Genomic DNA, 56,071 nt, shown 5'->3' with positions numbered 1-56,071 from the left:
TCGACCTGGACGCCACCCTGACCCCCGACATCCGGGAGAAGGTGGTCAACACCGTGCTCAACGACCTCGGCCACGACACCATGGACACCTCCGACTACCGGCTGTTGGTCAACCCGACCGGCAAGTTCGTGCTGGGCGGCCCGATGGGTGATGCCGGGTTGACCGGCCGCAAGATCATCGTCGACACCTACGGCGGCTGGGCCCGCCACGGCGGTGGCGCGTTTTCCGGCAAGGACCCGTCCAAGGTGGACCGCTCGGCGGCCTATGCGATGCGCTGGGTGGCCAAGAACGTGGTCGCGGCCGGGTTGGCCGAGCGGATCGAGGTGCAGGTCGCCTACGCGATCGGCAAGGCCGCCCCGGTCGGGTTGTTCGTCGAGACGTTCGGTACCGAAACCGTCGACCCGGTCAAGATCGAGAAGGCCATCGGCGAGGTGTTCGACCTGCGGCCCGGCGCGATCGTGCGCGACCTGGACTTGCTGCGCCCGATCTACGCCCAAACCGCCGCCTACGGGCACTTCGGCCGCACCGACATCGAACTGCCCTGGGAACAACTCAACAAAGCCGACGACCTCAAACGCGCGGTGTAGTTCCCCCCGCGAGCGTGCGTGTCCCCGGTCGACACGCCGCAGGAAATCCCGGATCTGCGCACGCTCGCGCCGCAACTTACAGCAGCCCGAACCCGACTACACCCGGGTCGTCGGCGAGCGCGAACCGGTGGATGCTGACCCCGCCGAGTTCGTTGCCGCCCACCGTCGTCACGGTGCCGGCGTCGTCGGCGACGACGATGTTGGTGTGCTGGTGAAATGGGCTGGTGTCGTTGTACATCACCACGTCGCCGACCTGCGGTAGGTAGCCCGACGCGGTGGGCCGGAACCGCTCGGCCGACTGGTAGTAGTCCTGCAGGGTGCCCACACCCGGGATGCGCCACGAGCCCGAATTCGGGTTGGCCAACGGATGGCCGGCGGCATGCATGATCCAGCTGACGAAGTCCGCGCACCACGGTTCGTCCTTGCCCTGCGAGTAGAACGTTTTCGGGTGGTGTGCCTGGAACTGGTCCCGCAGCTGGTCGACGACCGCCACCTGGGTGGGGTTCAGCCCGGCGGGGTCGACGGCCGGAAACGAGGTCAGCCGGGTGCCCTGGATCGCCTGGGCATGATGCCACCGGGGGCCCCAGCACAGCAGCGCGGCGACGGCGGCCACCACGACCACCAAGGCCGGAAGCCAGATTCGGCGACGCGTGATCATCGGAGAACGGTAACCGATGGCCGCTCATTTGGTGCACGGCACGCGCCTTGAGCTGGGATAGGTTCACAGCTGTGGCAGTGGTGGAGCGGACCGGCACGCTGGACGACGTGCGCGACGCCCGGCGGGCGCTGATGGGGGCGTACGAGCCGCCGAGGTTGGGGTTGGTATTCCTGGTGGTGACCTCGGCGACCCTCGCCGCACTCGGCGCGTCAGACGTGTCGAATTTTCCGGTGATCTTCACCGCCGAGGCCTGCCTGATAGTCGAAATGATCGCGTACTCGTGCTGGTCCTACCCGCGCAGTCGGCTGGCCCACCCGCGCCGGTTCCGGCTCTTTACGACGCGGGCCTATCTCGTGATGTGGCTGATGGGCGTTATTGGTTTGTCCGTAATGATCCCCGTCATGGCCGGGGCGGTTGCGCAGCGCGGCACCGCGACGGCCTATGCGCTGCTGTTCGTGGCCATGGTCGGGACGGGCATCGCCATCACCGAGGTCCGGTGGCGCCTCGACCCGTACGGCGTCGACATGCCCGCACTGCGCAAAGTCACCGATCAGCCGGCCGTCGTGGACGCGCTGATCGAGCCGCGGCAGCGGCTGATGCTGTGCACGATCCTCGCCGGCCCCGACCGGGTCGACGCCCGGATGCTCACCCGCGCCCAGCGGGTCAGCGACGAGGAACTCGGTCAGCTGACCGCCGAACTTGTTGCCGCGCACTATCTGAGCGTGTATCCGGAGGGTCGGCGGTGGTGGTTCGGACTTACCCACACCGGGCGCACGGTCTATCGCCGTCATCTGCGGGCGCTGCTGCAACCCACGCAACCACGTGTCCAGGAGATCTGATGTTTGGCCGGCACGCGGGAAAGGCGTCGGCCTAGGGGTCGAGTTGGGCGGGGGCGACCCGGCACCCGGCCACTTGAGTTGCCGCGTGCAGGCGTCGGTCCCAGACGGCGACAATCAGGTCGGGTTCGCCGATGGCCAACGCGCTGGCTAGATGAACGGCGTCGGCTCCGCGCAAAGCGTGGACTCGGGCGAGCTGGCCGGCGTGCCGTTCCACCGTCGCGGTGAGTTCGACGGGGCGAGTGGCGGCCCAGAAGTTCTCCCAGTCACGCTCGGCGTCGGCGAGTTCGGATTCGGTTAGGTCGTGATTGCGGGTCGCTGCGGCGAGTGCGGCGCGGACTTCGGGGTAGGCCAGGCGACTGGACACGGCGGCGTCGCAGCCGTCCCAGAGTGCTGACGCCAGCGAGCTCCCCGTCTCGGTGGTGAGGAGTTTGACGAAGGCGCTGGCGTCGAAGTAGACGAGCGGCACGGGTTAGCGTCGCTGATCGCTGACCCGGTCAGACACCGGCCGTCGTGGTCGGGGTCTGGGCCGCCCCGCGGCGACGGGCCGCGGCGCGGAAGCCTTGCCAATCACGCCTTCGGCCGTCAGACGCTCCAAGGTGCCCGCGCTGTCCAGCGCGGCCAGCCGCGCGACCGGAATACCACGGTCGGTGATGACGACCTCGCCACCGGCCCGCGCTCGCTCGAGCCAATCGCTGAGGTGCGCGCGCAACTCGGTCACAGATACGTCCACACTTTGACTGTACATTTTCTGGGCCATAATTTGTACATTTCGGTGCAGCGTTACGCGGTGAAGCGGTAGTCGTCGAAGTCGAAGCGGCGGCTGTGCCAGACGGCTTCCACCGTGGTGGTGGGCCGCAGCGGCACGTCGCCGTTCTTATCGAAGTAGTAGCTGTTGGCCAGCCGGCAGCTGTCCTGCCAGAACACTTGGCGGTGCCGTTTGCGCATCATGTCCGCGAAATACCGGGCGTTGGCCTCCTCGGTGACCTCCACCCGGGTCGCCTGCCGGCGTCGGGCCCGCTCCAGGCACCGCACGATGTGATGGGTCTGCGCCTCGATCAGCGCGAAATACGACGACCCTACGTAGCCGTACGGCCCGAAAACGCTGAACAGATTGGGGAATCCGGGGATGCTGACCCCCTCGTAGGCTTGCAGCCGGTGCTCGTCCCAGAACTGGCTCAGCGAGCGTCCGCCGGCCCCGGTGACCGCGAAGGTGGGCACGCTGTCGGTGTCCATCACCTTGAACCCGGTGGCCAGCACCAGCACGTCGACGGCGTGATGCTCGCCGTCGGTGGTCGCCACGCCCGCGGGGGTGATCTTGTCGATCGGCTCGGTCACCAGCCGCACATTGTCCCGGTTGAAGGTGGCCAGGTAGCGGTTGTGGAAGCCGGGCCGTTTGCAGCCGACCGCGTAGCGCGGCGTGAGCTGCTCGCGCACAATCGGGTCGCGGACCTGTTGGCGCAGATAGGCGCGCCCCGCCGACTCCATCCGCTTGGCCAACGGAAAAACGGTGAAGTACTGCGCGGCGATCGGGAAGGTCAGCTCGACATAGGCCTGGCTGAGCAGCCGCTGGATGGCCTTGCCGCCGGGGATGCGCATCGCCCACCGCGCCGGCTTGGGCAGCGGCACATCGAGTTTGGGGAAACACCAGATCGGGGTCCGCTGAAACACGGTGAGGTGCTCGACGATTGGCGCGATCTCCGGGATGACCTGCACCGCCGAGGCGCCGGTGCCGATGATGGCGACGCGTTTGCCGGCCAGATCCTGGGTGTGGTCCCAGCGCGCGGTGTGCATGGTGAGACCGTCGAACGTGTCGACGCCATCGATATCGGGCAGCTTCGGCACCGTCAGCACCCCGCTGGCATTGATCAGGAACCGCGCCGTCACCGTCTCGCCGGTGTCGAGTTGCACCCGCCACCAACCGTGCTCGTCGTCGAAGTCGGCGCCGAGAACCTTGGTGTTGAACCGGATCCGGGACCGGATGCCGTATTTGTCGACGCAGTGCTCGGCGTAGGCCTTCAGCTCGTTGCCCGGCGCGTAGGTGCGCGTCCAATCTGGGCTCTGCTCGAACGAGAACTGGTAGGAAAACGACGGAATATCCACGGCGATACCGGGATAGGTGTTCCAATGCCAGGTGCCGCCGACGCCGTCGCCGGCCTCGATCAGCCGGTAATCGGGCAGCCCGGCCCGATCGAGTTTGATCGCCGCGCCGATCCCGGAGAACCCGGCGCCGACGATCAGCGCGTGGTGATCGGGCAGCGTCCCCGGCCCCGCCTCACGGTTTTGCTCTGCAGCGCGGCTCATCTCCCCACTGTAGGAGCTGCCCGCACCGGGTGGGGCGCCGTTTCGGGATCGGCACGGTCAACCCCACAGCGCGGCCCGCAGCGCCGCCAGCCCGCGGTCGGCGGCCTCGGTGGCGGCGGGCACCACCCCGGCGTAGCCCAGGAAGCCGTGCACCAGCGTCTCGGCGTTGTCCACCTGCACCGGTACCCCGGCGTCCGCGAGCAGCTCGCCGTAGCGCAGACCGTCGTCGCGCAGCGGGTCATAACCGGCCACCGCGATGTAGGCCGGCGGCAGGTCGGCGAAGTTCTCGGCGCGTCCCGGCGCCATCCGCGGCGGCGGGTTGCGCAGATCGACCTCCCCGGCGTACCAGCGGGTGAACGCGGCCACCGCTTTCAGGTCGAGGATGGGCGCGTTGGCGTTCTCGCTGAACGACGGCAGCGACGCGTCGTACACGGTGGCCGGGTACCACAGCAGCTGGAACACCGGCCGCGGCCCGCCCTCATCGCGGCACTGCTGGGCGACGACCGCCGACAAGGTGCCGCCGGCCGAGTCGCCGGCCACCGCCAGCCGAGCCGGGTCGGCGCCCAGCTCGCCGGCGTGCGCAAACACCCACTGCGCCGCGGCCCAGCTGTCCTGCACGGCCGCCGGATACGGGTGCTCGGGCGCCAGCCGGTAATCCACCGACACCACCACCGCGTCGGCGCCCACGGCGTGCTGGCGGGCGGTGCCGTCGTGGGTGTCCAGGTCGCCGGCGACGAATCCGCCGCCGTGGAAGAACACCACCACCGGCGCGGGGTCGGTCGGCTCGGGCGGCCAGTAGATGCGCACCGGGATGTCGCCGGCGGGCCCGGGGATGGTGCGGTCCTGCACCCGCAGCTCCGGGTGGATCGGGCGTCGGGGCAGCTCCGCCAGCTGTCGGCGCGCCGCCTCGACACCTTGCTCGGTCGAGAACTGAAACGGCACCGCGTCCAGTACCTTCTGCAGAATGGCGTCGACGGGTGGCTTGTCACCGGAAACGGGCATGCAGACACCGTACGCACCGCGGTTGGTGACGGGTGCATGGATGGTCGCTGGGTGGGCGGGCGCCGGCTACGGGATCTTTTTGACCGTGACCGCCGTGCGCTCGCTGCCGGGCGCCGACCTGACCGGGCAGTGGAGTTTGCAGCCGCTGGTCAAAGCGTCGATGGCGCTGCTGTTGGCCGTCGCCGCGGCGGCGCATCCCTTGGTGCGTGAACGGCGCTGGCTGATGCCGGCGTTGGGGTTTTCCGCGGTGGGGGATTGGCTGCTGGCGATCCCGTGGTGGCCGATGTCGTTCGTGGCCGGGTTGGGCGCCTTCCTGTTCGCGCACCTGTGCTATCTGGGTGCGCTGGTTCCGCTGGCCGCGCCGACGCGCCGCCGGCTGGTCGCGGTCGCGGTGACCGTTGCCGCGTGTGTGGCGCTGCTGGTGTGGTTTTGGCCGGGGCTGACCCGTGAGGGGCTGACGCTGCCGGTGATCGCCTACATCGCGGTGCTCGGGGCGATGGTGTGCGCGGCGCTGCTGGCCCGGCTGCCGACGGTGTGGACCGCGGTCGGGGCGGTGTGTTTTGCGGTGTCCGACGCGATGATCGGCATCGGCCGGTTCGTGCTGGGCAACGAGGCGCTGGCAGCGCCGATCTGGTGGGCCTACGCCGCGGCCCAGATCCTGATCACCGCCGGGTTTTTCTTCGGCCGGCCGTCCGGCGCGGGCAGCGAGGCCACCGAGATCGACGCCAGCGAGGAAGATGCCGAGTAGGCGTCGCGGCAGCGTCGATTTCGGCGGACCGCCCTACCCGGCACGCGTGACCACGGGCGGTGCACCGCTCGGCTTCAGCGGCCCTACGGATCTTGGTCGGCGCTGCTAGCGTGCCGGGCATGGCGGCGGAGGACCACGGCGGCGAGGTGCGGGCCAGAGGGCGGTTGGGCCGCTTCGTGACCAACGCCGAATATCTTCCCAAGTGGCTGCTGCTGGGCACGCTGATCGGTGTTGTCGCCGGCCTGGGCGCGGTGGTGTTCTATTTGGCGTTGAAGTACACCGGCGCATTCCTGCTGGGCTACCTGGCCGACTACCAGGTCCCGACCCCGCGGATTGAGGGCAATAATCCGGGATCGGGCAGCTACGCCAGGGCGTGGGCGATTCCGCTGGTGACGACGGCGGGGGCCCTGGTGTCGGCGCTGCTCGTGGCCAAATTCGCCCCCGAAGCCACCGGACACGGCACCGATAGTGCGATTGAGGCGGTGCACACCGATCCGCGTGCGATCCGCGGTCGGGTGGTGGTGGTGAAGATGCTGGCCAGTGCGCTCACCATTGGCTCCGGGGGGTCGGGGGGCCGTGAGGGGCCCACCGCCCAGATCTCCGCCGGCGTCGCCTCGTTGCTGACGCGCCGGTTGAACCTGTCCGACGCCGACGGCCGGATCCTGGTGTCAGTGGCCGTCGGAGCCGGTATCGGCGCCATCTTCGGTGCGCCGCTCGGTGGCGCGGTGCTGGCGGCGTCGATCATCTACCGTGAGGATTTCGAATACCGCACGCTGTACCCCGGTTTCATCACCTCGGCGACCGCTTACGCGGTATTCGGATCGCTGGTGGGTTTCGACCCGATGTTCGGTTTCGTGGACGCCGAATACCGCTTCGAGGATGCCGGGCCGCTGTTGTGGTTCGTGGTGCTGGGGATTGTCGCGGCGGCGGTGGGCTACCTGTACGCCCGGACCTTCTACGGTGTCGTGGCGCTGACCGACCGGGTCCGGGGCGGCGCGGTGCTCAAGCCGGCCCTCGGCGGGCTGCTGGTCGGCTTGCTGGCCCTGACGCTGCCGCAGGTCCTCAGCAGCGGCTACGGCTGGGTGCAGTTAGCCACCCTCAAACAGTCGCTGATCGCGATTCCGTTGTGGGTTGTGCTGGTGTTGCCGATCGCCAAGATTGTGGCCACATCGCTGTCGATCGGTACCGGCGGTTCGGGCGGCATATTCGGGCCCGGCATCGTCATCGGCGCGTTCGTCGGTGCGGCCGTGTGGCGGTTGGGTGACCTGTTCCAGCTGCCGGGTGTCCCCGCCGATCCCGGGATCTTCGTGGTGGTCGGGATGATGGCGTGTTTCGGCAGCGTCGCGCACGCACCGCTGGCCGTGCTGATCATGGTGGCCGAGATGACCGGATCGTTCGCGGTGGTGCCAGGCGCAATCATCGCGGTCGGCATTGCCTCGCTGCTGATGTCGCGCACCAATGTGAGCATCTACCGGGCGCAGCGCCTCGATCGCGAAGCCGTCGCACGCGAACGCGGCCGCCCGGTCGCCGTTGAGGGCGGTCGCTGAGGTGGCAGCGCGCGCACCGTCGCGACCGCAGACTGTATGCGCCATCGATTGTTTCCTACTGCTACTATTGCCAGCAGCATCGTTTGGTGCTCAACAATCTCCATTGCGCGCACGTGTCCGCCGCGAAGCAAAGGGAGAGGGCGGGTGAAGATCGCCGTTTGCGGGGCCGGCATCGCCGGGCCGACGCTGGCGTACTGGCTACGGCACGGCGGCCACGAGCCCACGTTGATCGAGAAGGCCCCGCAGCTTCGGACCGGCGGTTACGTGATCGATTTCTGGGGCTCGGGATATGCGATCGCCGAACGGATGGGTTTAGCACCCGCCGTGCAGGCTGCCGGGTATGCGGTTCAGGAGGTGCGACTAGTGGATCGCCGCGGCCGCACCGTGGGCGAGTTTCCGGTCGCAGGCTTCCGGCACAACTTCGGCGGGCGGTTCACCAGTCTGCCGCGTGGTGACCTGGCGGCACTTATCTATCAGGCCATCGAGGGCAGCGTCGAGACGATCTTCAACGACAGCATCGTCGGTATCGACCAACACGACGACGGTGTGCAGGTCACCTTCGAGCGGGGTAAGTCTCGCCGGTTTGACTTGGTGATCGGCGCCGGCGGCGTTCATTCGCCGGTGCGCGCCCTGGTATTCGGGCCTGACACGAAATTCCAGACCGCCCTCGGCTATCAGGTTGCGGCATTCGCGGTTAACGGCTACCAACCGCGCGAGGAACTGGTGTATGTGGCGTACACGGCGCCGAGACGCATGGCGGCCAGATTCGCGCTGCGTGATGACCGGACAATGTTTCTGTTGGTCTACGCCAACGACGCTAGGCTCAGCGCAGATCGGGATAGTCCGCACGACGGCAACATTGTTCTGCGACACGTTTTTGGCGACGCCGGATGGGAGTGCCCGCGAATCCTGTCGGAACTCGATCGCGTCGGGCAGGTGTACTTCGATCAGGTCACTCAAGTCACCATGGAGCGCTGGTCGAAAGGCCGGGTTGCCCTGATCGGCGACGCCGCCTCCTGCGTGTCGCTGTTGGCCGGCGAAGGCACCGGCCTGGCGATGCTTCAGGCCTACGTACTCGCCGGCGAGCTCAATGCGGCCGGTGGCGACCACCGCGAAGCGTTCCACCGCTACGAGAAAATGCTGCGGCCACTTATTGAGGCTAAGCAGCGGTCGGCGCGAAGCTTCGCATCCGCCTTCGCGCCCAAGACGCCACTCGGGCTTTGGACCCGTAACCAGGCAAGCAAACTGCTGGGCGTCCCGCGGTTAGCCGACTGGATCATCCGGCGCGAGTTCCGCGACGAGATCGAGTTGCCCGCCTACCCGACGTAGCTTGCACGACACGGCGGTACGCATCTGCTCGCCGGTGGTGGATGCGACCGTCAGGTCGCGCCGACGAATTCGACGACGACCCGGGCGAGATCTTCCCCTTGGTCTTCTTGCAGAAAATGTCCCGCGTCGGTGATGGTGACCGCCGGATGTGCGCGGGCCCCGGGCACATGCGCCGCCAGGACCGCATCCGCACCTTTGGTGATCGGGTCGGAGTCCGAAAATGCGCACAGAAACGGTTTCTCGTAGCGGCCCAGCGCGTCCCACGCGGCCCGATTCGCCGGCGTCGCAGGATCGTTGGGACTGGTGGGCACCAACATCGGGAACTGGCGCGCGCCGGCTTTGAACCTCTCGTCGGGAAACGGCGCGTCGTAGGCGGCGACGACGTCGGCGGACAGCTGGGATCGGCAGCCACCGTTGACGATCTGCCCGACGCCGAACTGGGGGGTCTGCTGGCTGTAGCGTTGCCAGGCCAAAAACGCCTCGCCCGGATGGGTATCTCCGGTCGGTAGGAACGTGTTGGCGGCAACGACGCGGGCGAAACGGCCGGGGTCCTCACCCACCAGGCGCAACCCGATCAGCCCGCCCCAGTCCTGGCACACCAGCGTGATGTCGGTCAGTCCGATCGCCTCAATGGTGGCGCGGGTCCAATCGACGTGAGCCTGGTAGGTGTAGTCGTCGCGACTGGCTGGCTTGTCGCTGCGCCCGAAACCGACCAAGTCGATCGCCACGGCGCGCAGACCCGCGCCGGCAATCACCGGAACCATTTTGCGGTACAGAAACGACCATGACGGCTCGCCGTGCAGCAGGAGCACGCATGGGCCGTCGGCCGGCCCCTCATCGATGTAGTGGACACGCAGCGGTGTGCCGCCGAGGCCGGTGCCCACGTCGACGTAGTGCGGTTGGAAGGGGTAGCCCGGCAGGTTGGCGAAACGCTCATCGGGCGTTCGAAGGATCTGCAACTGTGCTCCATCGCGTGGTGGTATGCGTACTCGTTCTGATTACCCGGGCGTTGAGTCCGCGGTGCTCGTCGCCGCCAAACGTCGACCGACCAGCCCGTCGAGGCTGGCCTTGCCGGGACCGACGCACAGCAGCCACAGCAACAGACCTACCAGCAGCCACTCCGGCGCATAAAACATATTGCTGAGGAAATCCCACCAATCGGGGTATTTCTGCGCCAGATTCGGGCCGATGTCCGTGATCAACGCGCCGACCATGTCCGCGGCCAGCACCAGCGACACCACGCGGGTGCCCAGACCCAGCATCAACCCCGCACCGCCAACCAGTTCCGCCCCCGCCGTCAGAGGGGCGAGATACCGCGCTCCGGGAATGCCCAGGGCGGCAAACATGTCCGTGAACGAACCGAGGTCGGCGAGCTTGCCGACGGCGCCGCTGAAGAACATGAAGCCGACGGTGAGTCGCAGTACCAGATTCGGTAGCCAGCCGAGGTTGGTCAGCGTATCGGTGACACGCCGGTACACCGAGCGAAATCGTGCGGTAACGACGGGAAAGTCGCGGACCATGAGATACCTCCGGCGCCGGTCATAATCGACGAGACTAGCCCCGCTGGGGTCGGCCCGGTCTGGTACACCTGCGGGGTGAGCGTCACCCCGCGGCAGGCCGCCGAGCACGAACCGATCGCGCGGGTGTTGCCGATGCTGGCGGTGCCGCACCTGGATCGCGAGTTCGACTATCTGGTCGGCGCCGACCAGTCCGACGACGCGCAGCCCGGGGTGCGGGTGCGGGTCCGCTTCCACGGCCGGCTGGTCGACGCGTTCGTCGTGGAGCGTCGCACCGACACCGATCACGTCGGGCAGCTGGGATGGCTGGACCGGGTGGTGTCGGCCGAGCCGGTGCTGACCGCCGAGATCCGCCGGTTGGTCGAGGCGGTGGCGGCCCGCTACGCCGGCACCCGCCCGGACGTGCTGCGGCTGGCGGTGCCGCCCCGGCACGCCCGGGTGGAGCGCGAAACACCGGCCGCGCCGTCGCGCCCGCAGCTCACGCCGGTCGACCCCGCCGGCTGGCAGACCTACGGGCGCGGCGCCCAGTTCCTGACCGCGCTCGGTGAGTCGCGGGCGGCCCGCGCCGTGTGGCAGGCGCTGCCCGGCGACCCGTGGGCCGACCGTTTCGTCGACGCCGCGGTCGCGACCATCGCGGCCGGACAGGCCGTGCTGGCGATCGTGCCCGATCAGCGGGACGTGGACACGCTGTGGCGGGCCGCCACCGCCCGCATCGACGAATCCGCCGTGGTGGCGCTGTCGGCGGGTCTGGGCCCGGCCGCCCGCTACCGGCGCTGGCTGGCGGTGCTGCGCGGCCACGCGCGGCTGGTGATCGGTACCCGCAGCGCGGTATTCGCCCCGGTCGCCGACCTGGGCCTGGTGATGGTGTGGGACGACGGCGACGACACGCTGGCTGAACCGCGGGCCCCCTACCCGCACGCCCGCGACGTGGCGATGCTGCGCGCCCACCAACTGCGCTGCGCCGCGCTGATCGGCGGCTACGCCCGCACCGCCGAAGCCCAGGCGCTGGTGCGCAGCGGATGGGCGCACGATGTGGTGGCACCGCGCTCAGCGGTGCGGGCCGCCACCCCGCGGGTGGTCGCCCTCGACGACAGCGGCTACGCCGAGGAACGCGACCCGGCCGCGCGCACCGCCCGGCTGCCGTCGGTGGCGCTGCGTGCCGCCCGCGCGGCGCTGGACGCCAAAGCACCGGTGCTGGTGCAGGTTCCGCGGCGTGGCTACGTCCCGTCGTTGGCCTGTGGGCGCTGCCGCGCCATCGCCCGCTGCCGGCACTGCACCGGGCCGCTGTCGCTGCCGGATGCCGGGCGCGGCGCGGTGTGTCGATGGTGCGGTCGCATGGACCCGGTGCTGCGCTGCGCACGGTGCGGATCGGAGGCGGTGCGTGCCGTCGTCGTCGGCGCCCGCCGCACCGCCGAGGAACTCGGCCGGGCGTTTCCCGGCGCCACCGTGATCACGTCAGCGGGGGAGACCGTGGTCGCCGAGATCGACGCCGGTCCAGCCCTGGTGGTCGCCACGCCCGGCGCCGAACCCCGCGCCGCGGGCGGCTACGGGGCGGCGCTGCTGCTGGACAGCTGGGCGCTGCTGGGCCGCCAAGATCTGCGGGCGGCCGAGGACACGCTGCGGCGCTGGCTGGCGGCGACGGCGCTGGTCCGCGCCCGCGGGGACGGCGGGGTGGTGACGGTGGTCGCCGAATCCTCCATTCCCACCGTGCAAGCGCTGATCCGCTGGGATCCGGTGGGCCACGCCGAGTCGGAGTTGGCGGCCCGCGGCGAGGTTGGTTTGCCGCCGGCCGTGCACATGGCCGCGCTCGACGGCACCGCCGAGGCGGTGGCGGCGCTGCTCGACGACGTGCGGTTGCCCGACGGCGCGGACCTGCTCGGACCGGTGGATCTGCCGCCGGGGGCGCGCCGCCCGGCGGGGGTGGCCACCGACGCCCCGGTCACCCGGATGTTGGTGCGGGTCGGTCGCGACCAGGGTCTGGCGCTGGCGGCGGCCCTGCGGCGCAGCATCGGGTTGTCATCCGCCCGGCACGACCAGCGGCCGGTGCGGGTTCAGGTCGACCCACTGCACATCGGCTAGGCAGCCCCGTCATCGGCGTCGGGCCGCAGCGGCACCGCGGGTCACGCGGGCAGCCAGTCCCAGGCGTGGTTGGGTCGATCGCACGTCCTTGGATCGTTCCCGTGGCGCAGACCCGGGGCGGCGCACATATCGGGCCCAGGTCAACACAGCGGCCACAACGTAGAAGGCAACGAACGCCCAGAACGCCGCGGTTTCGGTGCCGGTGCTCAGGTAGGACTGGCGCAACGCCAGGTTGATTCCTACCCCGCCAAGCGCGCCGAAGGCGGCAACGAAACCGATCACCGCCCCAGCCGTGGCCTGTGACCAGCGGCGGCGTTCGGCCTCGCCAAGGTCCAACGAGTGGCTGCGTGCCTCGAAGATCGACGGGATCATCTTGTACACCGACCCATTGCCCAGGCCCGCCAGCATGAACAACACGACGAAGCATCCGACATAGCCCACCATCAGGGGGGTCGTGTGGCCGCCGTGACGGTCGGTGGCGATGCTGACGCCGATCAACACTCCGGTTGCCAGCACCATGGCTGCAAAGACAGCCAGGGTGACTCGGCTCCCGCCGAGCCGGTCAGCAAGCCTGCCGCCGTAGATGCGGGCCAGCGACCCGAGCGCGGGACCGATGAAGGCGAATTCGGCGGCGTGCAGTGCCGCCGGTACGGCGGTTTGCCCGGCCGCGGTGAAATTGGCCTGCAGCACCAGCCCGAAGGCGAACGAGAACCCGATCCACGAGCCGAATGTGCCCAGGTACAGCAGGGCCAGCATCCAGGTGTCCGCGTTGCTCAGCACCGTGCGGAGGTGACCCGGTTTGGTGGCGTGTTCGAGGTTGTCCATGTTGCGCGCGGCGCCCAGACCGACCGCGATCAGCAGCCCGAGGTACAGCGCACACACCCAGTACGGTGCGTCGTGGCCGGTGGTGGCCAGCACCAGCAGGCCCACCAGCTGAATCATCGGCACGCCGAGGTTGCCGGCACCCGCATTGAGCCCCAGCGCTGAGCCCTTGAGTCGCTGCGGGTAGAACCGGTTGGTGTTCGTCATCGATGCGGCGTAGTTGGCGCCGCCGCACCCGGTCAGCGCGGCGCACACCAGATAGGGCCAGAGCGGAAGACCCGGGTGCGCCAGCAACATCGCCGCCGCCCCGGTGGGAACCAGCAGCACGGCGATCGACGCCACCGTCCAGTTGCGGCCACCGAACGTGGCGATCCCCAACGAATAGGGGATCCGTAGCGAAGCCGCAACCAGGGTGGCGGTGGCGCCGAGCAAAAACTTGTCGCTCGCGGAGAACCCGTACACCGACTCTGGCATGAACAGCGCCAGCACCGGCCACAGCGTCCACACGCCGAACGCGATGTGGTCGCAGGCGATGATCCACAGCAGGTTGCGCCGCGCGATCGCGTGGTTACCGGCGCGCCAGGCTCGGGCGTCTTCGGCGTCCCAGCCGGTGATGCTATGCGGATGCGCCATCGGCTGGTGGTCTTTCGCCGCGGTGGGTCATCGCTTCTGCGCGGTGACCAGCAGGTATTCCCACTGCATGACGCCGTCGCGGAGATGCTGGTCGGCGAGCTCGACCAGCTCGGCGTCCAGCGCGGCGGCCACCGCGGGGTTGTCGCCGATGAGACGGTAGGCGTCGATCGTCGGGCCGTAATGGTTCTTGAAGTAGTCGTGGACCGCCGCGGCGCTGTCGAACCGGTCCACCTGCAGCATCCACCGTCGGCTGCGGATGATGTCGACCCGGCCGCCCAGCAGATTCCGGACATAGTCGTCGCGGCCCCACAACGCCGCCGGCGGCACGCCCGGCACCTGGGTGGGCCGATACGGCCGGATCGCCGCCAGCATCCGACCGAAGAACCCGTCGGGTGTCCAGTTCGCAAGCGCGATCGTGCCGCCGGGGCGACAAACCCGGACCAGTTCGTCGGCCGCGCGCTGGTGGTTCGGCGCGAACATCACCCCGATCCCGGACAGCACCGCATCGAACTCGTCGTCGCCGAAGGGCAGGGCCTGCGCATCGGCCTCCTGCCAGTCCATCGTCACCTTGTGCTCGACGGCCCGCAGCCGCGAGCGCTGCAGCAGTTCCGGGGTGAGATCGGAGGAGACCACGGTGGCGCCGGTCAGCGCGGCCGGGATCGAGATGTTGCCCGATCCGGCGGCCACGTCGAGCACCCGATCGCCGGCGCCGATGCCGCTGGCGCTGACCAGCGTCGGGCCGATCGGTGCCATCACTTGCTCGGCCATCAGCGCGTAGTCGCCCATCGCCCACATCGTGCGGTGCAGCGACGCCGCGGTCTGCTCGGCGATGGTCGAGGTGTCAACCGTCATCGGGGTCTCCTCATAGCGTTATTCCGGCGCCGACGGCGGAGAAACCCGCAGCACACGCCAGCCGATTTGATAGCTATAAGAAACAGTAGCCATAGGAAATAGTAGAGTCCTGATAGAGTTCTGTGGATCGCCTGGAGGGAGGCACGTTGACCGACCCGATGCCCACCGAAGAGCCGTCGGGAACCGAGGAGTCGCTGGATGCCATCACCGACGCACTGCTGACCGCATCGCGGCTTTTGGTGGCCATCTCGGCGCACTCCATCGCGCAGGTCGACGAGACCATCACCATCCCGCAGTTCCGCACCCTGGTCCTGCTGGGCAATCACGGTCCGATCAACCTGGCCACGCTGGCCAGCCTGCTGGGTGTGCGGCCCTCGGCGGCCGGACGCATGGTCGACCGGCTGGTGGGCGGCGGGCTGATCGACCGGCTGCCCCACCCGACGTCGCGGCGCGAATTGCTGGTCGCGTTGACCGAACGCGGCAATGCGGTGGTTCGGGAGGTCACCAGGCAGCGGCGCGCCGAGATTGCCCGCATCGTGGAAAGCATGCCGGTACCGGAGCGGCACGGGCTGGTGCGGGCGCTGACCGCGTTCACCGCCGCCGGCGGTGAGCCCGCCGCTTATCTCGACGGGGCGGAATAGCCGGCCCGGTCTCACAGTGCCCGCAGCAGCCTGGCACGAGTGCGCACATGCAATCGATGCCTGCTGGAATTGCGCAGCTTGTCGATCGTGGCGGCCATATCCCGGCCCAGCGCATCAAGTTCGTCGTCGGTGAGATCGACCGGAGTCGGCGGGGGAACCAGATCGCGCTCTTCCTCGGTGGCGTGCGCATCCAGCACCGAGACGAACGCATGCCATTCGTCCTCGTATTGCGCGGCGGTCGGGGAGGTGCCGAGGAGGGTAGCGAGCTGATCGAATACCTGGCGATGCTCGGCGTGTGCCACGGCGATCAGATGGGTGGCCGCCGCCATCGCCGGGTAGTACAGGTCGTCTTCGATGCGCATATGGATGTCCAACTCGACCAGCAATTCATCCAGCGCGCTGCGGCGTTCGGCGCTGCCCGCCGGTGCCGCGCTGATCGTCGCGCACAGCCCGCGCAGCACCCGGTGGTGGTCTTTCAGCACGTCGTAGGCGTTCACCGGTCCGCTCCGCTGCCGGCGCCGCCACGGATTTCGATCACGTCGTCGCGCACCCGGGTCTGATAGCAGGGCAGCGGTGCGGCGGCCGGCCCGCGCAACACCGCACCGGAGTCGACGTCAAACCGGGAGCCGTGCCACGGGCATACCATCCGGCCTCGGTCGATCCAGCCGTCGGCCATCGGCGCGGCCAGATGCGGACAGTACTCGCCGACCGCGGAGATCTTCTCCCCGGCCCGGCACAGGATCACCGCGGCCCCGTCCACCTCGACACGCCGTAGCTGCTGCTCGGGCAACGACGGCAACGGCAGTACCGGTGTCCAATCCGGGGTATGGAGCGGCTCACCGGATCGGTTGGTGCCGATGCCGGATTCGAAGACCAGATGACCGCCCAGATATCCGCCCGCGATAGTGACCGCGTAGCCGAATGCACCGACCACGATCCCGCGCCGGTGGCGACCGCGGCGTCGCTCCCGCAACGACACCGCGTAGAGCCCGGTGGCCAGGGTGTTCAACATCCCGTGAACGGCTCCGATGCGCCGATCGCGTTCCTGGGTGTGCTGCCAGTCGGTGAGGCCAGTAATGGTTGCTGCCACGTTCATCAGGACGCCGAACCCGAGCGCGCGCCGGGCAAACCGGGACGCGTCGCGGATCTCTGCGGCGGGTCGGCCGGGCAGCAAGCTGACGGCATCCAACGCCACCGTCGTACCCACCGCGCCGGTCGCCAGCCCGGCCAGTGGTGCATGCACGGGGTGACCGAGCCACACGCCGTGCAGCAGGTTGGTCACCCGCTCACGTGCCCGGCCCAACGGGAAGAAGGCAAAGCTGACGGCGTGCTCAAAGCGGTAGCTGGGGCGGTCCAGCCAAGATTGGCGTCCCAACACCGAGACCACCTGTTGGCCGACGCTGTGGAGCTTGTTTTCAATGCGGCGCGACGGCCGAACCACAATCATGACGTCCTTCCCTGATGCCGACTTGGTCAACGGGGCGGGAGGCGACACCGCCGCCTGAGGCCAGAATGCGCCGGCCCCGTGGTGGGCGGCAGCAGTACCAGGTTCGAGTCTGCTATCGATACGCTGGAGAAACGCTGGACGCGGTGTCCCTACACTGGCCCAGTGCGCCTCGTCTTTGCCGGTACCCCCGAACCCGCGCTACCCGCGCTGCAGCGGCTCCTCGACTCGCCCCGCCACCAGGTGATCGCGGTGCTCACCCGACCCGACGCCGCCGCCGGCCGGCGCGGCAAACCGGAGCCGTCGCCGGTGGCCCGACTGGCGCTCGAGCACGACATCCCGGTGCTGCGGCCGGCCAAACCGAACTCGGCGGAGTTCGTCGCCGAACTGGCGGCGCTGGCGCCGGAGTGCTGCGCGGTGGTGGCCTACGGCGCGCTGCTGCGCGAGCGGCTGCTCGCGGTGCCCGCCCACGGCTGGATCAACCTGCATTTCTCGCTGCTGCCGGCGTGGCGGGGCGCGGCCCCGGTGCAAGCCGCGATCGCCGCCGGCGACCCCATCACCGGCGCCAGCACCTTCCAGATCGAACCGGACCTGGATTCCGGGCCGGTCTACGGCGTGGTCACCGAGACGATCCGGCCGACCGACACCGCCGGTGATCTGCTGGGCCGGCTCGCGGTGTCCGGCGCGCAGCTGCTGGAGGCCACTCTGGACGGCCTCGGGTCACTGACCCCGGTGCCGCAGTCGCCGGAGGGGGTCAGCTACGCCCCGAAGGTCACCGTCGAGCAGGCCCGGGTGCGCTGGGATCAGCCGGCCCAGGCCGTCGAGCGCGGCATCCGGGCCGTCACCCCCAACCCGGGCGCCTGGACCCTGATCGGGGACCTGCGGGTCAAGCTCGGGCCGGTCGGTGTCGCCGCCGACGCGCCGAAACCGTTGCCGCCCGGCGTCCTGCACGTCGACCGGCGCCACGTGTGGATCGGCACCGGGTCGGATCCGGTGCGGCTGGGCCACCTTCAGCCGCCCGGCAAGAAAGCCATGGACGCCGCCGACTGGGCCCGCGGCGCCCGGCTCGACCCGGCCGTGCGGGCGTCATGACGCACCCCAAGCGGCGGCCCTCCCGCAAACCGCCGCAGCGCAAGGGTCCTCGCCCGCCGCGCCGCAAACCGCTGGACCCGGCCCGGCGCGCCGCGTTCGACGTGCTGCGGGCGGTCACCGACCGCGACGCCTACCCGAACCTGGCGCTGCCGGCGCTGCTGCGCGACCGCGGCATCACCGGCCGCGACGCCGCCTTCGCCACCGAGCTGACCTACGGCACCTGCCGCACCCGCGGCCTGCTGGACGCGGTGATCGCCGCCGCCGCGGAACGACCGGCCGACACCATCAACCCGGTGCTGCTGGATCTGCTGCGGCTGGGCTGCTACCAGCTGCTGCGCACCCGGGTGGACGCGCACGCCGCGGTGTCCACCACCGTCGACCAGGCGGGCATCGAATTCGATTCGGCCCGAGCGGGTTTCGTCAACGGTGTGCTGCGCACCATCAGTGCCCGCGAGGAGCAGTCCTGGGTGGCCGAGCTGGCGCCGGCCGGCGACCCGGTCGGGCAGTTGGCGTTCACCCACGCCCACCCGCGCTGGATCGCCCAAGCCTTCGCCGACGCGTTGGGCGCACGGGCGGGGGAACTGGCGGCGGTGCTGGCCAGCGACGACGAGCGGCCCCAGGTGCATCTGGCGGCCCGGCCCGGGGTGCTGTCGGCCGCCGAGCTGGCCGAGGCGGTCGGCGGTGGCCTCGGCCGGTATTCGCCGCACGCGGTGTACTTGCCGGGTGGTGATCCCGCGCAACTGGCCGCGGTGCGCGACGGGCAGGCCCTGGTCCAGGACGAGGGCAGCCAGCTGGTGGCCCGCGCGCTGACGCTGGCGCCCGTCGACGGTGACACCGGGCGGTGGCTGGACCTGTGCGCCGGACCGGGCGGCAAAACCGCGCTGCTGGCCGGGTTGGGCGCCGGGGTCGGCGCCCGGGTGACCGCCGTCGAGGTGTCGGCCACACGCGCCGGTTTGGTCACCGACAACACCCGCGGCCTGCCGGTCGACGTGGTCTGCGCCGACGGGCGCGATGCCGGCCTGGCGCCCGGGTTCGACCGGGTGCTGGTCGACGTGCCGTGCACCGGACTGGGGTCGTTGCGCCGCCGCCCGGAGTCGCGGTGGCGGCGCCAGCCCACCGACCTGCCGGAGCTGACCAAGCTGCAGCGCGAACTGCTGGGCGCCGCGATCGCGCTGACCCGCCCCGGCGGGGTGGTGCTGTACGCCACCTGCTCGCCGCACCTGGTCGAAACCGTCGGCGTGGTCGCCGACGCGCTGCGCCGCCACCCGGTGACCGCGCTGGACACCCGGCCGCTGTTCGCCCCCGCCGCCGATCTCGGCGACGGCCCGTACGTGCAGCTGTGGCCGCACCGGCACGGCACCGACGCCATGTTCGCCGCGGCGCTCCAAGTAGGCTGAGCGCCATGGCACGGCCCCTGATAGCCCCGTCGATCCTGGCCGCCGATTTCGCCCGGCTGGCCGACGAAGCCGCCGCCGTGCAAGGCGCCGACTGGTTGCACGTGGACGTGATGGACGGCCATTTCGTGCCGAACCTGACCCTCGGGCTGCCGGTGGTGGAAAGCTTGCTCAACGCCACCGACATCCCGATGGACTGCCATCTGATGATCGAGGACCCGGACCGCTGGGCGCCGCCGTACGCCGAGGCCGGTGCGCACAACGTCACCTTCCACGCCGAGGCCACCGACAACCCGGTCGCCGTCGCGCGCGATATCCGGGCCGCCGGCGCCAAGGCCGGGCTGTCCGTCAAACCGGGCACCCCGCTGGAGCCCTACCTGGACATCCTGCGCGACTTCGACACCTTGCTGGTGATGTCGGTGGAGCCGGGTTTCGGCGGGCAGTCGTTTATCCCCGAGGTGCTGGGCAAGGTGCGCACCCTGCGCAAACTGGTCGACTCCGGCGAGTTGCAGATCCTGGTCGAGATCGACGGCGGCATCAACGCCGACACCATCGAGGCGGCCGCCGAGGCCGGGGTGGACTGCTTTGTCGCCGGGTCGGCGGTCTACAGCGCCGCGGATCCGGCCGCGGCGGTCGAGGCGCTGCGCCGGCAGGCCACGGCCGCCTCCCCGCATCTGCGGCCATGAGCACCCCGCTGGCCGTGGGCCACGATGCCGCGATGGCGCTGGCCGTCGAGCAGGCCGAGCGGGTCAAGGGCAGCACCTACCCCAATCCGCCGGTGGGCGCGGTCATCGTGGACCGCGACCACCGGGTGGTCGGGGTGGGCGGCACCGAGCCCGCCGGCGGTGCGCACGCCGAGGTGGTGGCGTTGCGCCGGGCCGGGGGGCTGGCCGCCGGCGGCACCGCGGTCATCACCCTGGAACCGTGCAACCACCACGGCAAAACCCCGCCGTGCACCGACGCCCTGCTCGACGCCGGGGTCGCGCAGGTGGTCTACGCCGTCACCGACCCCAACCCGATCGCCGCCGGCGGCGCCGACCGGCTGCGGGCGGCGGGGGTGCGGGTAATCACCGGGGTGCAGGCCGAGGCGGTGGCGGCCGGGCCGCTGCGGGAATGGCTGCACAAGCAGCGCACCGGGTCACCGCACGTGACCTGGAAGTACGCCGCCAGCGTCGACGGTCGCAGCGCGGCCGCCGACGGCTCCAGCCAGTGGATCACCAGCGACACCGCCCGCGCCGACGTGCATCGCCGCCGCGCGGCCGCCGACGCGATCGTGGTCGGCACCGGCACGGTGCTGGCCGACGACCCGGCGTTGACCGCCCGGCTGCCCGACGGCAGCCTGGCCGATCGCCAGCCGCTGCGCGTCGTGGTGGGGGAGCGCGAAATCTCGTCGGAGGCAAAGGTGCTCAACGACGACTCGCGGACCATGGTGATCCGCACCCACGATCCGGCCGAGGTGCTTAAGGCGCTGTCGGACCGCACCGATGTGCTCATCGAGGGCGGCCCCACCCTGGCCGGGGCGTTTCTGCGGGCCGGGGCGATCGACCGCATCCTGGCCTACGTGGCGCCGATCCTGCTGGGCGGGCCGATCACCGCGGTGCACGACGTCGGGGTGCCGTCCATCGCGCGGGCCCTGCGCTGGCGGTTCGACGGGGTGCAGCGCGTCGGCCCCGACGTGCTGCTCAGCCTGGTCCCCAACCCGTGACCCCGTGACCCCTTGGGCCTTGGGCCTGGACCGCGAGCGTGCGCAGATGCACGCTAAAACCGGTGAAAACGCGTACATCTGTGCACGCTCGCGACGAGGTCAGTTCTCGGCGGCGACCACTTCCGCATCCGGCTCCGGTTCGTCGGCGTGTTCTTTGCGGGCCCCGATCAGTAGGCCCAGCAGCGCACCGACGATGCACACGATCGCGGTTATGAAGAACATCTCCCCGTACTGCATGGCGAACGCGAGCCGGTAATTGGCCGCCTGGGCGGCCAGCTGTTCGGCCAGCGAGTGACCAGCACCGCGGCTCGGCAGGCCGGCCAGGATCTGGTTGAACCGGTGCAGCCCCCACGCCGACAGCGCGGCCATCCCGACCAGCATGCCGGTCATCCGGGCCACCACCACCCCCGACGAGGCGATGCCGTGCTGCGCCGCGGGCACCACCCGCAGCGCCGCCGAGGTCAGCGGCCCGATCACCAGGCCCAAGCCGATCCCGGCCAGCGCCAGGTCGGTGTCCATGGCCGGCAGCGTGAAGAAACCGAAGTTGTGCCGGTACGCCAGCAGATCGACCGGCCACTTGGAGATCCACCAGTAGCCGAACGCGGCGATGAGCAGCCCGGCGAAGGTGACCGCCCGGTCACCCACCCGGGTGGCGATCCAGCCGCCGGCCAGCGCGCCGATCGGCAGCGCGATCAAAAACCGCAGCAGCAGACCGGCCGCCGCGTTTTGATCCAAGCCCAGCACGCCCTGACCGAACAATTCGACATTGACCAGGGTCACCATCAGCGCGGCGCCCGCGCACAGCGAGGCGCCCAGCGCGGCGAAAAACGGCCGGAAGTGCACGCCGACGGGGTCGATCAGCCGGGTGCGGGCGAAGAACCGCTCCCACACCCCGAACGCCACCGCGGCCAGCAGCGCGAACCCCAGCACCGGCAGCCCCCAGTCGGGCAGCGCTTGTTTGGCGTTGGGCTCCGGGTTGTACAGCCCGAGCACGGCCAGGCCCAGCGTGATCGCCAGCAGCACCCCGCCGATGACGTCGATGCGTTCCGGCGGGCCGTCGCCCTTGGCCTTGGACGGCAGGCTGAAGTGGATCATGACCATCGCGATCGCGGTTAGCGGCACATTGATCCAGAACACGTCGCGCCAGTCCCGCAGCAGCCACACGATGAAAATGCCGTACAGCGGCCCCAGTACGCTGCCCAGCTCCTGGGCGGCCCCGATACCGCCGAGCACCCCGGCGCGGTTGCGCTCCGACCACAGGTCGGCGCCCAGCGCCAGCGTCACCGGCAGCAGCGCACCGCTGGCCACCCCCTGGATGGTGCGGCCGACCACCAGCATGGACAGGTCGGTGGATAGAGCGGTGACCACCGAACCGGCCGCGAACGCCGCCAGGCTGGCCTGCAGCAGCATCTTGCGGCCGAACCGGTCGGAGGCCCGACCCAGCAGCGGCATCGCCGCGATGTAGCCCAGCAGGTAGCAGGTGACGATCGGGGTGATCTGCTGAATCTTGTTGATCGGGATACCGACACCGTCGGGCGGCGGGGCCATGATGTCGCGCATGATCGTGACCACGACATAGGTGTCGAGGGCACCCAGCAGGACGGCGAGGCTCCCGGCGCCGATCGCTACCGTACGGCCGGCCCGCATCACACCGCCGGCTTGTCGACGGTGACCGGCGTGTTCCAGTTCGACAGGGTCATCTGGATCGAGTTGCCCTTGCTCTTGTCCAGCGTGGCCTGCACCAGCTGGTGCGGGTCGGCGGCCTGGATCCACACCGTCGCCGGCAGCGGCTCGGTCGCGTTGAGCTGCGCGGCCAGCTTGTTGACGGCGTCGGCGGGGACCTTGCCGGAGATCTTGATGGTGTCCTGGCCGTTGATGGTCTCCTGGTCCTCGGCCTTGGCGTCGGCGAAGTTGGCCAGCACGTTGGCCAGGCCGGTGTCCGGGTTCAGGATCTGCGAGGGGTCATAAATCTCGGCGGCCGGCCCGTAATCGGTCCAGGTGTCGCCGCTGAGCACCGCATACAGGTCCGCGTCGAACACCACGAACTTGACGTCGACGTCGGAGGTCCCGAAGGTGATCTTCGCGTCGCCCTTGGCCGCGGTTTTGGGATCGGTGGTCAGATCACCGTTGAGCGTCTTGACGGGCAGCTTGTCGATTTTCCCAGCCACCGACAGGTCCAGGTGCACGCTTTTGAGGCTCTTGGTGCTCGCACTGGATTCCTTGAGCAACGTGGTGGGGTCGGGTAGCGGGCCGCTGGCCTTCGACTTCGAGTGACAGCCGGCGACCAGGCCGACGGTGACGGCGAGGATGGCGAGGACAACGGCGGGGATTCTGCGGCGGCGCGTCAGCATGATGGCAATCGTAACGGTGCCGACGAAAACCGTGGTGGCGCCGTCGGTGGGTGCCGCCGAGCCAGCAGGCTCTACCCTGGTGCGGTGTTCACCGGCATTGTCGAGGAATTGGGCGAGGTGGTCGCCCGGGAGGATCTGACCGACGCCGCGCGGTTGGTCATCCACGGGCCGGTCGTCACCGCCGACGCCGCCCACGGCGACTCGATCGCCGTCAACGGGGTGTGCCTGACGGTGGTGGAGGTGCTGCCCGGCGGCCGGTTTTCCGCCGATGTGATGCGCGAGACATTGGACCGCTCCAGCCTGCAGAAGATCGACGCCGGTGCCGCGGTGAACCTGGAGCGCGCCGCCCCGGTGGGGGGCCGGCTGGGCGGGCACATCGTGCAGGGCCACGTCGACGGCACCGGTCATGTGCTGGCCCGCACCCCGGCCGAGCATTGGGAGGTGGTGCGGATCGCGCTGCCGCCCGCCTTGGCCCGCTACGTGGTGGAAAAGGGCTCGATCACCGTCGACGGGATCTCCCTGACCGTCTCCGGGGTGGGTGCCGACTGGTTTGAGGTATCGCTGATCCCAACCACCCGGGAGCTGACCACCCTGGGCCGCGCACCGGTGGAAACACCGGTCAACCTGGAGGTCGATGTCATCGCGAAATACGTCGAACGCCTGCTGCAACATCCCGCTGAGTAAGACCAGGGCAATAACGGTGACGACGCGGTGGTTCATACTGGACGGACGGGGTTCCGCGGACTGGCGCTCCCGAACGGACTGAGGTGGCACGGATGACGAGGCTGGACACCGTGGAGCGGGCTCTTGCCGACATCGCGGCCGGTAAACCCGTCGTCGTCATCGACGACGAGGATCGGGAGAACGAGGGCGATCTGATCTTCGCCGCCGAGAAGGCCACCCCGGAGCTGGTGGCCTTCATGGTGCGGTACACCTCCGGCTACCTGTGTGTGCCGCTGGACGGCGCGGTTTGCGACCGGCTGGGCTTGCTGCCGATGTACGCGGTCAACCAGGACAAACACGGCACCGCCTACACCGTCACCGTCGACGCCAAAAACGGGGTGGGGACCGGGATTTCGGCCTCGGACCGGGCCACCACGATGCGGCTGCTGGCCGATCCCACCAGCGTCGCCGACGATTTCACCCGGCCCGGTCACGTGGTCCCGCTGCGCGCCAAGGACGGCGGCGTGCTGCGCCGCCCCGGCCACACCGAGGCCGCTGTCGACCTGGCCCGGCTGGCGGGTCTGCAACCCGCCGGGGCGATCTGCGAGATCGTCAGCCAAAAAGACGAGGGCGCCATGGCGCAGACCGACGAGCTGCGGGTGTTCGCCGACGAGCATGATCTGGCGCTGATCGCGATCGCCGACCTGATCGAGTACCGGCGCAAACACGAGAAGCACATCGAGCGGATCGCCGAGGCCCGGATCCCCACCCGGCACGGCGAGTTCCGGGCGGTGGGCTACACCAGCATCTATGAGGACGTCGAACACGTGGCGCTGGTCCGCGGCGAGATCGCCGGGCCGCACAGCGACGGTCACGACGTGCTGGTCCGGGTGCACTCGGAATGCCTGACCGGTGACGTGTTCGGGTCGCGGCGCTGCGATTGCGGACCTCAGCTGGACGCGGCGATGGCGATGGTGGCCCGCGAGGGCCGCGGTGTGGTGCTCTACATGCGCGGCCACGAGGGCCGCGGCATCGGGCTGATGCACAAGCTGCAGGCCTATCAGCTGCAGGACGCCGGCGAGGATACCGTCGACGCCAACCTCAAGCTGGGGTTGCCGGCCGACGCCCGCGACTACGGCACCGGCGCGCAGATCCTGGTCGATCTGGGGGTGCGCTCGATGCGGCTGCTGACCAACAACCCCGCCAAGCGGGTCGGGCTGGACGGTTACGGGCTGCACATCATCGAGCGGGTGCCGCTGCCGGTGCGGGCCAACGCCGAAAACATCCGGTACCTGATGACCAAGCGGGACCGGATGGGCCACGACCTGACCGGGCTGGACGATTTCGACGAATCCGTGCACCTGCCCGGCGAATTCGGCGGGGCTCTGTGAGTGGTGGCGCCGGGGTGCCGGATCTGCCGGTGCTCGACGCGTCCGGGCTGACCCTCGCGATCGTCGCCAGCACCTGGCACCCGCAGATCTGTGACGCGCTGCTGGCCGGTGCCCGCAAGGTGGCCGTCGACGCCGGCATCGACAATCCCACCGTGGTGCGGGTGCTCGGTGCGATCGAAATCCCGGTGGTGGCCCAGGAGTTGGCCCACAGCCACGATGCCGTCGTCGCCTTGGGCGTGGTGATCCGCGGCGCCACACCGCATTTCGACTATGTGTGTGACGCGGTGACCCAGGGGCTGACCCGGGTGTCGCTGGATGCCGCCACGCCGGTCGCCAACGGGGTGTTGACCACCAACACCGAGCAGCAGGCCCTGGAGCGGGCCGGGTTGCCGACGTCGAGCGAAGACAAGGGGGCGCAGGCCGCCGCGGCGGCGCTGAGCACCGCGCTGACCCTGCGCGACCTGCGCACCGCCCCGTGACCGCCGACGACGACTGGGACGTGGTGGTGCGCCCGCACCGGGCGCCCTACTTCGCCTACACCGCGGCCTTCCTGATCGCCGCCGTGCACATCGCGGTGGGTTTCTTGCTCAAGATCCGCTCATCCGGGGTGATCTTCCAGACCGCCGACCAGGTGGCGATCGCCGGGCTGGGCCTGGTCATCGCCGGGTGTGTGCTGCTGTTCGCCCGCCCGCGGCTGCGGGTCGGCGCACCCGGGCTGTCGGTGCGCAACCTGTTCGGGGATCGGCTGATCCCGTGGTCGGTGGTGGAGGGGGTGTCGTTTCCGGCCGGTGCCCGCTGGGCGCGCATCGACCTGCCCGACGACGAGTACATCCCGGTGATGGCGATCCAGGCCGTCGACAAGGAGCGCGCCGTGGCGGCCATGGACGCGGTGCGGGACCTGGTCAAGCGCTACAGCCCTCCCCGCGAGCAGACGTAAAGGCCCCGTCTTCAGCGCCCAAAACGGTGCTTTTACGTCTGCTCGCCGCAAAAAGATAGCCTGTAAACGTGCCCGATCCCGCCACCTACCGCCCGGCGCCCGGCTCCATCCCGGTCGAACCCGGCGTGTACCGGTTCCGGGACCCGCACGGTCGAGTCATCTACGTCGGCAAAGCCAAAAGCCTGCGCAGCCGGCTGACGTCCTACTTCGCCGACGTCGCCAGCCTGCACCCGCGGACGCGCCAGATGGTGACCACCGCCGCCAAGGTGGAATGGACGGTGGTGACCACCGAGGTCGAAGCACTGCAGCTGGAGTACAACTGGATCAAGGAGTTCGACCCGCGGTTTAACGTCCGCTACCGCGACGACAAGACCTACCCGGTGCTGGCGGTCACCCTGGGCGAGGAGTACCCGCGGCTGATGGTCTACCGCGGCCCGCGGCGCAAGGGGGTGCGCTATTTCGGGCCGTACTCGCACGCCTGGGCGATCCGGGAAACCCTGGACCTGCTCACCCGGGTGTTCCCGGCGCGCACCTGCTCAGCCGGAGTGTTCAAGCGACACAACCAGATCGGGCGGCCCTGCCTGCTCGGCTACATCGACAAATGCTCGGCGCCCTGCGTTGGACGGGTCAGCGCCGAGGCGCACCGCCAGATCGTGGACGACTTCTGCGACTTTCTGGCCGGCAAAACGGATCGGCTGGTCCGCAACCTGGAAAAGGAGATGACCGCCGCCGCCGATGAGCTCGACTTCGAGCGGGCCGCCCGGCTGCGCGACGACGTCTCCGCGCTGCGGCGGGCGCTGGAGAAACAGGCGGTGGTGTTCGGCGACGGCACCGACGCCGACGTGGTGGCGTTCGCCGACGACGAGCTGGAAGCCGCGGTGCAGGTGTTCCACGTCCGGGGCGGCCGGGTCCGCGGGCAGCGGGGCTGGATCGTCGAAAAGTCGGACGACCCCGGTGATTCCGGGGAAGCGCGGCTGGTCGAGCAGTTCCTGACCCAGTTCTACGGGGAGCAGGCCGAGCTGGGCACCGCCGCCGACGAGGCGACCAACCCGGTGCCCCGCGAGGTGCTGGTGCCGTGCCTGCCGGCCAACGCCGACCAGCTGACCGACTGGCTGTCCGGGCTGCGCGGCTCGCGGGTGGCGCTGCGGGTGGCGCGCCGCGGCGACAAGCGGGTGCTGGCCGAAACCGTGCAGCGCAACGCCAAAGAGGCCCTGCAGCAACACAAGCTGAAGCGGGCCGGCGATTTCACCGCCAGATCTGCTGCGCTGCAAAGTATTCAAGAAGCGCTGGGGCTGGCTGACGCGCCGCTGCGCATCGAGTGTGTGGACATCAGCCATGTGCAGGGCACCGACGTGGTGGGGTCGCTGGTGGTGTTCGAGGACGGGCTGCCGCGCAAATCCGACTACCGGCACTTCGCCATCCGGGAGGCCGCCGGGGACGGCCGCTCCGACGACGTGGCTTCGATCGCCGAGGTGACCCGCCGCCGCTTCGTACGCCATCTGCGTGACCAGCAGGACCCGGATATGCTGACCGCCGAAGGCAAGTCGCGCCGGTTCGCCTATCCGCCGAACCTCTACGTCGTGGACGGGGGCGCCCCGCAGGTCAACGCCGCCGCGGCGGTGCTGTCCGAGCTCGGCATCACCGACGTCGCCACGATCGGGCTGGCAAAACGGCTGGAGGAGGTGTGGGTGCCCGCCGAACCGGATCCGGTGATCATGCCGCGCAACAGCGAAGGCCTGTATTTGCTGCAGCGCATCCGCGACGAGGCGCACCGGTTCGCCATCGGCTACCACCGCAGCAAACGCTCCAAGCGGATGACCGCGTCGGCGCTGGATTCGGTGCCCGGTTTGGGGGAACATCGTCGCAAGGCGCTGGTCGCGCATTTCGGTTCGGTGGCCCGGCTGCGGGAGGCCACCGTCGACGAGATCACCGCGGTGCCCGGCATCGGCGCCAGGACCGCCGCGGCGGTCCTGGCAGCCTTGGGGTCTAGCCCCGAGCCGCCCGGGGTGGCCGCGACGACTCGAGGGGAGCGGGCATCGGGATGACCGAGCATGGAACGGGGGAAGGTGTGCGCGACCGTCCGTCCGGCGCCGGCGAATCCGGGATCGACGTGGTCCTGGTGACCGGGCTGTCCGGGGCGGGCCGCGGCACCGCGGCCAAAGTCCTCGAGGACCTGGGCTGGTATGTCGCCGACAACCTCCCGCCGGAGCTGATCACCCGGATGGTGGACTTCGGGCTGGCCGCGGGGTCGCGGATCACCCAGCTGGCGGTGGTGATGGACGTTCGGTCCCGCGGCTTCACCGGCGACTTGGACTCGGTGCGCACCGAGCTGGCCACCCGCGGCATCAGCCCGCGGGTGCTGTTCATGGAGGCGTCGGACGACATGCTGATCCGCCGCTACGAAAACAACCGCCGCAGCCACCCGCTGCAGGGGGAACAGACCCTGGCCGAGGGCATCGCCGCCGAACGGGCCATGCTGGCGCCGGTGCGGGCCGCCGCCGACCTGATCATCGACACCTCCACCCGCTCGGTGCGCGAACTGCGGGAGAGCATAGAACGGGCGTTCGGCACCGAGGCCGTCGCGCACACCAGCGTCACCGTGGAGTCCTTCGGCTACAAATACGGCCTGCCGATGGACGCCGACATGGTGATGGATGTGCGGTTTTTGCCCAACCCGCACTGGGTCGACGAGCTGCGTCCACACACCGGTCAGCACCCGGCGGTGCGCGACTACGTGCTGGGCCAGCCCGGTGCGGCCGACTTTCTCGATACCTACCATCGGTTGCTGTCCCTGGTTGTCGAGGGCTACCGCCGAGAGGGGAAGCGCTACATGACCGTTGCCATCGGGTGCACCGGCGGCAAGCATCGCAGCGTGGCCATCGCCGAAGCGTTGGCGGCGGTGCTGGAGGCCCAGGGCGGCGATGCCCTCCTGTCGGTGCGGGTCCTGCACCGGGATCTGGGCCGCGAATGAGCCAGCGCATTGTCGCGTTGGGCGGCGGACACGGACTGTATGCGACGCTGTCGGCGGCTCGGCGGATCACCCCGCACGTCACCGCGGTGGTGACGGTCGCCGACGACGGCGGCTCGTCGGGCCGGCTGCGCAGCGAACTCGATGTGGTGCCCCCGGGGGATCTGCGGATGGCGTTGGCGGCGTTGGCCTCCGACAGCCCGCACGGGCGGCTGTGGGCCACCATCATCCAGCACCGCTTCGGCGGCAGCGGCGCGCTGGCCGGGCACCCGATCGGCAACCTGCTGCTGGCCGGGCTCAACGATGTGCTGGCCGACCCGGTCGCCGCCCTCGACGAGTTGGGCCGGATGCTGGGGGTCAAGGGCCGGGTGCTGCCGATGTGCCCGATCGCGCTGCAGATCGAGGCCGACGTGTCCGGTCTGGAGGCCGACCCGCGCATGTTCCGGCTGATCCGCGGCCAGGTGGCGATCGCCACCACCCCCGGCAAGGTGCGCCGGGTCCGGCTGCTGCCCGGCGACCCGCCGGCCACCCGGCAGGCGGTGGACGCCATCATGGCCGCCGACCTGGTGGTGCTCGGGCCCGGGTCGTGGTTCACCAGCGTCATCCCGCATGTGCTGGTGCCGGGGCTGGCCGCGGCGCTGCAGGCTACCCCGGCGCGCCGGGCGCTGGTGCTCAACCTGGCCGCCGAGCCGGGGGAGACCGCGGGTTTCTCGGTGGAGCGACACCTGCACGTGCTGGCCCAGCATGCGCCCGGGTTCACCGTCCACGACATCATCATCGACGCCGAACGGGTGCCCAGCGACCGGGAACGCGACCAGCTGCGGCGCACCGCCACCCTGCTGCAAGCCGATGTTCAGTTCGCCAACGTCGCCAGACCTGGTACACCTTTACATGACCCAGGAAAGCTGGCGGCGGCGCTGGACGGGGTCCGGGTGCGCGGCTCCAGTTCGGCGCCGCCCACCGTCCCGAGCCCTGTCTCGAAGCCGGTTGAGGCGGGCGGCCAACAGACCGGCATGGCGGGACCCCGCCGGAACGGACCGGGAGGTGACGACGCGTGGCGATGACGGCCGATGTCAAGGATGAGCTGAGCCGCCTGGTGGTGAGTTCGGTGAGTGCGCGCCGCGCCGAGGTGGCCTCGCTGCTGCGGTTCGCCGGCGGATTGCACATCGTGTCCGGCCGGGTGGTCGTCGAAGCCGAGGTCGACCAGGGCATCATCGCGCGACGGCTGCGCAAGGACATCTTCGACCTGTACGGCTACAACTCGGTGGTACATGTGCTGTCGGCCAGCGGGATCCGCAAGAACACCCGGTATGTGCTGCGGGTCGCCAACGACGGCGAGGCGCTGGCCCGGCAGACCGGCCTGCTGGATCTGCGCGGCCGGCCGGTGCGCGGGTTGCCGGCCCAGGTGGTGGGCGGCAGCATCGGCGACGCCGAGGCGGCCTGGCGCGGCGCGTTCCTGGCGCACGGGTCGCTGACCGAGCCGGGGCGGTCCTCGGCGCTGGAGGTCAGCTGCCCGGGCCCGGAGGCCGCGCTGGCGCTGGTGGGTGCGGCCCGCCGGATGGGGGTCAGCGCCAAGGCCCGGGAGGTGCGCGGCGCCGACCGGGTGGTGGTGCGCGACGGGGAGGCGATCGGCGCGCTGCTGACCCGGATGGGCGCCCAGAGCACCCGGCTGGTCTGGGAGGAGCGCCGGATGCGTCGCGAGGTGCGGGCCACCGCTAACCGGCTGGCCAACTTCGACGACGCCAACCTGCGCCGCTCGGCGCGTGCGGCGGTCGCCGCGGCCGCCCGGGTGGCGCGGGCGCTGGAGATCCTCGGTGACACGGTGCCCGACCATCTGGCCGCGGCCGGCAAGCTGCGCGTCGAGCACCGGCAGGCCTCATTGGAGGAGCTGGGCCGGCTCGCCGATCCGCCGATGACCAAAGACGCTGTGGCGGGCCGGATCCGGCGGCTGCTATCGATGGCCGACCGCAAGGCCAAACAGGACGGCATCCCCGACACCGAGTCGGCGGTTACCCCCGACCTCCTCGAAGACGCCTAGTCACCTTTCGCCGCGAGCGGGGTCACCTTTCCCCGCGAGCGTGCGAGTCCCCGGTCGACACGCCGCGGCATTTACCGGATCTGGGCACGCTCGCGAGCGGCGTGCCGGGCGCGCGGCCCGACCAGCGTCGAACTGGGCAACCGCGCGGCCCGTTTCATCGACATGGTGTGCGACCAGGTCGGGGTCGCCTACGAGCAAGAGCGCGACCGGTGGGTGAGTCGGCGCAGCGGCCTGCGCCAGCAGTGGCTCGGCGAGGTGCTCGCCGGTGAGCCGGTCGATCTGCCCCGGGCCGAGGAGGTGTTGGGCTACCGCCTGCAAGGTTGGCATCTGGCGGCGGTGGTGGGGGCGGACGCGGCGGTGCCCGCCGGTGATGCGGTGGCCCTCTTCGAACAGGTGCGGTCGCGGGCGGCCGCCGAGCTGGGCGCGGTGGGACGCCCGTTGCTGGTCCGCGCCGAGGAACGCGAAGCGCGGCTGTGGTTTTCGCTGCGTGACGGCGACCGCATCCGCCCCGCGCGGGTGCGGGCGGCGCTGGAAGCCTCCGGCCTGCGTGCCTGCCTGACCTTCGGCGACGTGGGCCGGGGGCTCGGCGGCTTCCGCCGCTCGCTGGCGCAGGCCGAACGGATCAAGGCGGTGGCGCTGGGCGGCCGGGGCCGACCCGCCACCCACGTCGTTTTCTATGCCGAGGTCGCGCCGATCGCGTTGATGGCCGGCGACCCCGATGGGCTGCGCAGTTTCGTCGCTGACACGCTGCGGGAGCTCAGTGTTGACGAGGAGCGCAATGAGTGGCTCCGCGCGACGTTGCGCGAATTCTTGGCCCGCAACCGCAGCTACGTGGCGACGGCCGACGCGATGATCCTGCACCGCAACACCGTTCAGTACCGGGTGGCGCAGGCGATGGCGCTGTGCGGGCAGAGCTTCGATGACCCCGACGCACTGGTGGGGGTGCAGATCGCGCTGGAGGTATGCCGGTGGATGGCCCCGGCGGTGCTACGCCCACCGAGGCACACCACCAAGGCCAGCCCATCCACCTCGTCTACGCCAAATCCGGGCTGATCGAGGCGGGCTATGTCACCGTGGAGGACATGCTGAGCCGTCAGCCCTGGCCCGAACCCGGCGACGAGTTCCCGGTGCACGTCACCGCCCGCGGCCTTGGCAGGGTGCAATGACCACCGCCGTTGTCGTCGGCGCCGGCCCCAATGGTCTGGCCGGCGCGATCCAGCTGGCCCGCAACGGGATTGACGTGCGCGTGCTGGAGGCTGCCGACACCATTGGCGGGGGAGCGCGGTCGGGGGAGTTGACGGTGCCCGGGGTGATCCACGATTACTGCTCGGCGGCGCACCCGATGGGGGTGGGCTCACCGTTCTGGAACGATATCGACCTGCCCAGGTACGGGCTGACCTGGAAATGGCCGGAGGTCGATTGCGCCCACCCGCTCGACGACGGCAGTGCCGGGGTGCTGTTCCGGTCGCTCGACGCCACCGTGGCCGGGATGGGCCGCGACGCCCGCCGGTGGCGGCTGGCGGTGGGCGACCTGGCCGCCGGCTTCGACGAGTTGGGCCAGGATCTGATGCGCCCGGCGCTGCACATCCCGCGCCACCCGGTCCGGCTGGCCGCGTTCGGGCCGCGCGCGGTGCTGCCCGCCACGGTGCTGGCGCGCTGGTTTCGCACCGCGCAGGCGCGCGCGCTGTACGGCGGCGCGGCCGCGCACGGGTTCACCCGGCTGGACCGGCCGCTGACCGCGGCGATGGGGTTGATGTTTGTGGCCAGCGGCCACCGCTATGGCTGGCCGGTCGCCGAGGGCGGATCCGGGTCGATCACCGCGGCCCTGGCGGCCGCGCTGAAGGAACACGGTGGTGCGATCGCCACCGGGGTCCCGGTCACCAGCCGCGCCGATATTCCCGATGCCGACATCGTGCTGCTCGACCTGAGTCCGGCCGCGGCGGTAAAGATTTACGGCGATGCCATGCCCGGCCGGGTCAAACGGGCCTATCAGCGCTACCGGTACGGCTCCTCGGCGTTCAAGGTTGACTTCGCCGTCGACGGCGACATCCCGTGGACCAACCCGGCGTGTCGGCGGGCGGGCACCGTGCATCTGGGCGGCACGTTCGAGCAGATCGCGCACAGCGAACGCGAACGCGCGGCCGGCCGAATGCCGCAGCGGCCGTTCACCCTGGTCGGGCAGCAGTACCTGGCCGACCCGACGCGGTCGTCCGGCGGCATCAACCCGATCTGGTCCTACGCGCACGTGCCGTTCGGCTACACCGGCGACGCCACCGACGCGGTCATCGACCAGATCGAGGGCGCCGCACCGGGATTCCGTGACCGCATCGTGGCGACCGTCAGCAAGTCCACCGCCCAGCTGCACAGCTACAACCCGAACTATCTCGGCGGCGACATCGTCGGCGGCGCCAACGATGGGCTGCAGGTGCTGTTTCGGCCGCGGGTGGGCATAGACCCCTACTTCACCGGGGTGCCGGGTGTTTACCTGTGCTCGCAATCCACCCCGCCGGGCGCTGGGATTCACGGGCTGTGCGGCTACTACGCCGCCCAATCGGCGCTGCGGCGCCTGGGCAGACGTCGCGGCTAACCGTGCCGTCGCTGCTCAGCGGGCGCGGCGGTGTGTGTGACCGCCCGGTCGAGGGCCTGGCGATCAGCCGGTTGGCGTCTCATCCGTCACTTTGGTCCCGGCGGGGTGGCAGGCGGACGCAACGCCATATGCCCCGGCTCACGAGGCCAGTGGGGCTGTTGCGACTGGCGGGAGCACCCACTTCAACCAGCTCCGTCCCGGTTCGTGCCGAGCCGGGAGACGACGAGTTCGCCAAGGCTCGCGGCCGCCGCCCCCACACCACCGAGGTAGGCCTTGACCAACTCCCCAGCGGACACCTCAGCGCCGACAGGCAATGACGCCAGCCACGCCACCGCGTCATCGCGCTCGTCGTTGCCGTACACCCGCACCGGGCACGGCATCCAGGCTCCGATGCGTCGGGTCGGTATCCGGATCCAGGCCAGATCGCTGATCACCGCGCAACCGTCCAGCAGCCGCGCGTAGCGCGACCCGAGCCGGCCGTCGGCCCACAGCGCGCCCGGGGTGATGCGCTGAAAGCCCGGACCGAACTGGTAGAGCAGGCGCAGCCGGCCCCCGGCCTGCCGCGTCCACCACGCTACGTTCAGCAACCCGTCACCGCCCGCACAAGCCCCGGGAGCGCCCATTAGGCTGGCCGATGGAGCACACCAGCAGACGGCAAACACGAGGAGTAAGACCAGTGACGGTCCGGGTAGGCGTTAACGGCTTTGGTCGCATCGGACGCAACTTCTTCAGGGCATTGGACGCGCAGAAGGCCCAGGGCGCCGGCACCGACATCGAGATTGTCGCGGTCAACGACCTGACCGACAACGCCACCCTGGCGCACCTGCTCAAATTCGACTCGATCCTGGGGCGGCTGCCGCACGACGTCACCCTTGAAGGCGACGACACCATCGTCGTCGGCAACACCAAGATCAAGTCGCTGGAGGTCAAAGAGGGGCCGGCCGCGCTGCCCTGGGGTGACCTGGGTGTTGACGTCGTCGTCGAATCCACCGGCATCTTCACCAACGCCGCCAAGGCCAAGGGCCACCTGGACGCGGGCGCCAAGAAGGTGATCATCTCCGCGCCGGCCACCGACGAGGACATCACCATCGTGCTGGGCGTCAACGACGACAAGTACGACGGCAGCCAGAACATCATCTCCAACGCCTCGTGCACCACCAACTGCCTGGGCCCGCTGGCCAAGGTGCTCAACGACGAGTTCGGCATCGTCAAGGGCCTGATGACCACCATCCACGCCTACACCCAGGACCAGAACCTGCAGGACGGTCCGCACAAGGACCTGCGTCGCGCCCGCGCCGCCGCGGTCAACATCGTGCCGACCTCGACCGGCGCCGCCAAGGCGATCGGGCTGGTGCTGCCCGAGCTGAAGGGCAAACTCGACGGGTACGCGCTGCGGGTGCCCATCCCCACCGGATCGGTCACCGACCTGACCGCCGAGCTGAGAAAATCGGCGTCCGTCGAGGACATCAACGCCGCCTTCAAGGCCGCCGCCGAAGGCCGGCTCAAGGGCATCCTGAAGTACTACGACGCGCCGATCGTGTCGTCCGACATCGTCACCGACCCGCACTCCTCGCTGTACGACGCGGGCCTGACCAAGGCGATCGACAACCAGGCCAAGGTGGTGTCCTGGTACGACAACGAATGGGGCTACTCCAACCGGCTGGTCGACCTGGTCGCCCTGGTCGGCAAGTCCCTGTAACCCGCCGTGACGCTCAAGACGCTCGACGACCTTCTGGCCGAAGGAATTTCGGGCCGGGGCGTGCTGGTGCGCTCCGACCTGAACGTTCCGCTCGACGACGGCGGCAATATCACCGACCCGGGCCGCATCACCGCGTCGGTGCCCACCCTGAAAGCGCTGGTCGAAGCCGGCGCCAAGGTGGTGGTGACCGCGCACCTGGGCCGCCCCAAGGGCCAACCCGACCCCAAGCTGTCGTTGGCGCCGGTCGCGGCCGCGCTGTCGCAGCAGCTGGGACAGCACGTGCAGCTGGCCGGCGATGTGGTCGGATCCGACGCGCTGGCCCGCGCCGAGGGCCTCACCGACGGCGATGTGCTGCTGCTGGAGAACATCCGGTTCGACCCCCGCGAGACCAGCAAAGACGACGACGAACGGCTGGCGTTGGCCCGCCAGCTCGCCGAGTTGGTGTCCGGCGCCGACGGTTCGCCCGGCGCGTTCGTCTCCGACGGGTTCGGCGTGGTGCACCGCAAGCAGGCCTCCGTCTATGACGTGGCCACCCTGCTGCCGCACTACGCCGGCACGCTGGTGGCCGCCGAAACCAAGGTGCTGGAGCAGCTGACCAGTTCCACCGACCGGCCCTACGCCGTGGTGTTGGGCGGCTCGAAGGTGTCCGACAAGCTGGCCGTCATCGAATCGCTGGCCACCAAGGCCGATTCCATCGTGATCGGCGGCGGCATGTGTTTCACCTTCCTGGCCGCCCAAGGCCTTTCGGTGGGCACCTCGCTGCTGGAAACCGACATGGTCGACACCTGCCGTCGGCTACTGGACACCTACGCCGACGTGCTGCGGCTGCCGGTCGACATCGTGGTGGCCGAGAAGTTCAGCGCCGACGCCACACCGGAAACCGTTGCCGCCGACCAGATCCCGGATTCCAAGATGGGCCTGGACATCGGGCCCGGGTCGGTGCAGCGGTTCACCACGCTGCTGTCCAACGCCCAAACCATCTTCTGGAACGGCCCGATGGGGGTGTTCGAGTTCCCGGCGTTCGCGGCCGGCACCAAGGGGGTGGCCGAGGCGATCGCCGCCGCCACCGGCAAGGGCGCGTTTTCCGTGGTCGGCGGCGGAGACTCCGCGGCGGCGGTGCGCGCCCTGGGGCTGCCCGCCGACGGCTTCTCGCACATCTCCACCGGCGGTGGCGCGTCGCTGGAATACCTTGAGGGCAAAACCCTGCCCGGCCTGGAGGTGCTGGACCAATGAGCCGCAAACCGCTGATCGCCGGCAACTGGAAGATGAACCTCAACCACTTCGAAGCGATCGCGCTGGTGCAAAAGGTCGCGTTCTCGCTGCCGGACAAGTACTTCGACAAGGTCGACGTCACAGTGCTGCCGCCGTTCACCGATCTGCGCAGCGTGCAGACCCTGGTCGACGGGGACAAGCTGCGGTTGACCTACGGTGCCCAGGACCTGTCCCAGCACGACTCGGGCGCCTACACCGGCGACATCAGCGGCGCGTTTTTGGCCAAGCTGGGCTGCAGCTTTGTCGTCGTCGGCCACTCCGAGCGGCGCAGCTACCACGGCGAGGACGACGCCCTGGTGGCCGCCAAGGCCGCGGCCGCGCTCAAACACGGGCTCACCCCGATCGTGTGCTTCGGCGAACACCTGGAGATTCGGGAGGCGGGCAATCACGTCGAGCACTGCGTGGGCCAGCTGCAAGGCTCGCTGGCCGGGCTTTCCGCCGAGCAGATCGCCAAGGTCGTCGTCGCCTACGAGCCGGTCTGGGCGATCGGCACCGGGCGGGTGGCCGGCGCCGCCGACGCCCAGGAGGTGTGCGCGGCGGCCCGCGCCGAGCTGGGCAAGCTGGCATCGCCGCAGGTCGCCGACGCGGTGCGGGTGCTCTACGGCGGGTCGGTGAACGCCAAGAACATCGGCGAACTCATCGCGCAGGACGACGTGGACGGGGCGCTGGTCGGTGGGGCCTCGCTAGACGGGGAGCAGTTCGCCACGCTGGCCGCGATCGCCGCCGGCGGGCCGCTGCCCTAGCTTGCTCGCCGGTGCGCCTCGCCGTCGCGCCGAGATCGCCCCTCGCCGTCGCGCCGAGATCGACGCCAGCGCGGAAAAGACCGAGAGCGTCGCACGCTCACGTCGATTTCGGCGCAGCGAACCCGACCGGTAGGCTTGCGGCCATGGTGTTGTCCCTGCAGATCCTCCTGGTGATCACCAGCGTGCTGCTGGTGCTGCTGGTCCTGCTGCACCGCGCCAAGGGCGGCGGTTTGTCGACGCTGTTCGGCGGCGGCGTGCAGTCCAGCCTGTCGGGGTCGACGGTGGTGGAGAAGAACCTGGACCGGCTGACCCTGTTCGTGGTCGGCATCTGGCTGGTCTCCATCGTCGCGATGGCGTTGCGAATCAAGTACGGCAGCTGAAGCCGATGCCGGCGGCTGTCAGTGCGCGTGCGTGACATCCCAGGCCGGTAGCGGATCGGGATAGCTGGCCCAAAACGGCGTCGAGATCAACCACGCCTTGCGCGTGCGTACGACCCGCGACGGGGTGAGCCGCCGGAGCACCATTTCCACCATCCCGCAGGTCTTTTCGTTGACCAGATCGGTCTTGTTGAGCACCAACACATCGGCGAACTCAACCTGATCGACGAGCAGATCTGCGATGTTGGTGACCTGGCCAAGGCTGAAGCCGTCGTCGAATTCCCAGCTGAGCGGCCCTCGCGGTTGGCCAAGATGTGGTTGAGCAACGTCGTCTTACCTGCGCCGAGGAAGCCGGATAGCACGGTGACGGGAATGAGAGTGGGTTGCGAAGACGGCATGACGGTAATGATAATCATTGTCAATAACAACGCACGCGCCGGCCGCTAGGCCCGCGTCGCCGGACGGCTAGGAGGCGGGATGCGGACCAGGCACGGGTACTCGGAGCGCGGGGGCAATTACGCCAAGCGGCTGCGTCGCATCGAAGGCCAAGTGTGTGGGATTGCGAAGATGATCGACGACGACCAGTACTGCATCGATGTGCTCACCCAGATCAGTGCCGTGAGCAGCGCCATGCAGGCGATCGCGCTGAGCCTGCTCGACGAACACCTGGATCACTGCGTGACCCGGGCGGTTGCCGAGGGTGGCGACCTGGCCGAAGAGACACTGGCCGAAGCGTCGGCGGCTATCGCGCGATTTGTTCGTTCCTGACCGTATGTGCCGGCCTGGCGCCCATTCTGGCGTCGAATCACGATGATTGGCGTTGACCGTATATACCCTACGGGGGTACGGTTTTGATTGTGAACGAAACACAACACCCCAAAACCAGTTGCTGCAAGTCCACCGGCTGCGGATGCGGTGCATCCTCGTGTTCCCAGGCGAAGGGGTGCCAGTGTGGCCACCCTTCGTGCACCTGCAACCACTGATCGACGGGTGTGGGCCCGGCCGTAACGGCCGGGCCCACACGCCCGAAACCCGTCACCGGCCGCGCCTACCCTGAAACGATGGCCGACGTCAGCGACCCCGCCCTGGAGCCCATCGGTGCGGTGCACCGCACCCGCCTCGGCCGCGAGGCCACCGAGCCGATGCGCGACGACATCCGGCTGCTCGGCGCGATCCTGGGTGACACCATCCGCGAACAGCACGGCGATGCGGTGTTTGACCTGGTCGAGCGGGCCCGGGTGGAGTCGTTTCGGGTGCGTCGTTCGGAGATCGACCGGGCCGAGATGGCGCAGCTGTTCGCCGGCCTGCCGATCGGCCAGGCGATCCCGGTCATCCGGGCATTCAGCCATTTCGCGTTGCTGGCCAACGTGGCCGAAGACATCCACCGGGAACGGCGCCGCGCCGTGCACGTCGCCGCCGGCGAGCCACCCCAGGACAGCAGTCTGGCCGCCACCTACCTGAAACTCGATGCCGCACAATTAGACTCGGGCACCGTCGGCGACGCGCTGCGCGGTGCGCTGGTGTCCCCGGTCATCACTGCGCACCCGACCGAAACCCGTCGCCGCACCGTGTTCGCCACCCAGCACCGCATCACCGAACTGATGCGGCTGCACGCCGAGGGGCGCACCGAAACCGATGACGGCCGCGCCATCGAACCCCAACTGCGCCGCCAGGTCCTCACCCTGTGGCAGACCGCGCTGGTCCGGTTGGCCCGGCTGCAGATCGCCGACGAGATCGGCGTCGGGTTGCGCTACTACCCGGCCGCGTTTTTCGAGGTGATCCCGCGGGTCAACGCCGAGGTGCGGCAGGCGCTGCGGGCCCGCTGGCCCGACGCCGACCTGTTGACCGAGCCGATGCTGCGCCCCGGGTCGTGGATCGGCGGGGACCGCGACGGCAACCCGAACGTGACCGGCGAGGTGGTGCGGCTGGCCACCGGCAGCGCCGCGCACACCGCGCTGGCGCACTACCTGGCCGAGCTGACCGCCTTGGAGCAGGAGCTGTCGATGTCGGCGCGGCTGGTGAGGCCCACCCCCCAGTTGACGGCGCTCGCCGACAGCGGCGGCGAGCCGGAGCGCGCCGACGAGCCGTACCGCCGCGCGGTGCGCGCGATGCGCGCCCGGCTGACCGCCACGGCCGACACCGTCCTGGACCGCCCGCCGCCACAGCGCCTGGACCTGGGCTTGCCCCGATACGCCGCGGCGTCGGAGCTGCGTGCCGACCTCGACATCGTGGACGCGTCGCTGCGCGGGCACGGCAGCGCGCTGCTGGCCGACGACCGGCTGGCCCGGCTGCGGGAGGCCGTGCACGTGTTCGGGTTCCATCTGTGCGGGCTGGACCTGCGGCAAAACTCCGACGTCCACGAAGAGGTGATCGCCGAACTGCTGGCCTGGGCCGGGGTGCACCCGGACTACGGCTCGCTGCCCGAGGACGACCGGGTGGCGCTACTGGTAGCCGAACTCGGCACCCGCCGCCCGCTGATCCGCGACGGCGCCGACCTATCCGAGGTGGCCCGCCGCGAACTGGACGTGCTCGCCGCCGCGGCCCGCGCGGTCGACGTCTTCGGCCCGCACGCGGTGCCCACCTACATCATCTCGATGTGCCGGTCGGTGTCGGATCTGCTAGAGGCGGCGCTGCTGCTCAAAGAAGTCGGTCTGCTGGACGCCTCGGGACCGCAACCGTTCTGCCCGGTGGGCATTGTGCCGTTGTTCGAGACCATCGACGACCTGCACCGGGGCGCGTCGATCCTGCAAGCGCTGCTTGACCTTCCGCTGTACCGGGCGCTGGTTGACGCCCGCGGCGGCGGCCAGGAGGTGATGCTGGGCTACTCCGACTCCAACAAGGACGGCGGCTACCTGGCGGCGAACTGGGCGCTGTATCGGGCCGAACTCGACCTGGTCGAGACGGCCCGCAACACCGGAATCCGATTGCGGCTATTCCACGGCCGGGGCGGCACCGTGGGGCGCGGCGGCGGACCCAGCTATCAGGCCATCCTGGCGCAGCCGCCGGGCGCGGTGAACGGCTCGCTGCGGCTGACCGAGCAGGGCGAGGTGATCGCCGCCAAGTACGCCGAGCCGGCGATGGCGCACCGCAATCTGGAGGCCCTGCTGGCCGCCACCTTGGAGTCCACCCTGCTCGACGTGGAGGGCCTGGGGCCCGACGCCGAGCCGGCCTATGCCGTGCTCGACGACCTGGCCGCGCGCGCCCAGCGCGCCTACGCCGACCTGGTGCACGAGACCCCGGGGTTCGTCGACTACTTCCTGGCGTCCACCCCGGTCAGCGAGATCGGGGCGCTGAACATCGGCAGCCGCCCCACCTCCCGCAAAGCCACCAACTCGATCGCCGACCTGCGCGCCATTCCCTGGGTGCTGTCCTGGAGCCAATGCCGGGTGATGCTGCCGGGCTGGTACGGCACCGGGACCGCGGTGCACGAGTGGCTCGACGCGGACGCCGGCCGGCTAGACGTGTTGCAGGACCTGTATCGGCGGTGGCCGTTCTTCACGTCGGTGCTGTCGAATATGGCGCAGGTGCTGGCCAAATCCGATCTCGGTCTGGCGGCCCGCTACGCCGAACTGGTGCCTGACGCGGCGCTGCGCCGCCGGGTGTTCGACAAGATCGTCGCCGAGCACGGCCGGACCATCGCCGCGCACAAGTTGATCACCGGCCAGGACAACCTGCTCGCCGACAACCCGTCGCTGGCCCGCTCGGTGTTCAACCGGTTCCCGTACCTGGAGCCGCTGAACCATCTGCAGGTCGAGCTGCTGCGCCGCTACCGCGGCGGCGACGACGACGAACTGGTGCAGCGCGGGATCCTGCTCACGATGAACGGGCTGGCCAGCGCGCTGCGCAACAGCGGCTAGTCGGCGCGGACGGCGCGGTTCCGCAGCGCATTCATCACGTTCATCACGCCGCGCACCGCATGCTCGGTCGCCGACACCGGCGACATCACCGTTTCCCCCAGACTCACGATGTAGTCGATGCGGTCGACGATCGCCTCCACCGGCTCGATGAGCGTGGCCAGCCGCTTCGCGAGATCGTCCAGGCTGGCCATGGTTTCTTCGAGGTGGTCCAGCCCGTCCCCGAGACGCTCCACCGTGCGGTTTAGGCCCACCAGCGAACTGTTCAGCTCGCCCATGGTGTCGCCCAGACCGGACAGCACATCCTCGAGTTGCCCGACCGTCACGTCGGCGTTCAACGCGGCCTGCGCCAACGTCTTGAGCCGACGCCGCTCTGGGCCGGTGCCGCCGGATTTGTCTGCCATGTCGCCCATTATGACCCGTCGGGAACCGAACGACGCGCCGGTTAGCCGGTCGGCAGCTGGGCCGCGGCCTCCGCGTCGAGCAGCCAGACCGTGTGCTCGCGCCCGACGGCCCCGGCGGCCGGCACCGCCACCGGGTCGGCGCCGCCGACCGCGGCCGCCACCGCGTCGGCCTTGGCCGCACCGGAGACCACCAGCCACACCTCGCGGGACCGCTGGATCGCCGGCAACGTCAACGTGATCCGGCGGGGCGGCGGCTTGGGGGAGTCATAGACCGGCAGCGCCAACCGGGCAGTCTCCCGTACCGCGGGGGTCTGCGGGAACAGCGAGTTGATGTGGCCTTCGGGTCCCATCCCCAGCAGGTGCACGTCGAAATTCGGTGCGGCTTGCCCCGGTTCGGCGTGCGCCGCCAGGACACGTTCGTAGCCCAACGCCGCGGCGTCGAGGTCGTCCCCGAATTCGCCATCGCTGGCCGCCATCGCATGCACGTTGCCCGCGGGGATTCCGACATGATCCAACAAGGCCTCGCGGGCCTGCTTGGCGTTGCGCTCATCATCGTCGGCCGGCACAAACCGGTCATCGCCGAAAAACACCTGGACTTTGGTCCAGTCGATGCGTTGCGCCTGCTCACCGACGCGACGCAGCAACCCGATGCCGGTGCCGCCGCCGGTCAGCACGATCAGCGCCCGCCCCCGCGCCGCGATCGCCGCTTCGATGGCGCCGACTAGGCGGTCACCGGCCCCTGCGACCAGCGCCGCCGTATCGGCGTAGGTTTCCACAGCTGGGCTCATCGGTGCCGCTCCTCCTCACGTCGTTCGGCATCGTTGCCGGGGCGGCTCATACGTACTCCACCCGGTCAATGCCCTGCAGCGCGGTGAAATAGATCTCGTCGGGATCTAGCCGTCGCAAATCCTCGGCCAGGCATTCGCTGACATCGCGGCGCGGCAACGGAACCAACGCATCCGGGCGGGCGGTGCGGCTCAACGTGGCGGTCACCCCCTCCTGGGGGCGGCTCAGCGTCACCGTTTCGGTGTTGCGCACCAACTCCACTTTGAGTTCGCCGACCGCGCGTCGCACCGGTCCGTCGATCCGGCCGGCCAGCCAACCCGCCAGGACGTCCAGCGCCGGTTCGGTTTTCAGCCCGGACACCAGCGCCGAGGTGACCGGCTCGTAGGGCGGCTGGTCCAGCGCCGAGGTCAGCAGCGCCCGCCAGTAGGTGATCCGGCTCCACGCCAGATCGGTGTCGCCGGGGGTGTATCCGGGCCGACGACCGGTGATCGCCGACAGCGGGTCGGCGCCGTTGGTGGCATCGGTGATACGCCGGATCGCCAACTGCCCCAACGGGTCTTGGGCGGGCACCGGCGGAGCGAGGTCGGGCCACCAGGCCACCACCGGGATATCGGGCAGCAGGAACGGCACCACCACGCTGTCGGCATGACCGGCCAGCGCACCGGACAACCGCAGCACCACCACCTCACCGGCGCCGGCGTCGCCGAACATCCGCAACTGGGCGTCCAGGCGGGCTTCGGCGGCGTTCGGGTCGCCGGTCATCACCACGATCACCCGGCTGGGATGCTCCTGGCTGGCGGCGTTGGCCGCCGCGATCGATTCGTCCAGGTACGCCTCGGTTGCCGGCGCGATGATCAGGGTCAGCACCCGGCCCATCGTCACCGCGCCGACCCGCTCGCGTAACTCGTCGAGCTTCTTGTTGATCGCGGTGGTGCTGGTGTTGGGCAGGTCGATGATCATCGGCGCCGCTCCTCCTCATCGCTGCGTCCCCCTCGCCGCTGCGCGGCTGGGGGTGCCCCCACTGCATCGTCGCCGGCGCGGATCACGGGCGCCGCCATTCCCGGCCGTCCTGGCGCAGCATCTCAAACGCCGACGCCGGACCCCAGGTGCCCGCCTGGTACGGGTCGGGCTTACCGTGCGAGGCCCAGTTGTCGAGGACGGGATCGAGGATCTCCCAGGACAATTCCACCTCTGCGTTGACGGGGAACAGGGACGGTTCGCCCAGCAGCACGTCCAGGATCAAGCGTTCGTAGGCCTCCGGCGAATCCTCGGAGAACGCCGAGCCGTAGGAGAAATCCATGTTGACGTCGCGGACTTCCATCAGGTGGCCGGGCACCTTGGAGCCGAACCGCAGCGTGATCCCCTCATCGGGCTGCACCCGGATCACCAGGGCGTTTTGGCCGAGCTCGTCGGTCATGGTGGCGTCGAACGGCAGATGCGGGGCGCGTTTGAACATCAGCGCAATCTCGGTGACCCGCCGGCCCAACCGTTTCCCGGTGCGCAGGTAAAACGGCACCCCGGCCCAGCGTCGGGTGTCGACCTCCAACGTGATGGCGGCGAAGGTCTCGGTGGTGGAGTCCGTGGCGAACCCCTCCTCTTCCAACAGGCCCACCACCTGCTCGCCGCCCTGCCAGCCGCCGGTGTACTGACCGCGCGACGTGGTCTGATCCAGCGGCTGCGCCAGCCGGGTCGCCGAGAGCACTTTGATCTTTTCCGCCTGCAGCTCCGAGGGGCGGAAGCTCACCGGCTCTTCCATCGCGGTCAGCGCCAGCAGCTGCAGCAGGTGGTTCTGGATCACGTCGCGGGCCGCACCGATCCCGTCGTAATAGCCGGCGCGGCCGCCCAATCCGATGTCTTCGGCCATGGTGATCTGCACATGGTCGACGTAATGCGCGTTCCAGATCGGGTCGAACAGCTGATTGGCGAACCGCAGCGCCAGGATGTTTTGGACCGTCTCCTTGCCCAAATAGTGGTCGATCCGGAACACCGACTCCTCCGGGAAGACACTGTTGACCACGTTGTTGAGTTCTCGGGCGCTGGTCAAATCGTGGCCGAACGGCTTTTCGATCACCACCCGGCTCCAGCGGTCGTCCCGAGGCCGGGCCAGCCCGGAGGAGTACAGCTTTTCGCACACCATCGGGAACGCGTTCGGCGGAATCGACAGATAGAACGCGTGATTGCCGCCGGTGCCGCGTTCGACGTCGAGCTTCTCCAACGTCTCGGCCAGCCGAGCGAACGCCGCGTCGTCGTCGAAGGTGCCCTGCACAAACCGGAAACCCTCGGCCAACCGCTCCCACACCGCCTCCCGAAACGGGGTGCGGGCGTGCGCCCGCACGGCGTCGTGCACGACCTGGCCGAAATCTTGGTCGTCCCAGTCCCGCCGGGCGAAGCCGACCAGCGCAAAGGTGGGCGGCAGCAAGCCCCGGTTAGCCAGGTCGTAGATGGCCGGCATCAACTTCTTGCGGGCCAGGTCGCCGGTAACCCCGAAGATCACCACCCCGCACGGCCCCGCGATCCGCGGCAGCCGCTTATCACGTTTGTCCCGCAGCGGGTTTCGCCACGGGTCAGTGCTCTGCGTCACTTGGTGGCGGCGTCGAGCTGAGCCTGGGTTGCCTTGAGCAGCTCGGTCCAGGACGCCTCGAATTTCTGCACACCCTCGTCCTCGAGCACGACGAACACGTCCGGCAAGTCGATCCCGACCGCCGCCAGTTTGTCGAACACGCCCTGGGCGGCGTCGGCGGTTCCGGTGACGGTGTCGCCGGTGACCACCCCGTGGTCGGCCACCGCTTCAATGGTCTGCTCCGGCATGGTGTTCACCGTGTGCGGTGCCACCAGCTCGGTGACATACAGCGTGTCGGCGTAATCGGGGTTTTTGACGCCGGTGGACGCCCACAGCGGACGCTGCACCCGCGCCCCCTCCGGCCACAGCGCCGAGTACCGCCCGCCGCCTTCGAAGATCTCCTGGTAGGCGGCGTACGCCAGCCGCGCGTTGGCCACCCCGGCCTGACCGCGCAGCGCCAACGCGTCGGCCGAGCCGATCTTTTCCAGCCGCTTGTCGATTTCGGTGTCCACACGGGACACGAAGAACGACGCCACCGAATGGATCTTGGACAGGTCATGTCCGGCCTTGTGGGCGGCCTCCAACCCGGCCAGGTAGGCGTCCATCACCTCGCGGTGGCGCTGCACCGAGAAGATCAGCGTCACGTTGACCGAAATCCCTTCCGCCAGCACGGCGGTGATGGCGGGCAGACCGGCTTTGGTCGCCGGAATCTTGATGAACAGGTTCGGCCGGTCGACGATCTTCCACAGCTCCACGGCCTGGGCGATGGTCTTGTCGGTGTCATGCGCCAGCCGCGGGTCGACCTCGATCGACACCCGACCGTCCACGCCGTCGGAGGCCTCCCACTGCGGGGTCAGCACATCGCAGGCATTGCGCACATCGTCGGTGGTGACGGTGCGGACGGTGGCCTCCACATCGGCGCCCCGCTCGGCCAGCTCGGACACCTGGGTGTCGTAGGCGTGACCCTGCTCCAGCGCCTTCTGGAAGATGGTCGGGTTGGTGGTCACCCCGACCACGCTGCGGGTGGCGATGAGTTCGGCGAGGTTGCCCGACTCCAGCCGGTCGCGGGACAGGTCGTCCAGCCACACCGAGACGCCCGCGGCACTGAGCGCAGCGAGGTTGGCGTTTTGTGACGTGGTCATCGTTCCGATACCCCTTTTCCCTAGTTGTCCAGTGCGCGTTCGGCGGCGGCGACGACGGCCTCCGCCGTGAATCCGTACTCGCGGAACAGCGTTTTGTAGTCGGCGGATTCCCCGTAGTGCTCGATCGACACGATCTGCCCGGTGTCACCGACCAGCTTGTGCCAGCACTGCGCGACCCCGGCCTCGACGGCCACCCGCGCCGACACCGCCGGGGGCAGCACGGCGTCGCGGTAGTCGACCGGTTGAGCCTCGAACCACTCGACGCACGGCATCGACACCACCCGGGCGACGATGTCCTTGTCGGCCAGTAGCTTCTGCGCCTCGACGGCCAGCTGAACCTCGGAGCCGGTGGCGATCAGCACCACGTCGGGCTGTTGGTCGCCGGCGCCGCCGAGCACATACCCGCCGCGGGCGACACCGGCCGCGTCGGTGCCCTCGAGCACCGGAACGCCTTGGCGGGTCAGGACCAACCCGACCGGTCCGCTGCTGGCGCCCCGGGCCAACACGGTGTGCCAGGCGTAGGCGGTTTCGTTGGCGTCGGCGGGGCGCACCACCGACAGGTTCGGAATCGCGCGCAGCGCGGCCAGATGTTCGATCGGCTGATGGGTGGGCCCGTCTTCGCCCAGGCCGATCGAGTCGTGGGTCCACACGTAGATGGTGTCGATGTTCATCAGCGACGCCAGCCGCACCGCCGGGCGCATGTAGTCGGAGAACTGCAGGAACGTGCCGCCGTAGGCGCGGGTCGGGCCGTGCAGCACGATCCCGGACAAGATGGCGCCCATCGCGTGCTCACGAACCCCGAAATGCAGGGTGCGGCCGTACCAGTGGGCGGTGTAGTCCTTCGTCGAAATCGACGGCGGCCCAAACGAATCCGCACCGTCCATGGTGGTGTTGTTGCTGCCCGCCAGGTCGGCGGAGCCGCCCCACAGCTCGGGCAGCTTGGGTCCCAGCACGGACAGCACCTTGCCGGACGCCGCGCGGGTGGCCAGCGCCTTGGAGCCGGGCTCCCAGTGCGGCAGGTCGGCGTCCCACCCGTCGGGCATCTGGTGGGCCAGCAACCGGTCCAACAGCGCCTTGCGGTCCGGCTCGCGCTCGGCCCATGCCTCAAAGTCCTGCTGCCAGCGCTCATGGGCCGCCTTGCCGCGGCCGACCAGCCCGCGGGTGTGGGTGATGACGTCCTCGCGGACCTCGAAGGTCTTCTCCGGATCGAACCCGAGCACCTTCTTGATGGCGGCCACCTCGTCGTCACCCAGCGCCGCCCCATGCGCCTTGCCGGTGTTCATCAGGTTCGGCGCCGGGTAGCCGATGATGGTGCGCAGCGCGATGAACGACGGGCGGTCGGTGACGGCCTTGGCGTTGGCGATGGCCTCTTCGATGCCGACCACGTTCTCGCCGCCGTCCACCTCTTGCACGTGCCAGCCGTAGGCGCGGTAGCGGGCCGCGGTGTCTTCGCACAGCGCGATGTTGGTGTCGTCTTCGATCGAAATCTGGTTGTGGTCGTAGAACACGATGAGGTTGCCCAGGTGCTGCACCGCGGCCAGCGACGACGCCTCGCTGGTCACGCCTTCCTCGATGTCCCCGTCGGAGGCGATCACGTAGATGAAGTGGTCAAACGGGCTGGTGCCGGGTTCGGCATCCGGGTCGAACAGGCCACGCTCGTAGCGCGCGGCCATCGCCATCCCCACCGAGGACGCCAACCCCTGACCGAGCGGGCCGGTGGTGATCTCCACCCCGCGGGTGTGCCGGAACTCGGGATGTCCGGGGGTCTTGGACCCCCAGGTGCGCAGCGACTCGATATCGGACAGTTCCAGGCCGAAGCCGCCCAGGTAGAGCTGCAGGTACAGGGTCAAGCTGGAATGCCCGGCCGACAGCACGAACCGGTCGCGGCCCAGCCAGGTGGTGTCGCTGGGGTCGTGCCGCATCACCCGTTGGAACAGCGTGTAGGCCAGCGGCGCCAGGCTCATCGCCGTTCCCGGATGACCGTTGCCGACCTTTTGGACCGCATCGGCGGCCAACACGCGGACGGTGTCGACGGCGACCGAATCGATCTCGGCCCAGTCGTCGGGGTGCTGCGGGCGGGTCAGCGCGGAAATTTCTTCGAGTGTGGTCACTAACGTCAGTCCTCGGGTCGACGAGCCGGTTCTTCTACACCCTAGTGCGGGAGCGCGCGCCGCCGCAGACTGGGATTTTCGCGCCGGGTTCCCGGCCATCCGGCGGCGCAAACAGCGGGAATCACGCCGAAGGGACCCTGCGGTGTGGCCGCGGGGGCCACGCGGTCTACCATCGTCTGTAGTAGAAGCTGCGCGCTGGTGCGACCTGAGGAGTTACTGCGTGAGCATTCGCGAGCGCGTCGCGCCGAAAATACCCAGTGCACTGCTGGCGTACTTGGCCCTGACCAAACCGCGGATCATCGAGCTGCTGCTGGTGACGACGATCCCGGCGATGCTGCTCGCTGAGCGGGGCACGGTCAACCCACTGCTGATCCTTAACACGCTGATCGGCGGGGTGCTGGCCGCCGCCTCCGCCAACACGTTGAACTGCGTGGTCGACGCCGACATCGACAAGGTGATGAAGCGGACCGCGCGGCGGCCGCTGGCGCGGGCGGCGGTGCCGACCCGCAACGCCCTGGTGTTCGGGCTGGTGCTGGGGGTGGGCTCCTTCTTCTGGCTGCTGGCGACCACCAACTTGTTGTCGGGCGTGCTGGCGGTGGCCACGATCGCCTTCTACGTGTTCGTCTACACGATGCTGCTCAAACGCCACACCTCGCAAAATGTGGTGTGGGGCGGGGCGGCTGGCTGCATGCCGGTGATGATCGGCTGGTCGGCGGTGACCGGCACCATCGGCTGGCCGGCCGTGGTGATGTTCGCCATCATCTTCTTCTGGACGCCGCCGCACACCTGGGCGCTGGCCATGCGCTACAAGGAGGACTACAAGGCGGCTGGGGTGCCGATGCTGCCGGCGGTGGCCACCGAACGGCACGTCACCCAGCGGATCCTGATCTACACCTGGCTCACCGTGCTGGCCACGTTGGCGCTGATCCCGGCCGCCGGGTGGCTGTATGCCGCGGTGGCGGGCCTGGCCGGCGCCTGGTTTTTGACGATGGCCCACCAGCTGTACGCGGGGGTGCGCAACGGCGAGCCGGTCAAGCCGCTGCGGCTGTTCCTGCAGTCCAATAACTACCTGGCCGTGGTGTTCTGCGCGCTGGCCATCGACTCGGCGCTGGCCCTGCCGACCCTGTTCTGACCGCGGCCTAACCGCCCGCGCACTCAAACCGGGTGGCCGGGCCATTCTCGCGGGCGGCCGCGATCCGGTCCCGCATCCGCGCCGACATCTCCGGTAACGCATCGAGCGCAAACCAGCGTGCGGCGATGCTCTCGTCGTCGGCCGGATGCGGCTCCCCGGCCACCCAGCTCATCAAAAACACGTGGTCGAGGTACTGGGCCTGATCGCCGTTGACGTGGACGACCGGCGCGGTGGCGTGTACCCACGCCAGCCGCCGCGGCGCCGCGGTGACGCCCGTCTCCTCGCCGACCTCCCGGATCGCGGCGTCGGCGGGCTCCTCGCCCGGGTCCACGATGCCGGTCACCGGGGTCCAGCAGCCGTTATCGGCGCGCTGGACGAGCAGCACCTGCCCATCGCGGAGCACCACGGCGGTGATGCCGATCAGCCACAGCGGGTCGTGCCCGATCCGGGCACGCAGGTCGGCGATGAACTGGGGAACCGGCATGGCGTGATCGTGCCAGCCCGGCCACGCCGCTTGAAACTTGAAATGCCGCCCGTCCTGGTATTGAATCTCTGTTGGTAATGAAAATCATGTTCAGCTGGGTCGCTGGTGCCGGTGTCAATGTCCGTGGAACCCGCAAGCGGGTGGGGGTGTCGGTTGTGATGTGTGCGGGTGGGTGGTCGTGAGCGTGCCGGTGTGGATGGGGTCGCCGCCGGAGGTGCATTCGGCGTTGTTGAGCAGTGGTCCGGGGCCGGGGGCGTTGTTGGCGGCGGCCGGGGCGTGGTCGTCGTTGAGTGCCGAGTACGCGGCGGTGGCCGATGAGCTCAGTGCGGTGCTCGGTGGGGTACAGGCCGGGGCGTGGCAAGGGCCCAGTGCCGAGGCGTATGTGGCTGCCCATGGGCCGTATCTGGCGTGGTTGAGTCAGGCCAGTGCCGATAGTGCGGCGGCCGCCGCTCAGCACCAGACGGTGGCCGGTGCCTACAGCGGGGCGCTGGCGGCGATGCCGACGTTGGGGGAGTTGGCCGCCAACCATGTGACCCACGGGGTGTTGGTGGGAACGAATTTCTTTGGGATCAACACCATTCCGATCGCGGTGAACGAGGCCGACTATGCGCGGATGTGGGTGCAGGCCGCGACCACGATGAGCAGCTATGAGGCGGTCAGTGATACCGCGGTGGCCGCCACCCCGTCGACCAGCACCGCACCACCGATCCTGAAGACCAACGCACAAACTGACTCCAGCGCCGACTCCGGCACCGACCCCACCGTCGACAATCCGTTGGATCAGCTGATCGCCCAGATCCTGAAGAATTTCGGGGTGAACTGGAACCCGGCGAACGGCACCGTCAACGGGCTGCCGTATGACTCGTACACCAACCCCGGCCAGCCGCTGTTCTGGGTGGTACGGGCCCTGGAGCTGTTCGAGGACTTTCAGCAGTTCGGGAAGGACCTGCTGACCAATCCGGCGGCGGCCTTCCAGTACCTGGTTCAGCTCGCCCTGTTTGACTGGCCGACCCACATCGCCGAGATCGCGAGCTGGCTCGGTTCGTCGCCGCAGTTGTTTGCGGCCGCCCTGGTCACGGCGGTCGCGCCGCTGGGGGCGGTCGGGGGTTTCGCGGGTCTGGCCGGGCTGGCCGCGATCCAGCCGGGGCTCCCGGTCGCGCCCGTCCCGGTGCCCGAACCGGTTTCGCCGGCGTTGCCGGCCGCGACCATCGCCCCGACCACACCGGCGCCGGCCGGCGCGGGCGCGGGGGCACCGGCGCCCACGCCGACGGCCAGCACGGTGGCCAGCTCCGCGCCGGCGGCGCCGTCGGCGCCGCCGCCGCCCGGCGGGGCAGGCTTTTTCCCTCCTTACGCGCTCGGCCCGCCCGGGATCGGCTTCGGCTCGGGGATGAGCAGCAGCGCCAGCGCCGCCGCCGGCGCCAAAAAGAAGACGCCGACGTCGGAGGCTGCCGCGGCGGCCGCCGCGGCCGAGGCCCGCGAGGAGGCCCGCGCGCGACGGCGCCGGCGCACGCAACGGCGCGACCACGGTGAGGAGTTCATGGATATGGGCGTCGACGTCGACCCGGACTGGGGCGCACCACCGGAAGCGTCGACGGCCGCGTCGGACCGGGGTGCCGGACCGCTGGGCTTTGCCGGCACGACGCGCAAGACTTCGGCGGCGGCGGCCGGGTTGGCGACGTTGGACGGGGACGCGTTCGGGGCGGGTCCGCGGGCGCCGATGCTGCCCGACACCTGGGAGGGCAGCTAAGAGATGTTGAGTGGTTGTCGAGAAAGTGAGGTGTTGTGATGAGTTTGTTGGATGCGCATATTCCGCAGTTGGTGGCGTCGGAGTCGGCGTTTGGGGCGAAGGCGGCGTTGATGCGGTCGACGATGGGTCAGGCTGAGCAGTCGGCGTTGGCGGCGCAGGCGTTTCATGTGGGGGAGTCGTCGGCGGCGTTTCAGGGGGCGCATGCGCGGTTTGTGGCGGTGGCGGCGAAGGTGAATGCGTTGTTGGATGTGGCGCAGGCGAATCTGGGTGATGCGGGTGGCACGTATGTGGCTGCCGATGCTGCGGCGGCCAGTACGTACACGGGATTCTGAAAGGTTTTGTGATGTCGCAGATTATGTATAACTACCCGGCGATGTTGTCGCATGCTGGGGATATGTCGGGGTATGCGGGCACGTTGCAGGCGGTGGGGGCCGATATTGCCAGTGAGCAGGCGGCGTTGTCGTCGGCGTGGCAGGGCGATACGGGGATGACGTATCAGGCGTGGCAGGCGCAGTGGAACCAGGCGATGGAGGAGTTGGTGCGTGCGTATGCGGCGATGGCCGGTACGCATGAGTCCAATACGTTGGCCATGCTGGCTCGCGATAACGCCGAAGCCGCCAAATGGGGCTGACCCGGGCCGATTAGGGCCGGCCAGTCTGCGCTCACGGCGCCGAGACTGCGCCTCAGGGCTCCAGCACGATCGAGCCGACGGTTTTGCGGGCTTGCAGGTCGCGGTGCGCCTGCACGGCGTCGGCCAGCGGGTACCGCTGGCCCACCGTGACGCTGATCGCGGATTCGGCCACCGCGTCGAGCACTTCGCCTGCCCGCCAGTTGAACTCGTCGGCGCTCTGGATGAAATGCGCCAGCGACGGCCGGGTCAGATACACCGACCCGGCCGCGTTCAGGCGCTGCGGGTCGACCGGAGGCACCGGCCCGCTGGCCGCGCCGAACAGCGCCAGGGTGCCGCGCACGGCCAGGCTGGCCAGGCTGGCGTCGAACGTGGTGGCGCCCACCCCGTCGTACACCGCGGCCACCCCCACCCCGTCGCTGAGGTCGCGGACCCGAGCGCCGAACTCGGCCGGGTCGTCGCCGGGGTAGTCGAGGACGGCGACGGCGCCGGCCTGCCGGGAAAGCTCCGCCTTCGCCGGGGTGGATGCCGTGGTGATCACCCGCGCACCCAGCGACGTCGCCCACTGGGTCAGCAGCAGGCCGACACCTCCGGCCCCGGCATGCACCAGCAACGTGTCCCGCGGCTGCACCGGATACACCGACTTGACCAGGTAGTGGGTGGTCATCCCCTTGAGCAGCACCGCGGCGGCCGCCGCGGAATCCACCCCGTCGGGCACAAACGCGACGAAATCGGCGGGTGCGGTGCAGAATTCCGCGTACGCGCCGTCGGCGCTGGCGGTGACGACCCGGTCACCCACATTGAGCGCGGCCACCTTGTCGCCGACCGCGGCCACCGTGCCGCACACTTCGGTGCCGACCACAAACGGCAACTCCCGGGCGTATAGCCCGGACCGAAAGTAGGTGTCGATGAAGTTGATGCCGATCACGTCGGCCTTGATCAGTACCTCACCGGCCGCGGGGGTGGGCTGCGGCACTGTCACATAGCTCAGGACATCCGGACCGCCGTGTTCGGTGACTTGGATCGCGTGCATGCTGACCAATTTAGAGGGCTGGCCGTCGCCGGGCGTGACGGCGCAGCGGCGGATCAATATCATCGCCGGGTATGAAGCTGGCCCGGCCGGACGCGTTTCACCCTCGGATCGTGCTTGCCGGGTCCCCCCGGCTGCCCGAGGGCGACCCCGACGACGCCGGACTGGTCGCCGCGCTGCGCAAGCGCGGCCTGCACGCGCAGTGGCGCTCCTGGGACGACCCCGAGGCGCGCGACGCCGACCTGGTCATCGTGCGGGCCACCGCGGATTACCGGGACCGGCTGGCCGCGTTCCTGGCCTGGACGCAGCGGGTTCCCAACCTGCTGAATAACCGCGACGTCATCGCCTGGAACGCCGACGAACACTATCTGCGGGACCTCGATTGGGCCGGGGTCCCCACCCTGGCGGCCCGGCGCGGCGCGGCCCACCCGCAGGCGACCGCGCTGGTATTCCTCGGCGGTGCCCCGTCGCACGCGTTTAGCTCGACCGCCAAAATCGCCGTCGACGAACCGGATTTCGAACTGTGGGAGGTGGGCCATGGCGCGCTGCGCGCGGTGGCCGCCCGGTTCGGCATCCGCCCCGCCGAGCTGCTCTATGCCCGCGCCGATGTGGTCGGGGACGCCGGCGAGGTGCGGTTGACCAGCCTGGATCTGGTGGCGCCGACGCTGGGCTGGGGATCTCTGGACCCGGGCACCCGGGAGCTGCAGCAGCGCGAGTTCGCGCTGGCCGTCGAAGCGGCGTTAGACCGGCTCGGGCTGGACCCGTTCTCGCATCGACGCCCATAGCGCGGCGGTGGCCGCGGTGCACAACGCCGCCCCGGCGACGTGGGTGGCCACCAGCGCGGCGGGCACCCCGGTGAAGAACTGCACGGTGCCGACCAGGCCCTGGCCGCACACCAACGCGATCAGCACCCCCAGCCGCCGCAGCACCGGCCGACTCGCCTGCACGGCCAGCAGCCCGAAACCCAGCCCCACCAGCAGCGCCAGAAAACCCACCAGCAGCGACGAATGCAGGTGGGCCAGCGTGGTGATCTCGACCTTCAGCCGGGGCACCGGGCGGTCGGCGCTCTTATCGCCGGCGTGTGGACCGGCGGCGGTGACCAGAGTGCCGGTCACCAATGTCGCGGCCAGGGTCACCGCGCTGAGCGCCGTCAGCGCCCGCAGCGGCGCCGGGGCCAGCCGACGCACCACCCCATCATCGGGTTCACCGACCTTGACGTAGAGCAGCACCGCCAGCCACACCATCGCCATCGACACCAGCAGGTGCAGCGCCACCGTCCACCACAGCAACCCGGTGCGCACGGTGATGCCGCCCAGCACGGCCTGCACCACCGTCGAGGCCGGCATCAGCCAGGCATACACCAGCACCTCGCGGCGTCGCCGGGCCCGGGTGACGGCCAGCACGGCGGCCGCGGCGGCGATCAACACCGCGAAGGTGACCATCCGGTTGCCGAACTCGACGGCCTGGTGCAGGTGCGGCACTTCGGCGACCCGCACCGGGGTGTAACTGCCCGGAAAGCACTGCGGCCAGGTCGGACAACCCAGCCCCGAAGCGGTGACCCGGACGATCGCGCCGGTGAACGCGATACCGCCCTGGGTCACGATGACGGCCGCCGCAATCAGGCGTTGGGCCCGCAGGCTGGGCAGGGGTAGCACGTCCACCAGCCGCAGCAGGAACCGTCCGACAGGCACCGCCCGATGGTAAGCCACTAGGAACTACACACTGTAGTAGGGGTGTGGCTCGGTGCCCACCGCGAAAGTGCAACGGTGCAGGAAAAGTCCGACGCATTGTCAAGTGGTTAGTGCAACGTGGGGAGGTTCTGGCAAATCTTGGGGCGGTGGTGTCTGGTGAGCGCCGCGCGGTGTTGCGGGCAGGGCGCCTTGGCCCTGCCCGTGCTGTTTGCGCGTTAGGGGCCGCAGAGGCTTCGGGGTCAAGGGCGGGCCGCAAGGCCCGTCGCGCAGCGAGCGCGGCAGCGCC

53 protein-coding genes and 5 pseudogenes (1 of these 58 cut by a window edge) are annotated in these 56,071 nt (G+C 69.7%); 33 read left to right on the top strand and 25 right to left on the bottom strand.

The genetic code is table 11. From position 1 onward, the window contains the following. Window positions 1-587, top strand: partial view of a methionine adenosyltransferase gene (metK, locus tag ACAG26_RS18545; protein WP_370484537.1) — the end only. 625 nt of this gene lie to the left of the window's left edge; 587 of the gene's 1,212 nt are visible here — the last part of the coding sequence; its start codon lies off the left edge, out of view; its stop codon occupies window positions 585-587. 76 nt (window positions 588-663) lie between these two features. On the opposite strand, the gene ACAG26_RS18540 is transcribed toward metK, so the two are convergent. Beyond that, on the bottom strand, window positions 664-1,245 hold the full coding sequence (locus ACAG26_RS18540) for a CHAP domain-containing protein (RefSeq protein WP_370484536.1): 582 nt from the start codon (window positions 1,243-1,245) through the stop codon (window positions 664-666). Window positions 1,246-1,316: 71 nt separating this feature from the next. Between ACAG26_RS18540 and ACAG26_RS18535 the strand changes: the two genes are divergently transcribed. Next, window positions 1,317-2,084 carry a hypothetical protein gene (locus ACAG26_RS18535; protein WP_370484535.1) on the top strand — a complete coding sequence of 256 codons (768 nt, stop codon included), beginning with the start codon at window positions 1,317-1,319 and terminating at the stop codon, window positions 2,082-2,084. A 31-nt stretch (window positions 2,085-2,115) separates the two neighbouring features. Here the strand turns inward: ACAG26_RS18535 and ACAG26_RS18530 are convergent, their stop codons facing one another. The 4 genes and pseudogenes from ACAG26_RS18530 to ACAG26_RS18515 form a co-directional block, all read right to left on the bottom strand. Next, entirely contained in the window at window positions 2,116-2,550 is a 435-nt protein-coding gene (locus tag ACAG26_RS18530) for a type II toxin-antitoxin system VapC family toxin (protein ID WP_370484534.1), read from the bottom strand. 3 nt (window positions 2,551-2,553) lie between these two features. Then, window positions 2,554-2,886: pseudogene (locus ACAG26_RS18525) on the bottom strand (type II toxin-antitoxin system Phd/YefM family antitoxin); the annotation flags it as partial. Next, window positions 2,865-4,385: a flavin-containing monooxygenase gene (locus ACAG26_RS18520; protein WP_370484533.1), complete on the bottom strand. Its 1,521-nt coding sequence runs from the start codon at window positions 4,383-4,385 to the stop codon at window positions 2,865-2,867. The gene ACAG26_RS18520 and the pseudogene ACAG26_RS18525, both read right to left, overlap by 22 nt. A gap of 57 nt (window positions 4,386-4,442) precedes the next feature. Further along, entirely contained in the window at window positions 4,443-5,387 is a 945-nt protein-coding gene (locus ACAG26_RS18515) for an alpha/beta hydrolase (RefSeq protein ID WP_370484532.1), read from the bottom strand. Between ACAG26_RS18515 and ACAG26_RS18510 the strand changes: the two genes are divergently transcribed. The 3 genes from ACAG26_RS18510 to ACAG26_RS18500 all read left to right on the top strand — a co-directional run bounded on the left by ACAG26_RS18510 (window position 5,386) and on the right by ACAG26_RS18500 (window position 9,011). After that, window positions 5,386-6,135: a lysoplasmalogenase gene (locus ACAG26_RS18510; RefSeq protein ID WP_370484531.1), complete on the top strand. Its 750-nt coding sequence runs from the start codon at window positions 5,386-5,388 to the stop codon at window positions 6,133-6,135. The genes ACAG26_RS18515 and ACAG26_RS18510 overlap by 2 nt on opposite strands. Window positions 6,136-6,254: 119 nt before the next feature. Then, complete coding sequence (locus ACAG26_RS18505; RefSeq protein ID WP_370484530.1) at window positions 6,255-7,682, top strand: chloride channel protein; 1,428 nt, start codon at window positions 6,255-6,257, stop codon at window positions 7,680-7,682. Window positions 7,683-7,826: 144 nt separating this feature from the next. Then, window positions 7,827-9,011, top strand: a complete 1,185-nt coding sequence (locus ACAG26_RS18500; RefSeq protein ID WP_370484529.1) for an FAD-binding domain — start codon at window positions 7,827-7,829, stop codon at window positions 9,009-9,011. A 50-nt stretch (window positions 9,012-9,061) separates the two neighbouring features. On the opposite strand, the gene ACAG26_RS18495 is transcribed toward ACAG26_RS18500, so the two are convergent. Both ACAG26_RS18495 and ACAG26_RS18490 read right to left on the bottom strand, forming a co-directional pair. Continuing rightward, complete coding sequence (locus tag ACAG26_RS18495) at window positions 9,062-9,970, bottom strand: haloalkane dehalogenase (protein ID WP_370484528.1); 909 nt, start codon at window positions 9,968-9,970, stop codon at window positions 9,062-9,064. Between the two features lie 39 nt (window positions 9,971-10,009). Continuing rightward, window positions 10,010-10,531: a DoxX family protein gene (locus ACAG26_RS18490; protein WP_370484527.1), complete on the bottom strand. Its 522-nt coding sequence runs from the start codon at window positions 10,529-10,531 to the stop codon at window positions 10,010-10,012. Between the two features lie 132 nt (window positions 10,532-10,663). On the opposite strand from ACAG26_RS18490, the gene ACAG26_RS18485 reads away from it, so the two are divergent. Then, the gene (locus ACAG26_RS18485) at window positions 10,664-12,607 is read left to right on the top strand and encodes a primosomal protein N' (RefSeq protein WP_370484620.1); all 1,944 of its coding nucleotides are present in this window, start codon (window positions 10,664-10,666) and stop codon (window positions 12,605-12,607) included. Between the two features lie 9 nt (window positions 12,608-12,616). Here ACAG26_RS18485 and ACAG26_RS18480 read toward each other — a convergent pair whose 3' ends face one another. Continuing rightward, complete coding sequence (locus ACAG26_RS18480; RefSeq protein ID WP_370484526.1) at window positions 12,617-14,062, bottom strand: nitrate/nitrite transporter; 1,446 nt, start codon at window positions 14,060-14,062, stop codon at window positions 12,617-12,619. Between the two features lie 27 nt (window positions 14,063-14,089). Further along, window positions 14,090-14,914, bottom strand: a complete 825-nt coding sequence (locus ACAG26_RS18475; RefSeq protein ID WP_370484525.1) for a class I SAM-dependent methyltransferase — start codon at window positions 14,912-14,914, stop codon at window positions 14,090-14,092. Window positions 14,915-15,072: 158 nt separating this feature from the next. On the opposite strand from ACAG26_RS18475, the gene ACAG26_RS18470 reads away from it, so the two are divergent. Further along, window positions 15,073-15,555: a MarR family transcriptional regulator gene (locus tag ACAG26_RS18470; RefSeq protein WP_370484619.1), complete on the top strand. Its 483-nt coding sequence runs from the start codon at window positions 15,073-15,075 to the stop codon at window positions 15,553-15,555. Window positions 15,556-15,566: 11 nt separating this feature from the next. On the opposite strand, the gene ACAG26_RS18465 is transcribed toward ACAG26_RS18470, so the two are convergent. Next, window positions 15,567-16,052, bottom strand: a complete 486-nt coding sequence (locus ACAG26_RS18465) for a hemerythrin domain-containing protein (protein ID WP_370484524.1) — start codon at window positions 16,050-16,052, stop codon at window positions 15,567-15,569. Beyond that, window positions 16,049-17,002: a Rieske 2Fe-2S domain-containing protein gene (locus tag ACAG26_RS18460; protein WP_370484523.1), complete on the bottom strand. Its 954-nt coding sequence runs from the start codon at window positions 17,000-17,002 to the stop codon at window positions 16,049-16,051. Before ACAG26_RS18460 ends, ACAG26_RS18465 begins: the two co-directional genes overlap by 4 nt. Window positions 17,003-17,164: 162 nt before the next feature. On the opposite strand from ACAG26_RS18460, the gene fmt reads away from it, so the two are divergent. The 4 genes from fmt to ribD are packed head-to-tail and all read left to right on the top strand — an operon-like array spanning window position 17,165 to window position 21,190. Next, complete coding sequence (fmt, locus tag ACAG26_RS18455; protein WP_370484522.1) at window positions 17,165-18,091, top strand: methionyl-tRNA formyltransferase; 927 nt, start codon at window positions 17,165-17,167, stop codon at window positions 18,089-18,091. Further along, window positions 18,088-19,488, top strand: coding sequence for an RsmB/NOP family class I SAM-dependent RNA methyltransferase (locus ACAG26_RS18450; RefSeq protein ID WP_370484521.1), 1,401 nt, complete (start codon window positions 18,088-18,090; stop codon window positions 19,486-19,488). The genes fmt and ACAG26_RS18450 overlap by 4 nt, the downstream gene beginning before the upstream one ends. 5 nt (window positions 19,489-19,493) lie before the next feature. Next, window positions 19,494-20,171 (top strand): ribulose-phosphate 3-epimerase, encoded by a 678-nt coding sequence (gene rpe / locus ACAG26_RS18445; protein ID WP_370484520.1) that lies wholly within the window; start codon window positions 19,494-19,496, stop codon window positions 20,169-20,171. Then, complete coding sequence (gene ribD, locus ACAG26_RS18440) at window positions 20,168-21,190, top strand: bifunctional diaminohydroxyphosphoribosylaminopyrimidine deaminase/5-amino-6-(5-phosphoribosylamino)uracil reductase RibD (protein ID WP_370484519.1); 1,023 nt, start codon at window positions 20,168-20,170, stop codon at window positions 21,188-21,190. The genes rpe and ribD overlap by 4 nt, the downstream gene beginning before the upstream one ends. A gap of 99 nt (window positions 21,191-21,289) precedes the next feature. Here the strand turns inward: ribD and ACAG26_RS18435 are convergent, their stop codons facing one another. After that, complete coding sequence (locus ACAG26_RS18435; protein WP_370484518.1) at window positions 21,290-22,837, bottom strand: MFS transporter; 1,548 nt, start codon at window positions 22,835-22,837, stop codon at window positions 21,290-21,292. Further along, window positions 22,837-23,544, bottom strand: a complete 708-nt coding sequence (locus ACAG26_RS18430) for an LppX_LprAFG lipoprotein (RefSeq protein ID WP_370484618.1) — start codon at window positions 23,542-23,544, stop codon at window positions 22,837-22,839. Before ACAG26_RS18430 ends, ACAG26_RS18435 begins: the two co-directional genes overlap by 1 nt. A gap of 81 nt (window positions 23,545-23,625) precedes the next feature. Between ACAG26_RS18430 and ACAG26_RS18425 the strand changes: the two genes are divergently transcribed. From ACAG26_RS18425 to ACAG26_RS18375, 11 genes and pseudogenes are all read left to right on the top strand, one after another. After that, entirely contained in the window at window positions 23,626-24,225 is a 600-nt protein-coding gene (locus tag ACAG26_RS18425; RefSeq protein WP_370484517.1) for a riboflavin synthase, read from the top strand. A 92-nt stretch (window positions 24,226-24,317) separates the two neighbouring features. After that, entirely contained in the window at window positions 24,318-25,595 is a 1,278-nt protein-coding gene (locus ACAG26_RS18420; RefSeq protein ID WP_370484516.1) for a bifunctional 3,4-dihydroxy-2-butanone-4-phosphate synthase/GTP cyclohydrolase II, read from the top strand. Further along, complete coding sequence (gene ribH / locus ACAG26_RS18415; RefSeq protein ID WP_370484515.1) at window positions 25,592-26,074, top strand: 6,7-dimethyl-8-ribityllumazine synthase; 483 nt, start codon at window positions 25,592-25,594, stop codon at window positions 26,072-26,074. The genes ACAG26_RS18420 and ribH overlap by 4 nt, the downstream gene beginning before the upstream one ends. Continuing rightward, window positions 26,071-26,532: a PH domain-containing protein gene (locus ACAG26_RS18410; RefSeq protein ID WP_370484514.1), complete on the top strand. Its 462-nt coding sequence runs from the start codon at window positions 26,071-26,073 to the stop codon at window positions 26,530-26,532. The genes ribH and ACAG26_RS18410 overlap by 4 nt, the downstream gene beginning before the upstream one ends. 68 nt (window positions 26,533-26,600) lie before the next feature. Beyond that, entirely contained in the window at window positions 26,601-28,577 is a 1,977-nt protein-coding gene (uvrC, locus tag ACAG26_RS18405) for an excinuclease ABC subunit UvrC (RefSeq protein ID WP_370484513.1), read from the top strand. Continuing rightward, the gene (gene rapZ, locus ACAG26_RS18400) at window positions 28,574-29,503 is read left to right on the top strand and encodes an RNase adapter RapZ (RefSeq protein WP_370484512.1); all 930 of its coding nucleotides are present in this window, start codon (window positions 28,574-28,576) and stop codon (window positions 29,501-29,503) included. Before uvrC ends, rapZ begins: the two co-directional genes overlap by 4 nt. Beyond that, window positions 29,500-30,564, top strand: coding sequence for a YvcK family protein (locus ACAG26_RS18395; RefSeq protein ID WP_370484511.1), 1,065 nt, complete (start codon window positions 29,500-29,502; stop codon window positions 30,562-30,564). The genes rapZ and ACAG26_RS18395 overlap by 4 nt, the downstream gene beginning before the upstream one ends. Beyond that, window positions 30,561-31,538, top strand: a complete 978-nt coding sequence (gene whiA / locus ACAG26_RS18390) for a DNA-binding protein WhiA (protein WP_083341903.1) — start codon at window positions 30,561-30,563, stop codon at window positions 31,536-31,538. Before ACAG26_RS18395 ends, whiA begins: the two co-directional genes overlap by 4 nt. A gap of 111 nt (window positions 31,539-31,649) precedes the next feature. After that, window positions 31,650-32,591: pseudogene (locus tag ACAG26_RS18385) on the top strand (PucR family transcriptional regulator); the annotation flags it as partial. Continuing rightward, window positions 32,549-32,704: pseudogene (locus ACAG26_RS18380) on the top strand (DUF3556 domain-containing protein); the annotation flags it as partial. The pseudogenes ACAG26_RS18385 and ACAG26_RS18380, both read left to right, overlap by 43 nt. Further along, window positions 32,701-34,125 carry a phytoene desaturase family protein gene (locus ACAG26_RS18375; protein ID WP_370484510.1) on the top strand — a complete coding sequence of 475 codons (1,425 nt, stop codon included), beginning with the start codon at window positions 32,701-32,703 and terminating at the stop codon, window positions 34,123-34,125. The pseudogene ACAG26_RS18380 and the gene ACAG26_RS18375, both read left to right, overlap by 4 nt. A 182-nt stretch (window positions 34,126-34,307) precedes the next feature. On the opposite strand, the gene ACAG26_RS18370 is transcribed toward ACAG26_RS18375, so the two are convergent. Further along, the gene (locus tag ACAG26_RS18370; protein WP_370484509.1) at window positions 34,308-34,712 is read right to left on the bottom strand and encodes an STAS/SEC14 domain-containing protein; all 405 of its coding nucleotides are present in this window, start codon (window positions 34,710-34,712) and stop codon (window positions 34,308-34,310) included. An 89-nt stretch (window positions 34,713-34,801) separates the two neighbouring features. Between ACAG26_RS18370 and gap the strand changes: the two genes are divergently transcribed. The 4 genes from gap to secG all read left to right on the top strand — a co-directional run bounded on the left by gap (window position 34,802) and on the right by secG (window position 38,219). Next, window positions 34,802-35,824, top strand: a complete 1,023-nt coding sequence (gene gap / locus ACAG26_RS18365) for a type I glyceraldehyde-3-phosphate dehydrogenase (protein WP_370484508.1) — start codon at window positions 34,802-34,804, stop codon at window positions 35,822-35,824. Between the two features lie 6 nt (window positions 35,825-35,830). Beyond that, window positions 35,831-37,057 carry a phosphoglycerate kinase gene (gene pgk / locus ACAG26_RS18360; RefSeq protein ID WP_370484507.1) on the top strand — a complete coding sequence of 409 codons (1,227 nt, stop codon included), beginning with the start codon at window positions 35,831-35,833 and terminating at the stop codon, window positions 37,055-37,057. Continuing rightward, window positions 37,054-37,839, top strand: a complete 786-nt coding sequence (gene tpiA / locus ACAG26_RS18355; protein WP_370484506.1) for a triose-phosphate isomerase — start codon at window positions 37,054-37,056, stop codon at window positions 37,837-37,839. Before pgk ends, tpiA begins: the two co-directional genes overlap by 4 nt. A 143-nt stretch (window positions 37,840-37,982) precedes the next feature. Beyond that, entirely contained in the window at window positions 37,983-38,219 is a 237-nt protein-coding gene (gene secG / locus ACAG26_RS18350; protein ID WP_370484505.1) for a preprotein translocase subunit SecG, read from the top strand. A 70-nt stretch (window positions 38,220-38,289) separates the two neighbouring features. Here secG and ACAG26_RS18345 read toward each other — a convergent pair. After that, window positions 38,290-38,614: pseudogene (locus ACAG26_RS18345) on the bottom strand (GTP-binding protein); the annotation flags it as partial. Window positions 38,615-38,693: 79 nt separating this feature from the next. Between ACAG26_RS18345 and ACAG26_RS18340 the strand changes: the two are divergent. Together ACAG26_RS18340 and ppc are read left to right on the top strand one after the other, a co-directional pair. Then, complete coding sequence (locus ACAG26_RS18340) at window positions 38,694-38,984, top strand: metal-sensitive transcriptional regulator (protein ID WP_370484504.1); 291 nt, start codon at window positions 38,694-38,696, stop codon at window positions 38,982-38,984. A 293-nt stretch (window positions 38,985-39,277) separates the two neighbouring features. Then, on the top strand, window positions 39,278-42,073 hold the full coding sequence (ppc, locus tag ACAG26_RS18335; protein WP_370484503.1) for a phosphoenolpyruvate carboxylase: 2,796 nt from the start codon (window positions 39,278-39,280) through the stop codon (window positions 42,071-42,073). Here the strand turns inward: ppc and ACAG26_RS18330 are convergent. The 7 genes and pseudogenes from ACAG26_RS18330 to tkt form a co-directional block, all read right to left on the bottom strand. Next, entirely contained in the window at window positions 42,070-42,483 is a 414-nt protein-coding gene (locus ACAG26_RS18330) for an ATPase (RefSeq protein WP_370484502.1), read from the bottom strand. The genes ppc and ACAG26_RS18330 overlap by 4 nt on opposite strands. A gap of 32 nt (window positions 42,484-42,515) precedes the next feature. Continuing rightward, a complete protein-coding gene (pgl, locus tag ACAG26_RS18325; RefSeq protein ID WP_370484501.1) occupies window positions 42,516-43,262 on the bottom strand; it encodes a 6-phosphogluconolactonase in 747 nt (248 codons plus the stop codon). Window positions 43,263-43,308: 46 nt separating this feature from the next. Then, window positions 43,309-44,220 (bottom strand): glucose-6-phosphate dehydrogenase assembly protein OpcA, encoded by a 912-nt coding sequence (gene opcA, locus ACAG26_RS18320; protein ID WP_370484500.1) that lies wholly within the window; start codon window positions 44,218-44,220, stop codon window positions 43,309-43,311. Continuing rightward, window positions 44,217-44,300 (bottom strand): annotated as a pseudogene (locus ACAG26_RS18315) (hypothetical protein); the annotation flags it as partial. The gene opcA and the pseudogene ACAG26_RS18315, both read right to left, overlap by 4 nt. Window positions 44,301-44,302: 2 nt before the next feature. After that, window positions 44,303-45,841, bottom strand: a complete 1,539-nt coding sequence (gene zwf, locus ACAG26_RS18310; RefSeq protein ID WP_370484499.1) for a glucose-6-phosphate dehydrogenase — start codon at window positions 45,839-45,841, stop codon at window positions 44,303-44,305. Continuing rightward, a complete protein-coding gene (gene tal, locus ACAG26_RS18305) occupies window positions 45,838-46,962 on the bottom strand; it encodes a transaldolase (RefSeq protein ID WP_370484498.1) in 1,125 nt (374 codons plus the stop codon). Before tal ends, zwf begins: the two co-directional genes overlap by 4 nt. A 20-nt stretch (window positions 46,963-46,982) precedes the next feature. Next, a complete protein-coding gene (gene tkt, locus ACAG26_RS18300) occupies window positions 46,983-49,073 on the bottom strand; it encodes a transketolase (RefSeq protein ID WP_370484497.1) in 2,091 nt (696 codons plus the stop codon). Window positions 49,074-49,293: 220 nt separating this feature from the next. Between tkt and ACAG26_RS18295 the strand changes: the two genes are divergently transcribed. Further along, window positions 49,294-50,205 (top strand): heme o synthase, encoded by a 912-nt coding sequence (locus ACAG26_RS18295; RefSeq protein ID WP_370484496.1) that lies wholly within the window; start codon window positions 49,294-49,296, stop codon window positions 50,203-50,205. Window positions 50,206-50,212: 7 nt separating this feature from the next. Here ACAG26_RS18295 and ACAG26_RS18290 read toward each other — a convergent pair whose 3' ends face one another. Continuing rightward, window positions 50,213-50,689, bottom strand: a complete 477-nt coding sequence (locus tag ACAG26_RS18290) for an NUDIX domain-containing protein (protein ID WP_370484495.1) — start codon at window positions 50,687-50,689, stop codon at window positions 50,213-50,215. A gap of 178 nt (window positions 50,690-50,867) precedes the next feature. Between ACAG26_RS18290 and ACAG26_RS18285 the strand changes: the two genes are divergently transcribed. The 3 genes from ACAG26_RS18285 to ACAG26_RS18275 are packed head-to-tail and all read left to right on the top strand — an operon-like array spanning window position 50,868 to window position 53,067. Next, entirely contained in the window at window positions 50,868-52,436 is a 1,569-nt protein-coding gene (locus ACAG26_RS18285; protein WP_370484494.1) for a PPE family protein, read from the top strand. Between the two features lie 38 nt (window positions 52,437-52,474). Then, window positions 52,475-52,768, top strand: coding sequence for a type VII secretion system protein EsxG (esxG, locus tag ACAG26_RS18280; RefSeq protein ID WP_370484493.1), 294 nt, complete (start codon window positions 52,475-52,477; stop codon window positions 52,766-52,768). 11 nt (window positions 52,769-52,779) lie between these two features. After that, window positions 52,780-53,067 carry a WXG100 family type VII secretion target gene (locus ACAG26_RS18275; protein ID WP_071030450.1) on the top strand — a complete coding sequence of 96 codons (288 nt, stop codon included), beginning with the start codon at window positions 52,780-52,782 and terminating at the stop codon, window positions 53,065-53,067. Between the two features lie 52 nt (window positions 53,068-53,119). On the opposite strand, the gene ACAG26_RS18270 is transcribed toward ACAG26_RS18275, so the two are convergent. Beyond that, complete coding sequence (locus ACAG26_RS18270; protein WP_370484492.1) at window positions 53,120-54,097, bottom strand: quinone oxidoreductase; 978 nt, start codon at window positions 54,095-54,097, stop codon at window positions 53,120-53,122. A 71-nt stretch (window positions 54,098-54,168) separates the two neighbouring features. Between ACAG26_RS18270 and ACAG26_RS18265 the strand changes: the two genes are divergently transcribed. Further along, entirely contained in the window at window positions 54,169-54,879 is a 711-nt protein-coding gene (locus ACAG26_RS18265; protein WP_370484491.1) for a hypothetical protein, read from the top strand. On the opposite strand, the gene ACAG26_RS18260 is transcribed toward ACAG26_RS18265, so the two are convergent. After that, window positions 54,835-55,758, bottom strand: coding sequence for a heme A synthase (locus ACAG26_RS18260; protein WP_370484617.1), 924 nt, complete (start codon window positions 55,756-55,758; stop codon window positions 54,835-54,837). The genes ACAG26_RS18265 and ACAG26_RS18260 overlap by 45 nt on opposite strands. Window positions 55,759-56,071 lie beyond the last annotated feature (313 nt).

Origin of the sequence: Mycobacterium sp. pUA109, from assembly GCF_041287095.1 — a bacterium.
Taxonomy (GTDB): Bacteria; Actinomycetota; Actinomycetes; order Mycobacteriales; family Mycobacteriaceae; genus Mycobacterium.
This window is presented reverse-complemented; position numbering and strand designations above follow the sequence as displayed.

Excerpts from the sequence above, each read along its gene's own strand:
- secG (WP_370484505.1), top strand. The coding sequence starts at position 37,983 with ATGGTGTTGTCCCTGCAGATCCTCCTGGTGATCACCAGCGTGCTGCTG.
- ACAG26_RS18290 (WP_370484495.1), bottom strand. The coding sequence starts at position 50,689 with ATGCCGGTTCCCCAGTTCATCGCCGACCTGCGTGCCCGGATCGGGCAC.
- ACAG26_RS18340 (WP_370484504.1), top strand. The coding sequence starts at position 38,694 with ATGCGGACCAGGCACGGGTACTCGGAGCGCGGGGGCAATTACGCCAAG.
- esxG (WP_370484493.1), top strand. The coding sequence starts at position 52,475 with ATGAGTTTGTTGGATGCGCATATTCCGCAGTTGGTGGCGTCGGAGTCG.
- ACAG26_RS18375 (WP_370484510.1), top strand. The coding sequence starts at position 32,701 with ATGACCACCGCCGTTGTCGTCGGCGCCGGCCCCAATGGTCTGGCCGGC.
- rpe (WP_370484520.1), top strand. The coding sequence starts at position 19,494 with ATGGCACGGCCCCTGATAGCCCCGTCGATCCTGGCCGCCGATTTCGCC.
- ACAG26_RS18450 (WP_370484521.1), top strand. The coding sequence starts at position 18,088 with ATGACGCACCCCAAGCGGCGGCCCTCCCGCAAACCGCCGCAGCGCAAG.
- pgl (WP_370484501.1), bottom strand. The coding sequence starts at position 43,262 with ATGAGCCCAGCTGTGGAAACCTACGCCGATACGGCGGCGCTGGTCGCA.
- ACAG26_RS18475 (WP_370484525.1), bottom strand. The coding sequence starts at position 14,914 with ATGACGGTTGACACCTCGACCATCGCCGAGCAGACCGCGGCGTCGCTG.
- ACAG26_RS18490 (WP_370484527.1), bottom strand. The coding sequence starts at position 10,531 with ATGGTCCGCGACTTTCCCGTCGTTACCGCACGATTTCGCTCGGTGTAC.
- whiA (WP_083341903.1), top strand. The coding sequence starts at position 30,561 with ATGACGGCCGATGTCAAGGATGAGCTGAGCCGCCTGGTGGTGAGTTCG.
- ACAG26_RS18270 (WP_370484492.1), bottom strand. The coding sequence starts at position 54,097 with ATGCACGCGATCCAAGTCACCGAACACGGCGGTCCGGATGTCCTGAGC.
- ACAG26_RS18540 (WP_370484536.1), bottom strand. The coding sequence starts at position 1,245 with ATGATCACGCGTCGCCGAATCTGGCTTCCGGCCTTGGTGGTCGTGGTG.
- opcA (WP_370484500.1), bottom strand. The coding sequence starts at position 44,220 with ATGATCATCGACCTGCCCAACACCAGCACCACCGCGATCAACAAGAAG.
- rapZ (WP_370484512.1), top strand. The coding sequence starts at position 28,574 with ATGACCGAGCATGGAACGGGGGAAGGTGTGCGCGACCGTCCGTCCGGC.
- ACAG26_RS18460 (WP_370484523.1), bottom strand. The coding sequence starts at position 17,002 with ATGATTGTGGTTCGGCCGTCGCGCCGCATTGAAAACAAGCTCCACAGC.
- ACAG26_RS18520 (WP_370484533.1), bottom strand. The coding sequence starts at position 4,385 with ATGAGCCGCGCTGCAGAGCAAAACCGTGAGGCGGGGCCGGGGACGCTG.
- ACAG26_RS18435 (WP_370484518.1), bottom strand. The coding sequence starts at position 22,837 with ATGCGGGCCGGCCGTACGGTAGCGATCGGCGCCGGGAGCCTCGCCGTC.
- ACAG26_RS18470 (WP_370484619.1), top strand. The coding sequence starts at position 15,073 with ATGCCCACCGAAGAGCCGTCGGGAACCGAGGAGTCGCTGGATGCCATC.
- ACAG26_RS18480 (WP_370484526.1), bottom strand. The coding sequence starts at position 14,062 with ATGGCGCATCCGCATAGCATCACCGGCTGGGACGCCGAAGACGCCCGA.
- ACAG26_RS18265 (WP_370484491.1), top strand. The coding sequence starts at position 54,169 with ATGAAGCTGGCCCGGCCGGACGCGTTTCACCCTCGGATCGTGCTTGCC.
- ACAG26_RS18515 (WP_370484532.1), bottom strand. The coding sequence starts at position 5,387 with ATGCCCGTTTCCGGTGACAAGCCACCCGTCGACGCCATTCTGCAGAAG.
- ACAG26_RS18275 (WP_071030450.1), top strand. The coding sequence starts at position 52,780 with ATGTCGCAGATTATGTATAACTACCCGGCGATGTTGTCGCATGCTGGG.
- ACAG26_RS18505 (WP_370484530.1), top strand. The coding sequence starts at position 6,255 with ATGGCGGCGGAGGACCACGGCGGCGAGGTGCGGGCCAGAGGGCGGTTG.
- ACAG26_RS18510 (WP_370484531.1), top strand. The coding sequence starts at position 5,386 with ATGCAGACACCGTACGCACCGCGGTTGGTGACGGGTGCATGGATGGTC.
- ribD (WP_370484519.1), top strand. The coding sequence starts at position 20,168 with ATGAGCACCCCGCTGGCCGTGGGCCACGATGCCGCGATGGCGCTGGCC.
- ppc (WP_370484503.1), top strand. The coding sequence starts at position 39,278 with ATGGCCGACGTCAGCGACCCCGCCCTGGAGCCCATCGGTGCGGTGCAC.
- ACAG26_RS18330 (WP_370484502.1), bottom strand. The coding sequence starts at position 42,483 with ATGGGCGACATGGCAGACAAATCCGGCGGCACCGGCCCAGAGCGGCGT.
- tal (WP_370484498.1), bottom strand. The coding sequence starts at position 46,962 with ATGACCACGTCACAAAACGCCAACCTCGCTGCGCTCAGTGCCGCGGGC.
- tpiA (WP_370484506.1), top strand. The coding sequence starts at position 37,054 with ATGAGCCGCAAACCGCTGATCGCCGGCAACTGGAAGATGAACCTCAAC.
- ACAG26_RS18420 (WP_370484516.1), top strand. The coding sequence starts at position 24,318 with ATGACGAGGCTGGACACCGTGGAGCGGGCTCTTGCCGACATCGCGGCC.
- ACAG26_RS18395 (WP_370484511.1), top strand. The coding sequence starts at position 29,500 with ATGAGCCAGCGCATTGTCGCGTTGGGCGGCGGACACGGACTGTATGCG.
- ACAG26_RS18485 (WP_370484620.1), top strand. The coding sequence starts at position 10,664 with ATGCTGGCGGTGCCGCACCTGGATCGCGAGTTCGACTATCTGGTCGGC.